At 74.3% G+C, this 56250-nt stretch carries 55 protein-coding genes and 2 pseudogenes (1 of these 57 only partly in view); 30 read left to right on the top strand and 27 right to left on the bottom strand.

Annotated features, from left to right (window positions below; translation table 11 throughout):
- Positions 1–1979: pseudogene (gene fdh, locus B5D80_RS22290) on the bottom strand (formate dehydrogenase); its annotated part reaches 1261 nt to the left of the window's first position; the annotation flags it as partial.
- A gap of 406 nt (positions 1980–2385) precedes the next feature.
- Here fdh and B5D80_RS22280 point away from each other — a divergent pair.
- Both B5D80_RS22280 and B5D80_RS22275 read left to right on the top strand, forming a co-directional pair.
- Positions 2386–2718, top strand: a complete 333-nt coding sequence (locus B5D80_RS22280; RefSeq protein ID WP_088645866.1) for a hypothetical protein — start codon at positions 2386–2388, stop codon at positions 2716–2718.
- Positions 2715–3368 (top strand): nucleotidyl transferase AbiEii/AbiGii toxin family protein, encoded by a 654-nt coding sequence (locus B5D80_RS22275; RefSeq protein ID WP_088645865.1) that lies wholly within the window; start codon positions 2715–2717, stop codon positions 3366–3368. Before B5D80_RS22280 ends, B5D80_RS22275 begins: the two co-directional genes overlap by 4 nt.
- Before the next feature lie 43 nt (positions 3369–3411).
- Here B5D80_RS22275 and B5D80_RS22270 read toward each other — a convergent pair whose 3' ends face one another.
- Positions 3412–4314: an SDR family oxidoreductase gene (locus B5D80_RS22270; RefSeq protein WP_088645864.1), complete on the bottom strand. Its 903-nt coding sequence runs from the start codon at positions 4312–4314 to the stop codon at positions 3412–3414.
- A gap of 233 nt (positions 4315–4547) precedes the next feature.
- Here B5D80_RS22270 and B5D80_RS22265 point away from each other — a divergent pair, with 233 nt between their 5' ends.
- A complete protein-coding gene (locus B5D80_RS22265; protein WP_088645863.1) occupies positions 4548–6350 on the top strand; it encodes a bifunctional metallophosphatase/5'-nucleotidase in 1803 nt (600 codons plus the stop codon).
- A 74-nt stretch (positions 6351–6424) separates the two neighbouring features.
- On the opposite strand, the gene B5D80_RS33720 is transcribed toward B5D80_RS22265, so the two are convergent.
- Positions 6425–6601, bottom strand: coding sequence for a hypothetical protein (locus tag B5D80_RS33720; RefSeq protein ID WP_169733090.1), 177 nt, complete (start codon positions 6599–6601; stop codon positions 6425–6427).
- A 78-nt stretch (positions 6602–6679) separates the two neighbouring features.
- Here B5D80_RS33720 and B5D80_RS22260 point away from each other — a divergent pair, with 78 nt between their 5' ends.
- The gene (locus B5D80_RS22260) at positions 6680–7714 is read left to right on the top strand and encodes an NAD(P)-dependent alcohol dehydrogenase (protein ID WP_088645862.1); all 1035 of its coding nucleotides are present in this window, start codon (positions 6680–6682) and stop codon (positions 7712–7714) included.
- A gap of 24 nt (positions 7715–7738) precedes the next feature.
- Here the strand turns inward: B5D80_RS22260 and B5D80_RS22255 are convergent, their stop codons facing one another.
- Positions 7739–8896: a geranylgeranyl reductase family protein gene (locus B5D80_RS22255; protein WP_088645861.1), complete on the bottom strand. Its 1158-nt coding sequence runs from the start codon at positions 8894–8896 to the stop codon at positions 7739–7741.
- 138 nt (positions 8897–9034) lie between these two features.
- On the opposite strand from B5D80_RS22255, the gene B5D80_RS22250 reads away from it, so the two are divergent.
- From B5D80_RS22250 to B5D80_RS22240, 3 genes are all read left to right on the top strand, one after another.
- Positions 9035–9271 carry a hypothetical protein gene (locus B5D80_RS22250; RefSeq protein WP_088645878.1) on the top strand — a complete coding sequence of 79 codons (237 nt, stop codon included), beginning with the start codon at positions 9035–9037 and terminating at the stop codon, positions 9269–9271.
- Between the two features lie 73 nt (positions 9272–9344).
- On the top strand, positions 9345–10814 hold the full coding sequence (locus B5D80_RS22245) for an MFS transporter (RefSeq protein ID WP_088645860.1): 1470 nt from the start codon (positions 9345–9347) through the stop codon (positions 10812–10814).
- 123 nt (positions 10815–10937) lie between these two features.
- Positions 10938–12563, top strand: a complete 1626-nt coding sequence (locus tag B5D80_RS22240) for an alkaline phosphatase D family protein (RefSeq protein ID WP_088645859.1) — start codon at positions 10938–10940, stop codon at positions 12561–12563.
- 56 nt (positions 12564–12619) lie between these two features.
- On the opposite strand, the gene B5D80_RS22235 is transcribed toward B5D80_RS22240, so the two are convergent.
- The 6 genes from B5D80_RS22235 to B5D80_RS34880 all read right to left on the bottom strand — a co-directional run bounded on the left by B5D80_RS22235 (position 12620) and on the right by B5D80_RS34880 (position 17407).
- A complete protein-coding gene (locus tag B5D80_RS22235; protein WP_088645858.1) occupies positions 12620–13312 on the bottom strand; it encodes a hypothetical protein in 693 nt (230 codons plus the stop codon).
- A 287-nt stretch (positions 13313–13599) separates the two neighbouring features.
- Positions 13600–14058, bottom strand: coding sequence for a VOC family protein (locus B5D80_RS22230; protein WP_088645857.1), 459 nt, complete (start codon positions 14056–14058; stop codon positions 13600–13602).
- Positions 14059–14114: 56 nt separating this feature from the next.
- A complete protein-coding gene (locus tag B5D80_RS22225) occupies positions 14115–14744 on the bottom strand; it encodes an MBL fold metallo-hydrolase (protein WP_088645856.1) in 630 nt (209 codons plus the stop codon).
- Positions 14741–15829 carry an S-(hydroxymethyl)mycothiol dehydrogenase gene (locus tag B5D80_RS22220; RefSeq protein WP_088645855.1) on the bottom strand — a complete coding sequence of 363 codons (1089 nt, stop codon included), beginning with the start codon at positions 15827–15829 and terminating at the stop codon, positions 14741–14743. Before B5D80_RS22220 ends, B5D80_RS22225 begins: the two co-directional genes overlap by 4 nt.
- Before the next feature lie 67 nt (positions 15830–15896).
- Positions 15897–17285: an MFS transporter gene (locus B5D80_RS22215; protein WP_169733089.1), complete on the bottom strand. Its 1389-nt coding sequence runs from the start codon at positions 17283–17285 to the stop codon at positions 15897–15899.
- Positions 17282–17407 carry a hypothetical protein gene (locus B5D80_RS34880; RefSeq protein ID WP_281253486.1) on the bottom strand — a complete coding sequence of 42 codons (126 nt, stop codon included), beginning with the start codon at positions 17405–17407 and terminating at the stop codon, positions 17282–17284. Before B5D80_RS34880 ends, B5D80_RS22215 begins: the two co-directional genes overlap by 4 nt.
- Before the next feature lie 170 nt (positions 17408–17577).
- On the opposite strand from B5D80_RS34880, the gene B5D80_RS22210 reads away from it, so the two are divergent.
- Positions 17578–19026 (top strand): cryptochrome/photolyase family protein, encoded by a 1449-nt coding sequence (locus B5D80_RS22210; protein ID WP_088645854.1) that lies wholly within the window; start codon positions 17578–17580, stop codon positions 19024–19026.
- 86 nt (positions 19027–19112) lie between these two features.
- On the opposite strand, the gene B5D80_RS22205 is transcribed toward B5D80_RS22210, so the two are convergent.
- Positions 19113–20021, bottom strand: coding sequence for an SDR family NAD(P)-dependent oxidoreductase (locus tag B5D80_RS22205; protein ID WP_088645853.1), 909 nt, complete (start codon positions 20019–20021; stop codon positions 19113–19115).
- Positions 20022–20068: 47 nt separating this feature from the next.
- Positions 20069–21544, bottom strand: a complete 1476-nt coding sequence (locus tag B5D80_RS22200) for a flavin-containing monooxygenase (protein WP_088645852.1) — start codon at positions 21542–21544, stop codon at positions 20069–20071.
- A 226-nt stretch (positions 21545–21770) separates the two neighbouring features.
- Between B5D80_RS22200 and B5D80_RS22195 the strand changes: the two genes are divergently transcribed.
- A complete protein-coding gene (locus B5D80_RS22195) occupies positions 21771–22619 on the top strand; it encodes a pentapeptide repeat-containing protein (protein ID WP_088645851.1) in 849 nt (282 codons plus the stop codon).
- 51 nt (positions 22620–22670) lie between these two features.
- Positions 22671–22922, top strand: a complete 252-nt coding sequence (locus B5D80_RS22190; protein WP_088645850.1) for a hypothetical protein — start codon at positions 22671–22673, stop codon at positions 22920–22922.
- A gap of 52 nt (positions 22923–22974) precedes the next feature.
- On the opposite strand, the gene rnhA is transcribed toward B5D80_RS22190, so the two are convergent.
- A complete protein-coding gene (gene rnhA, locus B5D80_RS22185; protein WP_211291605.1) occupies positions 22975–23439 on the bottom strand; it encodes a ribonuclease HI in 465 nt (154 codons plus the stop codon).
- Between the two features lie 113 nt (positions 23440–23552).
- Between rnhA and B5D80_RS22180 the strand changes: the two genes are divergently transcribed.
- Complete coding sequence (locus B5D80_RS22180) at positions 23553–24659, top strand: serine hydrolase domain-containing protein (RefSeq protein WP_088645849.1); 1107 nt, start codon at positions 23553–23555, stop codon at positions 24657–24659.
- Positions 24660–24672: 13 nt separating this feature from the next.
- Here B5D80_RS22180 and B5D80_RS22175 read toward each other — a convergent pair whose 3' ends face one another.
- Positions 24673–25851 carry a lycopene cyclase family protein gene (locus tag B5D80_RS22175; protein WP_088645848.1) on the bottom strand — a complete coding sequence of 393 codons (1179 nt, stop codon included), beginning with the start codon at positions 25849–25851 and terminating at the stop codon, positions 24673–24675.
- Between the two features lie 100 nt (positions 25852–25951).
- Here B5D80_RS22175 and B5D80_RS34875 point away from each other — a divergent pair, with 100 nt between their 5' ends.
- The 6 genes from B5D80_RS34875 (at position 25952) to B5D80_RS22145 (ending at position 31834) form a co-directional block, all read left to right on the top strand.
- On the top strand, positions 25952–27049 hold the full coding sequence (locus B5D80_RS34875; RefSeq protein WP_088645847.1) for a serpin family protein: 1098 nt from the start codon (positions 25952–25954) through the stop codon (positions 27047–27049).
- A 73-nt stretch (positions 27050–27122) separates the two neighbouring features.
- The gene (locus tag B5D80_RS22165) at positions 27123–28193 is read left to right on the top strand and encodes a Gfo/Idh/MocA family oxidoreductase (RefSeq protein WP_088645846.1); all 1071 of its coding nucleotides are present in this window, start codon (positions 27123–27125) and stop codon (positions 28191–28193) included.
- A 73-nt stretch (positions 28194–28266) separates the two neighbouring features.
- Positions 28267–29127 (top strand): class I SAM-dependent methyltransferase, encoded by an 861-nt coding sequence (locus B5D80_RS22160; RefSeq protein WP_088645845.1) that lies wholly within the window; start codon positions 28267–28269, stop codon positions 29125–29127.
- Between the two features lie 294 nt (positions 29128–29421).
- Complete coding sequence (locus B5D80_RS22155; protein ID WP_088645844.1) at positions 29422–29913, top strand: hypothetical protein; 492 nt, start codon at positions 29422–29424, stop codon at positions 29911–29913.
- A gap of 106 nt (positions 29914–30019) precedes the next feature.
- Positions 30020–30652 (top strand): class F sortase, encoded by a 633-nt coding sequence (locus tag B5D80_RS22150; protein ID WP_088645843.1) that lies wholly within the window; start codon positions 30020–30022, stop codon positions 30650–30652.
- A 72-nt stretch (positions 30653–30724) separates the two neighbouring features.
- Positions 30725–31834, top strand: coding sequence for a magnesium and cobalt transport protein CorA (locus tag B5D80_RS22145; protein WP_088645842.1), 1110 nt, complete (start codon positions 30725–30727; stop codon positions 31832–31834).
- 12 nt (positions 31835–31846) lie between these two features.
- On the opposite strand, the gene B5D80_RS22140 is transcribed toward B5D80_RS22145, so the two are convergent.
- The gene (locus tag B5D80_RS22140; RefSeq protein ID WP_245854863.1) at positions 31847–32851 is read right to left on the bottom strand and encodes a phosphotransferase family protein; all 1005 of its coding nucleotides are present in this window, start codon (positions 32849–32851) and stop codon (positions 31847–31849) included.
- A gap of 383 nt (positions 32852–33234) precedes the next feature.
- Here B5D80_RS22140 and B5D80_RS22135 point away from each other — a divergent pair, with 383 nt between their 5' ends.
- Positions 33235–33885 (top strand): C39 family peptidase, encoded by a 651-nt coding sequence (locus tag B5D80_RS22135; RefSeq protein ID WP_088645840.1) that lies wholly within the window; start codon positions 33235–33237, stop codon positions 33883–33885.
- A gap of 63 nt (positions 33886–33948) precedes the next feature.
- The gene (locus B5D80_RS22130; RefSeq protein WP_088645839.1) at positions 33949–34344 is read left to right on the top strand and encodes a YchJ family protein; all 396 of its coding nucleotides are present in this window, start codon (positions 33949–33951) and stop codon (positions 34342–34344) included.
- Here the strand turns inward: B5D80_RS22130 and B5D80_RS22125 are convergent.
- From B5D80_RS22125 to B5D80_RS22110, 4 genes are all read right to left on the bottom strand, one after another.
- The gene (locus B5D80_RS22125; protein WP_088645838.1) at positions 34333–35529 is read right to left on the bottom strand and encodes an MFS transporter; all 1197 of its coding nucleotides are present in this window, start codon (positions 35527–35529) and stop codon (positions 34333–34335) included. The genes B5D80_RS22130 and B5D80_RS22125 overlap by 12 nt on opposite strands.
- A gap of 204 nt (positions 35530–35733) precedes the next feature.
- On the bottom strand, positions 35734–36732 hold the full coding sequence (locus B5D80_RS22120) for a mechanosensitive ion channel family protein (RefSeq protein ID WP_088645837.1): 999 nt from the start codon (positions 36730–36732) through the stop codon (positions 35734–35736).
- 106 nt (positions 36733–36838) lie between these two features.
- Complete coding sequence (locus B5D80_RS34870) at positions 36839–38458, bottom strand: serine/threonine-protein kinase (RefSeq protein ID WP_088645836.1); 1620 nt, start codon at positions 38456–38458, stop codon at positions 36839–36841.
- Between the two features lie 120 nt (positions 38459–38578).
- Positions 38579–39127, bottom strand: a complete 549-nt coding sequence (locus B5D80_RS22110; protein ID WP_088645835.1) for a MarR family winged helix-turn-helix transcriptional regulator — start codon at positions 39125–39127, stop codon at positions 38579–38581.
- Between the two features lie 51 nt (positions 39128–39178).
- On the opposite strand from B5D80_RS22110, the pseudogene pip reads away from it, so the two are divergent.
- The 4 genes and pseudogenes from pip (at position 39179) to B5D80_RS22090 (ending at position 43602) form a co-directional block, all read left to right on the top strand.
- Positions 39179–40132 (top strand): annotated as a pseudogene (pip, locus tag B5D80_RS22105) (prolyl aminopeptidase).
- A gap of 200 nt (positions 40133–40332) precedes the next feature.
- Positions 40333–41466, top strand: a complete 1134-nt coding sequence (locus B5D80_RS22100; protein WP_088645834.1) for a peptidoglycan recognition protein family protein — start codon at positions 40333–40335, stop codon at positions 41464–41466.
- Positions 41467–41524: 58 nt separating this feature from the next.
- Positions 41525–43099 carry an FMN-binding glutamate synthase family protein gene (locus B5D80_RS22095; RefSeq protein WP_088645876.1) on the top strand — a complete coding sequence of 525 codons (1575 nt, stop codon included), beginning with the start codon at positions 41525–41527 and terminating at the stop codon, positions 43097–43099.
- Positions 43100–43230: 131 nt separating this feature from the next.
- Positions 43231–43602: a hypothetical protein gene (locus tag B5D80_RS22090; RefSeq protein ID WP_144081734.1), complete on the top strand. Its 372-nt coding sequence runs from the start codon at positions 43231–43233 to the stop codon at positions 43600–43602.
- 53 nt (positions 43603–43655) lie between these two features.
- On the opposite strand, the gene B5D80_RS22085 is transcribed toward B5D80_RS22090, so the two are convergent.
- Together B5D80_RS22085 and B5D80_RS22080 are read right to left on the bottom strand one after the other, a co-directional pair.
- Positions 43656–45122: an SDR family oxidoreductase gene (locus B5D80_RS22085; protein WP_088645832.1), complete on the bottom strand. Its 1467-nt coding sequence runs from the start codon at positions 45120–45122 to the stop codon at positions 43656–43658.
- A gap of 154 nt (positions 45123–45276) precedes the next feature.
- A complete protein-coding gene (locus tag B5D80_RS22080; protein ID WP_088645831.1) occupies positions 45277–45918 on the bottom strand; it encodes a hypothetical protein in 642 nt (213 codons plus the stop codon).
- Between the two features lie 284 nt (positions 45919–46202).
- Here B5D80_RS22080 and B5D80_RS22075 point away from each other — a divergent pair, with 284 nt between their 5' ends.
- Genes B5D80_RS22075 through B5D80_RS22060 form a run of 4 tightly spaced genes read left to right on the top strand, consistent with a single transcriptional unit; the run spans position 46203 to position 48337 of the window.
- Positions 46203–46604 carry a YbaB/EbfC family nucleoid-associated protein gene (locus B5D80_RS22075; protein WP_088645830.1) on the top strand — a complete coding sequence of 134 codons (402 nt, stop codon included), beginning with the start codon at positions 46203–46205 and terminating at the stop codon, positions 46602–46604.
- Positions 46591–46911 (top strand): type VII secretion target, encoded by a 321-nt coding sequence (locus B5D80_RS22070; RefSeq protein ID WP_088645829.1) that lies wholly within the window; start codon positions 46591–46593, stop codon positions 46909–46911. The genes B5D80_RS22075 and B5D80_RS22070 overlap by 14 nt, the downstream gene beginning before the upstream one ends.
- Positions 46908–48053: a WXG100 family type VII secretion target gene (locus B5D80_RS22065; protein WP_245854860.1), complete on the top strand. Its 1146-nt coding sequence runs from the start codon at positions 46908–46910 to the stop codon at positions 48051–48053. Before B5D80_RS22070 ends, B5D80_RS22065 begins: the two co-directional genes overlap by 4 nt.
- Positions 48053–48337, top strand: a complete 285-nt coding sequence (locus B5D80_RS22060; RefSeq protein ID WP_088645828.1) for a hypothetical protein — start codon at positions 48053–48055, stop codon at positions 48335–48337. Before B5D80_RS22065 ends, B5D80_RS22060 begins: the two co-directional genes overlap by 1 nt.
- 54 nt (positions 48338–48391) lie before the next feature.
- Here B5D80_RS22060 and B5D80_RS22055 read toward each other — a convergent pair whose 3' ends face one another.
- The 5 genes from B5D80_RS22055 to B5D80_RS22035 all read right to left on the bottom strand — a co-directional run bounded on the left by B5D80_RS22055 (position 48392) and on the right by B5D80_RS22035 (position 52500).
- A complete protein-coding gene (locus B5D80_RS22055) occupies positions 48392–49384 on the bottom strand; it encodes a hypothetical protein (RefSeq protein WP_088645827.1) in 993 nt (330 codons plus the stop codon).
- A 91-nt stretch (positions 49385–49475) separates the two neighbouring features.
- The gene (locus B5D80_RS22050) at positions 49476–50150 is read right to left on the bottom strand and encodes a DUF6308 family protein (protein WP_211291604.1); all 675 of its coding nucleotides are present in this window, start codon (positions 50148–50150) and stop codon (positions 49476–49478) included.
- Between the two features lie 260 nt (positions 50151–50410).
- On the bottom strand, positions 50411–51358 hold the full coding sequence (locus B5D80_RS22045) for a phosphotransferase (protein ID WP_088645825.1): 948 nt from the start codon (positions 51356–51358) through the stop codon (positions 50411–50413).
- A gap of 143 nt (positions 51359–51501) precedes the next feature.
- Positions 51502–51834, bottom strand: coding sequence for a hypothetical protein (locus B5D80_RS22040; RefSeq protein WP_088645824.1), 333 nt, complete (start codon positions 51832–51834; stop codon positions 51502–51504).
- A 9-nt stretch (positions 51835–51843) separates the two neighbouring features.
- Positions 51844–52500 carry a DJ-1/PfpI family protein gene (locus tag B5D80_RS22035; RefSeq protein WP_088645823.1) on the bottom strand — a complete coding sequence of 219 codons (657 nt, stop codon included), beginning with the start codon at positions 52498–52500 and terminating at the stop codon, positions 51844–51846.
- Positions 52501–52601: 101 nt separating this feature from the next.
- Between B5D80_RS22035 and B5D80_RS22030 the strand changes: the two genes are divergently transcribed.
- Entirely contained in the window at positions 52602–53555 is a 954-nt protein-coding gene (locus B5D80_RS22030) for a GlxA family transcriptional regulator (protein ID WP_088645822.1), read from the top strand.
- A 33-nt stretch (positions 53556–53588) separates the two neighbouring features.
- Here the strand turns inward: B5D80_RS22030 and B5D80_RS22025 are convergent, their stop codons facing one another.
- Positions 53589–54470: a LysR family transcriptional regulator ArgP gene (locus B5D80_RS22025; RefSeq protein ID WP_088645821.1), complete on the bottom strand. Its 882-nt coding sequence runs from the start codon at positions 54468–54470 to the stop codon at positions 53589–53591.
- Between the two features lie 69 nt (positions 54471–54539).
- Here B5D80_RS22025 and B5D80_RS22020 point away from each other — a divergent pair, with 69 nt between their 5' ends.
- Complete coding sequence (locus tag B5D80_RS22020) at positions 54540–55133, top strand: LysE/ArgO family amino acid transporter (RefSeq protein WP_088645875.1); 594 nt, start codon at positions 54540–54542, stop codon at positions 55131–55133.
- A 119-nt stretch (positions 55134–55252) separates the two neighbouring features.
- A partial coding sequence (locus B5D80_RS33945) for a M23 family metallopeptidase (RefSeq protein WP_425437232.1) occupies positions 55253–56250 on the top strand: 998 nt, incomplete at its 3' end.

Genomic DNA, 56250 nt, shown 5'->3' with positions numbered 1-56250 from the left:
TTCTCCCGCCACTGCAACAGCCGCTGGGTCTGGGTGAAGGTGCCCTCCTTCTCCACGTGCGAGGCCGCCGGCAGGAAGAACACCTCGGTGCGGCACTCGGTCGGGACGATCTCGCCGGTGGCCACCTCGGGGCCGTTCTTCCAGAACGTGGCGCTCTCGATCATGAACAGGTCACGGACCACCAGCCAGTCCAGGTTGGCCATGCCGAGCCGCTGCGCCCGCCCGTGCGCCGAGCCGACCGCCGGGTTCTGGCCGAGCAGGAAGTATCCCCTGACCTTGCCGTCGATCATGTTGAGCACCTGCTGGTAGGTGCCGTGGTCGCCGGTCATCCGGGGCAGGTGGTCGTAACAGAAGTCGTTGTCCGGGGTCGCCGCGTCACCCCAGTACGCCTTGAGCAGGCTCGCCGCGTACGCCCGCGCGTTGCCCCAGAAACCCTTCTGGCCGGGGTGGCGGATGCTGTCCACCCACTCGTCGAACGTCGGGTGGTCGGCGTGGTGCGGCATCGGCAGGTAGCCGGGCAGCAGGTTGAACAGCGTCGGGATGTCCGTCGACCCCTGGATACTGGCGTGCCCGCGCAACGCCAGGATGCCGCCGCCCGGCCGGCCCATGTTGCCCAGCAGCAACTGGATGATCGCCCCGGTGCGGATGTACTGCACACCGACGCTGTGCTGGGTCCAGCCCACCGAGTAGACAAGCGCGCCGGTGCGGTCCCGGCCCGAGTTCTCCGTCCAGGCCCGCGCCAACTCCAGGAACTTCTCCCGGGGAATGCCGCAGACCCGCTCCACCATCTCCGGCGTGTACCGGGCGAAGTGCCGGCGCAGGATCTGGTAGACGCAGCGCGGATGCTGGAGCGTCTCGTCCCGCTGGACCTGCCCGTGCACCTGCGCGCCGTGCGACTCGTGCCGCAGGCCGGCCGCGCTGTCGCGTTCCTTGGCGGTGTGCCCGCTGCCGGAGTCCGCCTCGTGCCCGGCGTACTGCCAACTGGTCTGCACGTAGCTGTCGGTGTTCGGGTCGTAGCCGGAGAACAGGCCGTCGCCGTCCTCGGTGTCGGCGAACTGCTCGCTGACGATCGTCGCCGCGTTCGTGTACGCCAGCACGTACTCCCGGAAGTCCAGCTCGTTGTCCAGGATGTAGCGCACCACGCCACCGAGCAGGGCGATGTCGGTGCCCGCCCGGATCGGCAGGTACGAGTCGGCCACCGCGCTGGTACGGGTGAACCGGGGATCGACGTGGAAGACCTTCGCGCCGCGCCGCTTGGCCTCCATGACCCACTGGAAGCCCACCGGATGGGCCTCGGCCATGTTCGACCCCTGGATGACGATGACGTCAGCGTTGGCGAGATCCTGTTGGAAGTCCGTCGCGCCACCGCGACCGAAGCTGGCCCCCAGACCGGGGACGGTGGCGGAGTGTCAAATGCGGGCCTGGTTCTCGATCTGGAGCGCCCCCATCGCCGTGAACAGCTTCTTGATGAGGTAGTTCTCCTCGTTGTCCAGCGTCGCCCCGCCCAGGCTGGAGATGCCCAGCGTGCGGTGCAGCGGCCGGCCGTCGCTGTCGACGTCCTCCCAGGTCTGCTCGCGGGCGGCGAGGACCCGGTCGGCGATCATGTCCAGCGCGGTGTCGAGGTCGAGATCCTCCCACTCGGTGGAATACGGTCGCCGGTAGCGGACCGTGGTCTGCCGCAGCGGGCTGGTGACCAGGCTCTTGCTCGCCGAGCCCTTCGGGCAGAGCCGCCCCCGGGAGATCGGACTGTCCGGGTCGCCCTCGATCTGGGTGACCCGGTCGTCGGAGACGTACACCCGCTGCCCGCAGCCGACCGCGCAGTACGGGCAGACCGAGCGGGCCACCCGGTCGGCGGTCTCGGTGCGGGCGGTCAGCCCGGCGGAACGACCCGACTGCGCCGCCGCGCCCCGGCCCAACGGGTCGGTGCCGGTGAGCTGCCGGTAGACCGGCCAGCCCGCGATGAAGGTACGCAGACCCACCGCGCACCTCCCTCCCCGGCATGATCCGTCGACCGGCCGACCCCCTGAACATAGGCCAGCGCGGCGGAGGATGCGACCCGGGTGCGAGGATTCCCCACGCACCGACACGGCGCTGCCCCCGACCGGTCCGGTCGGGGGCGGCGATCACGGTGGCGGAGCGCCGGTGTGCATGTCGCCTCTCGGCGCGTGGCGCAACGCGGCTCCAGCCGGACGGAACTCCGCGACGGCAATTCAGGTGAGGCCCGGGGACACTGGACACACCGACGCTCCTGCCCACCAGGATACCCCGCGCCGGCCGTCGGCGCCCCGGTCGCGGACGGCCGGCGCGGGGCGGCGCGGGCGCGGACGGCGGCGGTTCGGGAAAGTCGCGTGCCGGCGCAGGTCGCGGCGGCGTTACCCTGACAGCATGCAGGCCACCCTGGCGACCGCCACCCACCTGGCCCGGCCGGGCCGGCCGGTGGTGGTGGCGCGCACCCTGGCGGAGCTGACCGGCCCCACCGGCGGGGTGGTGGAGCTGCCGGTCCGGTTGATGTGGAGCAGCGAACGCACGTTCGACCTGGCCGAACCGGACGACCTGCTCTGGCTGTACGAGAACGTGCTGCGCGAGACCACCCGCGCCGACGACCTGCGGGCGCTGATCGACGGACGCACCCTGCGCCGGGTGTGGCGGCGGCTCAACCTGCCCCGGGGGGTCCGGGCGGCCTGGGAGAGCCGGCACCGGGGTCTGCGGACCGCGTGACCCACCTGCACGACTTCTACCGGGAGGTCGCCCGGGTCGCCCTCACCGCGGCCGGGCCGCACCGGTTCGTCCTCGGCGGCGGGGTGGCGTGGGCGGCACACGGCCTGGTCACCCGCCCCACCGAGGACGTCGACCTGTTCGCCGACGTGGAGGGGGCGGCCGCCGCGGCCGCGGCGGAGGTGTGTGCCGCGCTGGAACGCGCCGGGTACACCGTCGCGGCGGCCGACCCGGACAGCGACCTCGGTGACCTGTTCGAGGGTTTCGACAGGGACATCCGGGACTTCGTGGTCGGCCGGGACGACCGGCGGATCCGGCTCAGCCTGGCCCGGCTCGACCGGTACCGCTCACCGGTGGTGATGGACCTCGGCCCGGTGATGGACGTCCGCGACCTGATCGCCAACAAGACCGCCGCCCTGGTCAACCGGCGGGAGGCCCGCGACTACATCGACGTCGCCGCCGCGCTGGCGCAGTACCCGGTCGACGAGCTGCTGGCCCTGGCCCGGCAGGTGGACCCGGCGCTGGACGACGAGGACGTGCGGGCCGCCGGCCGCTACCTGGACCGGCTGCCGGACCGGCGGCTCGCCCGCTACGGCCTGGACCCGGCGCAGATCGCGCAGGTCCGCCGCCGGCTGGCCCACTGGCCCCGCTGACCGCCGGACCGGGACCGGGGCCCCGGCCCGGCGGACGGGTCGGTCACTTGGTGAACCGGCCGCCGGTCACGCCCAGGATCTCCCCGGTGACGTAGCTGGACTCCTGCGAGGCGAAGAAGACGTACGCGGGTGCCAGTTCGGCGGGCTGCCCGGCCCGGCCCAGCGGGGTGTCGGTGCCGAACTGCTCCACCTTCTCAGGCGGCATGGTCGCCGGGATCAGCGGCGTCCAGATCGGGCCGGGCGCGACCGCGTTGACCCGGATGCCCCGGTCGGCGAGCTGCGCGGCCAGCCCCTTGGTGAAGTTGGCGATGCCCGCCTTGGTGGTGGCGTAGTCCAGCAGCGGCGGCGACGGGTCGAACGCCTGGATGGAGGTGGTGTTGATGATCGTCGCGCCCTCCTTCAGGTGCGGCAGGGCGCTGCGGCACAGCCAGAACATCGCGTACAGGTTGGTCTTCATCACCCGGTCGAACTGGTCGGTGCTGATCGCCTCGATGCCGTCGTCCTGGGCCATCTGGTACGCCGCGTTGTTGACCAGGATGTCCAGCCCGCCGAGGTCGGTCACCGTCCGGTCGACCAGGTCACGGCAGTGCTGCTCGTCGGTCAGGTCGGTGCGCACCGCGACCCCGCGGCGGCCGGCCTCCTCGATCAGCCGGACGGTCTCCCGGGCGTCGGCGTCCTCGTCCTCGTCGAGGTAGGACACGACCACGTCGGCGCCCTCCCGGGCGAACGCGATCGCCACCGCCCGGCCGATGCCCGAGTCGCCGCCGGTGATCAGGGCCCGCTTGCCCGCCAACCGGTCACTGCCCCGGTACGACGTCTCGCCGTGGTCGGGCTCCGGACCCATCCGGTCGGTCCGGCCGGGCGTCGACTGCTGCTGGGCCGGCTGGCCCTCCTGGTGGCCGTACTGGCTGTTCGGGTCCTGCGGGGTGTACTGGTCCTGGCTCACCGTGCGGCTCCCCTGTCTGCTTTGGTCCGTTCTGGGTTGCCCGGTCACCTACCCCCACGGATCGGCCGGAAACAACCCGCGCCGGGCACCTGTCGACGCCGGTGTGACCGGCAGGTGGCCGCCGACGGCGCGGTGGTGGAACAGTGCGGGCCACTGTGGCGGGAGTGACCGCTGCTCGTTATGGTGCGCAACGGCGCCCACGAGGCGCGTCCATCCCCGTCGAAGGGCACCCCATGACCTCCTCCTCCGGCGCGTCGCGCCGCCAGGTGCTGGCCGTCGCCGCCGCCGCGGCGACCGCCCCGCTGATCGCCGGCGCGCCCGCCCGGGCGGCGCAGCGGCAGGGCCCGAAGGGTCCGAAGACCTGGGACCTGACCGTCCTGGGCACCTCGGACACCCACGGCAACGTCTACAACTGGGACTACTACCGCGACGCCGAGTTCGACGACAGCAAGCACAACGACGTCGGCATCGCCAAGCTCGCCACCCTGGTCAACCAGATCCGCGCCGAGCGCCGGGGCCGGGCCACCCTGGTCCTCGACGCCGGCGACACCATCCAGGGCACCCCGCTTGCCACGTACTACGCCAAGCAGGAGCCGATCACCGTCACCGGCGCGACGCACCCGATGGCGCGCGCGATGAACATCCTGCGGTACGACGCCGTGACGCTGGGCAACCACGAGTTCAACTACGGGCTGCCGCTGCTGGCGACCTGGATCGGCCAGCTGGGCTTCCCGGCGCTGGCCGCGAACGCGGTGAACGCGAAGACCGGCAGGCCGGCGTTCCAGCCGTACGTGCTCAAGCGGGTGCGGCCCGGCGGGCCCGGCTCGCCGACCCTGACCGTGGGCATCCTCGGCCTGACCAACCCCGGGGTGGCCATCTGGGACAAGGGCAACGTCGAGGGCAGGTTGGTCTTCCCCGGCATGGTGGAGACCGCCGCCAAGTGGGTGCCGGTCATGCGGCGGCGCGGCGCGGACCTGGTCATCGTCTCCGCCCACGGCGGCGACAGCGGCACCTCCAGCTACGGCCCGGAGCTGCCCAACGAGAACCCGGTGGCGCTGATCGCCCAGCAGGTCCCCGGCATCGACGCGATCCTGTTCGGCCACGCCCACAACGAGGTGGTGGAGAAGTTCGTCACCAACACCGCCACCGGCGCGCAGGTGCTCACCGCCGAACCGTCCAAGTGGGGGCAGCGGCTGACCCGGATGGACTTCACCCTGACCCGGGAGCGGGGCCGCTGGAAGGTCGTCGCCAAGGGCGCCACCATGCTCAACACCAACACGGTGGTCGAGGACCCGACGGTGCTCGCCGCCGTGCGGGGCCAGCACGACAAGACCGTCGGGTACGTCAACACGGTGGTCGCCCGGTCCGCGCAGGAACTCTCGGCGGCCGAGTCACGCTACCGGGACACCCCGATCCTGGACTTCATCAACCACGTGCAGACCGAGGTGGTCACCGCCGCGCTCACCGGCGGCCCGTACGCGGCGCTGCCGGTGCTGTCGATCGCCGCGCCGTTCAGCCGCACCGCCGTCTTCCCGCAGGGTGACGTGCGCATCCGTGACGTCGCCGGGCTGTACGTCTACGACAACACCCTGGAGGCGGTGGTGCTCACCGGCGCCGAGGTGAAGGCGTACCTGGAGTACTCGGCGAAGTACTTCACCACGCTGCCGGTCGGCGCACCCGTCGACCCGGCGACGATCAGCGACCCGGCCGTGCCGGACTACAACTACGACGTGATCTCCGGGCTGGACTACGACATCGACGTCTCCCGGCCGGTCGGACAGCGGATCACCCGGCTGGTGCTGCCCGGCACCGACACCCCGGTCGCCGCCGACGCGCAGTTCGTGGTCGCGGTGAACAACTACCGGCGCAGCGGCGGCGGGAACTTCCCCGGCATCGTGAAGACCCAGGTCTACAACGCGCAGCAGGAGATCCGCCAGCTGCTCATCGACTGGGCGCAGGCCCGGGGCACCATCGACCCGGCCGACTTCTTCGTGCCGAACTGGCGGCTGGTCCGCGCCGGCGTGCCGGTCTTCTGAGCCGCCCGGCCGTCGCCCGCCGCGCGGCCAGCCCGACGGGCCCCGGGGTGCCGCCCCGGGGCCCGTCGGCTTGCTCAGCCGCCCGCGCGCAGGTCCTGCTCGTACCGGCCGGGGGTCGGGTCGGGCTGGTAGCGCGGCGGGTCGGTCTCGGTCGACGCCGTGCGCTCGTCGGGGCGTACCGCCGGTGGCAGCTCGCCGAAACGCGCGTGCCGCAGGAACGCGTACTGCTCGTCGGTGAACGATTCGCTCATGACCCGTAGTGTGCGCCCGGCATCAAGGCCGGCGGGAGGGGTAAGCGCGCGGGACCGTCGGCGACGAAAGGACGAGACATGCGCGCGGTACGGATGACCGCCCCCGGGGTGCTCGAACAGGTCGAGGTGCCCACCCCGACGCCCGGCCCCGGCGAGGTGCTGGTACGCGTCGGCGCGGTCGGGGCCTGCCACTCCGACCTGCACATCCTCGACGCGCCCCCGGGTGTCTTCCCCGTCCCGATCACCCTCGGCCACGAGATCGCCGGCACCGTGGACACCCCCGGCGACGGCGTCACCGGCTGGTCCGCCGGGGACCGGGTCGCCGTCTACGGGATCATCGGCTGCGGCACCTGCCGGGGCTGCCTGCGGGGGCGGGAGAACGAGTGCCGCACCGTGCCCGTCGGCGGGGTCGGGCTCAGCCGCGACGGCGGGCTGGCCGAGCACGTGGTGGTGCCCGCCTCCCGGCTGCTGCCCGTCGGTGATCTGGAGGTGACCCAGGCGGCGCCGCTGACCGACGCCGGGCTGACCCCGTACCACGCGATCGAGCTGGCCCGGCCGGCGCTGCGGCCGGGGACGTCGGTCGTGGTGATCGGCATCGGCGGCCTGGGGCACATGGCGGTGCAGATCCTCGCCGCCACCACCGCCGTGCGGATCATCGCGGTGGACAGCAACGTCGCCGCCCTCGACCTGGCCACCCGGGTCGGCGCGCACCACGTGGTGCCGGCCGGCCCCGACACGGTCGACCGGATCCGGGAACTGGTCGGGCCGGCACCCGACGGCGCGGACGTGGTCATCGACTGCGTCGGGGTGGACGCCACCCTCACCACCGCCCGCGGCGTCGTCGCCACCGGCGGCCGGCTGCTGCTGGTCGGGTTGGGCGGCGGCACCCTGCCGGTGCGGCCGGTCGCCGACGAGCCGCCCACCGTGCCGTTCGGGACCAGCGTCGAGGTCCCGTTCTGGGGCACCCGGGCCGAACTCCAGGAGGTGATCGCCCTGGGCCGGGCCGGGCTGCTCGCCGCCGACGTGCAGACCTTCCCGCTGGACCGGGCGCCCGAGGCGTACGACCTGCTGCGGGCCGGCGACATCCACGGCCGCGCGGTGATCGTGCCCTGACCCGGGCCCGGCGGCCCGCCGCGGTCAGCGCACGGGTGGCACGGCCGGCTGCGGGCCCCGGGCGGGCATCCGGTCCAGCAGGGCCGCCGCGGCCCGCACCGGCAGCCGGTCCATGGTCCGGTCGAAGCTCAGCCGGCCCTGGCAGAACCGGACGAACATCGACCAGCCGGCCGGGGTCGCCACGAACGCGTGGCACAGCTCCGGGCGGCGGGCGAACAGCGTCAGCATCCGCCGCCCGGCGCGCATCGACGGCACCAGGCGCTCGTGGACGTCGCGGGGGTAGCGGTCCAGGTCACCGGCGGCGACCGCCGCGCCGGCCAGCGTCCCGGAACGCAACGCGTAGCTGATCCCCTCCCGGGTCCACGGCTCCAGCAGGCCGGCCGCGTCGCCGGCCACCAGCACCCGGCCGTGGCGCAACGGGGAGTCGTCGACCCGGCACCGGGTCAGGTGCCCGGAGTCGTGCGCGGCGGGCACCTGCGCCAGACCCAGCCGGTCGAGGAAGCCGTGCAGGTAGGCGCGGGTGCGTTCGCCCTCGCCCCGGGCCCCGATCACGCCGACGGTGAGCAGGTCCCCCTTGGGGAACACCCAGCCGTACGCGCCGGGGAACGGGCCCCAGTCCAGCAGCAGCCGCCCCCGCCAACGGGCCGCCTGCGCGGGTGACACCGGCAGCTCCCGTTCCAGGCCCAGATCCACCTGGCCGTACCGGACACCCACGTGCCGGGCGGTCACCCCGGCGGAACCGTCGGCCCCGATCACCGTCCGGGCGGTCACCGTGGAACCGTCGGCCAGCCGGACCCGTACCGTGTCGGGGTCCTGGTCGAGGGCGCGTACCGCGACGCCCTCGCGGACCTCGGCCCCGGCGGACACCGCCGCCGCGCGGAGCCGGTCGTCGAACTCGTCGCGGCGCACCATGGTCACCAGCGGGGTGCCGTGCCGGCGGGTGAAGCCCCACCGGCCGTCGCGGGTGAAGGTGACCCGGTCGACCCGGTCGTGCGCCGGCACCTCGATCCGGCCGGCCACCATCGACAGCGAGGTGCCGATCAGGCCACCCCCGCAGGTCTTGTAGCGGGGGTGCACGGCGCGGTCCAGCACCAGCGTCCGCACGCCGGCAGCCGCGGCCTCCCGGGCCGCGCTGAGCCCGGCCGGCCCGGCACCGACCACGACGAGATCCCAGATGATCATGCCGTTCAGCCTAGGGCACCGGCCCGTCCGGTGGCGCGCACGACCGGCCGTCGGCAGGCATCGTCGGGCGGCCAGCGGGTAAGCCGCGCCACCCGGACCGCCCGACCGGCCGGCCGGGGTCACGGCAAGGAGGGCACCATGCAGCAGGTACGTCTGTCGGAGGTCGAGGTGCGCGTCTACGAGGCGGTCAGCGTGCTGGAGACGCGCGGCCAGGTGCCCTACCCCGACCTGATCGCCGAGGAGGCGGGGCTGGCCGAGCAGGACGTCCACGCGCCCCTGCACCAGCTCACCGAGAAGGGCCTGCTGCACCGCGAGGACTCGCCGCTGGCCGGGCTGGACTTCGGCCCCCGCTGGTGCGCCCGCCAGCCGACGTGAGCACCGTCGCGCCCCGCCGGACGGCCGGGCCGGGCACCGGTTTGCCGCGCCGGGCACCGGGTAGCGCTGCGACATGCCCGATCACCGGTCCGTGCGGGACCGCTCCACCGACGACGGTCCCGTGACCGGCCGCAGCGACGACCGCCGCCGCTGGCAGGCCCTCGGCGTCGGCCTCGTCGCGGCGTTCATGACGCTGCTGGACGTGAGCATCGTCAACGTCGCCGTCCCGTCGATGGACCGGGCGTTGCAGGCCAGCCCGAGCGACCTGCAGTGGGTGCTGTCCGGCTACGCGCTGACCTTCGGACTGGTCCTGGTGCCGGCCGGCCGCTTCGGCGACGCCCGGGGCCGCCGTAACGCCTTCGTCGTCGGGGTCGCCCTGTTCACCCTCACCAGCGCGCTGGCCGGACTGGCCCAGTCCCCGACCTGGCTGGTCGCCGCCCGGCTCCTGCAGGGCGTCGCCGCCGGGGTGGTCAACCCGCAGGTGACCGGCCTGATCCAACAGCTGTTCCGGGGCGCGGAGCGGGGACGCGCGTTCGGCCTGCTCGGCGCGACCATCGGCATCTCCACCGCCGTCGGCCCCCTGCTGGGCGGCCTGCTCATCCAGCTCGGCGGGGAGGACCACGGCTGGCGGTGGGTGTTCTTCGTCAACGTCCCCGTCGGGGTGCTGGCGGTGCTGCTCGGCTGGCGGCTGCTGCCCACCCGGGCCGCCGGCCGGCTCGACCGGCACCGGCTGGACCCGGTCGGGGTGCTGCTGCTCGGCGTCGGCGTGACGCTCCTGCTGCTGCCCCTGGTGCAGCGGGAACAGTGGCCCAGCCCGTGGAAGTGGGCGCTGATCCCGGCCGGACTGGTGGTCCTGGTCGGCTTCGGGTTCTGGGAACACCGGTACGGGCGTACCCGCACGCCCCTGTTCGACCTGGGGTTGTTCCGGCTGCGGTCGTACACGATCGGGGCGGTGATCGCGCTCGTCTACTTCGGCGGCTTCACCGCGATCTTCTTCATCTTCACCCTCTACCTGCAGAACGGCCTCGGCTACCGGGCGCTGACCGCGGGCCTGGCGATCACCCCGTTCGCCCTCGGCTCGGCGCTGGCCGCCGCCCTCGGGGGCCGGCTGGTCACCCGGTTCGGCCGGCCGCTGGTCGGGATCGGACTGGTCATGGTGCTGGTCGGGCTGGGTGGGGTGGTGTTCGTGCTGCGCGGCGACCCGCACGGCTCGGTCCCGCTGCTCACCGCGCTGCCGCTGCTGCTCGCCGGGCTGGGCAGCGGCCTGGTGATCACCCCGAACCAGACGTTGACCCTGTCCGAGGTGCCGGTGCCGCAGGCGGGCAGCGCGGCCGGCATGTTGCAGACCGGGCAGCGCATCGGGTCGGCCGCCGGCATCGCCGCCGTCGGCGCGCTGTTCTTCTCGTCGCTGGCCAGCACCGACGGCCGGTGGGTCGCCGCGTTCCGGCACTCCCTGCTGCTGGCCATGGGCATCGTCGCGCTGGCCCTGGTCGCCGCGGCCACCGACATCGTGCTGAACCACCGCGCCGCGCACCGCCGCTGAGCCCGCCGCGCACCGCCGCTGAACCCGGAGTCCACCGGCGACACCAACCCCGGGGGAACCGTCGGCGAACACTCACCGCACGGGGCTGCGGACGCACCGCGACACCCGGTAGACACATAGACCATGACGAACACCCTCGACCGTCGTACCCTGTTGCGCCTCGCCGGTGCCTCCGCCGGCACTGCCGTCCTCGCCGGCACCACCCTCGCCGCGAGCGGTCCCGCCCAGGCGGCGGACGGCGCGTTCCGGCACGGGGTCGCCTCCGGCGATCCGCTGCCGGACGGCATCCTGCTGTGGACCCGGGTCACCCCCGTGGCGGAGGCACTACCCGGATCCGGCCTCGGCCCGGACGTCGACGTGCGCTGGCAGGTCGCCGCCGACCCCGACTTCGCCACGGTCACCGCGCAGGGCGTGACACCGACCGGTCCGGCCCGCGACCACACCGTCAAGGTGGCGGTGACCGGGCTGGCCCCGGCGACGACGTACTGGTACCGGTTCGGTCACGGTGACGCCTGGTCGCCGACCGGGCGGACGATGACCGCCCCGGCGGTCGACGCGGCGATCGACCGGCTGCGGCTGGGCGTGGTGTCCTGCGCGAACTGGGAGGCCGGGCACTTCGCGGCCTACCGGCGGCTGGCCGACCGGGGCGACCTCAACCTGGTCGTGCACCTCGGCGACTACCTCTACGAGTACGGCACCGGCGAGTTCGACGCGGGCGGCACGGTGGTCCGCCCGGTCGTGCCCGAGCACGAGACGCTGACCCTGGCCGACTACCGGGTCCGGCACGCGCTCTACAAGACCGACCCGGGCCTGCAGGCGCTGCACGCCGCCCTGCCCTGGGTGATCACCTGGGACGACCACGAGGTCGCCAACGACGCCTGGTCGGGCGGGGCGGAGAACCACACCCCGGGCAGCGAGGGCGCGTGGTCCGACCGGGTCGCCGCCGCCCGGCAGGCGTACCAGGAGTGGATGCCGGTGCGGATCGGCGCGGACGGCACGATCTACCGGCGGTTGCGTTTCGGCCGGCTCGCCGAGCTGTCCATGCTGGACCTGCGGTCGTACCGGTCGCAGCAGGCTAGCGGCACGGCGGTGGACGACCCGGCCCGCACCATCACCGGCACGGCCCAGCTACGGTGGCTCGAAGACGGACTGTCCGGCTCGACGGCACAGTGGAAACTGGTCGGCAACCCGGTGATGATGGCCCGGGTCGACCTCGGTTCGCTGCCGGCGTGGCTGCTCGGCCCGCTGGCCAAGCTGCTCGGCATCCCGCAGAACGGCGCGGTGCTCAACCCCGACCAGTGGGACGGCTACAACGCCGACCGCAACCGGCTGGTCGACCACCTGCGGGCGACCGGCACCCGGGACGTGGTCTTCCTCACCGGCGACATCCACACCTCGTGGGCCAGCGAGGTGACCACCCGGTCGACGGGGTTGACCAACCCGGCCGCCGCCGAGTTCGTGGTGCCGTCGGTGACCAGCGACAACCTCGACGACGCCCTCGGCCTGCCGGCCGGCAACGGGCTGAGCCTGCTCGGCGCGACCCTGCTGCGCTCGACGAACCCGCACGTGAAGTGGACGGAGCTGGACGGGCACGGCTACGGCGTGCTGGAGGTGACCCCGCAGCGCTGCCGGATGGACTGGTACCACCTGGTCGACCGGACCCGGCCCGACAGCGCGAGCCGCTGGGCCGCCGGGTTCTCCGTCGGTGCCGGGTCGGCGAAGCTGCGCCGGGAGGACGCGCCCGCCTGACCCGTCGACGCCGACCGGCCGGCCCCCGTCGTGGGGACCGGCCGGTCGCGCCCGGGTCACCAGAGCTGCTGGACGATGTCCGCCGCCTGCTGCTCCCACTGGGCGTACGCGTACGGGTACGCCGAGACCTGGACGGTCTGCGCGGCGGTGGTCAGCGGCAGGTCCTCCCAGCCGTGCACGTTCTTCAACGCGTCGAAGAACGCCCGGGAGGCGTACCGGGGGTCGGTGATCTGCTCGGGGGTGCCCCACCCCGACGACGGGCGCTGCTGGAACAGGCCCTGCGAGTCGTGGTCGTTGTACGCGCCGAGGTGCCCCAGGTTGTACAGCTTCGACTCCTGCAGCGAGGTGGCCACGCCGATCACCGCGCCGCGCTCGCCCACGCCGCTGCGCTTGGCCTCGGCGACGATCTCCTTGGCGTTGGCGAGCTGCGCGTCGTCGAGCGGCACGCGGGACTGGGCGCCCTCGACGCCGCGCGGGATGAGGTCGTCGGTGCTCGGCTTGCCGGCCGGTACCTCGGTGGTGGGGGTGCCGGTGGTCAGGCCGGACTCGACGGTGACGCCCTGCCGGCCCTTGCCGGTGGCCAGGTCGATGGCGGCGCGGGCCCCCTCGTGGGGGCCGCTGGTGACGGGGGCGGCCACGGCGGCCGGCCCGAACGCCAGGCCGCCGAGGGCGGCGACGCCGGCGATGCTCAGTGCGGTCCTGCGGTCCTTCGCGATGGCCGGGAGCCATCGAGTGAAGTCCAGCTTCACGATGGTTGCCCTTTCGATCGTGGCGACGCGCTCCGGGGTGAGCGGGCCTCGGGGGAACTTCCCCGCCGGCCGGAGGTGTGCTGACCGGCGTACGGGGAACACAACCCACCGCCCCTGTCCGTCATTCCGGAAATGCGCACGCCACGTCGGGCTGTGGCCCGGGTCACCGGCACACCCCACCCCGGGACCTCAAACCGGACAGATCGCCCGCACGACGCGACGGCGTCCGGCCGGTGTGGCCCGGGTCAGGACGGCGAACCGGGCGGCGGCAGGCCCCCGCGCCGGCGTCAGCCGTCGGTGCCGAACCCGTCGGCGGTGGACCGCTCGTCGAGGTCCCGCAACTCCTGGAACACGGTGAGGTGAAGGCCGGCGGGCCCGTCGAGGCGGGAGTTCAGCGAGTGCCAGGGGGTGACGGTGGGCGGGGCGACCTCGGTGGCCCCGGCGGCGACCAGCCGGCCGGTCACGGCGGTGGCGTCGTCCACCTCGAACGCCAGCCGTAGCCTCGGGGCCACCTGACGGCCCACCTCGACGTCGTCGATCATCCGCTTCTGCGCCGGATTGGCGATCTCCAGGGTCGCCCGGCCCGCCTCCAGGATCACCACCCGGGCCTCCCCCGCACCGGAGTACGCGGCCTGCTCGGGCAGGCCCAGGGCGTCCCGGAAGAAAGCCACCGCCGCGTCGTAGTCCTCGGCCTCCACCACCAGGCGCAGCTGTCGTACGCCCGGAGGGCGTTCGTCGTCGGTCACCCGGCCGATCCTAGGCCGGTGGGGCCGGGCGGCACCCGCCGCCCGGCCGCTGCGGTTCAGTGGCCGCGGGCCAGCCACTCCTGCAGGTGGGGGGCTTCCGCGCCGACGGTCGTGTCGTCGCCGTGCCCGGTGTGCACCACCGTGTCCGCCGGCAGGGTGAGCAGCCGGGTCCGGATCGACTCGACGATCGTGGCGAAGTCGCTGTACGACCGGCCGGTCGCTCCCGGGCCCCCGGCGAACAGGGTGTCCCCGGTGAACACCGCGCCCAGCGCGGGGGCGTGGAAGCTGCACGCGCCGGGGCTGTGCCCGGGGGTGTGCAGCACCCGCAGGACGGTGTCCCCGACGGTGATCTCCTGCCCGTCGGTCAGCTCCCCGTCGGGGGCCAGCCCGGGGTGCACCAGGTCCCACAGCACCCGGTCGGCGGGGTGCAGCAGGATCGGCGCGCCGGTGGCCTTCGCCAGTTCCGGGGCGACCCGGACGTGGTCGTCGTGGGCGTGGGTGGCGAGGATCGCCACGACCCGGCGGTCGCCGACGACCCGGCGGATCGCGGCCACGTCGTGCGGGGCGTCCAGCACCACACACTCGGTGTCGTTTCCGACGACCCAGACGTTGTTGTCGACGTCGAAGGTCTGCCCGTCGAGGGAGAACGTGCCGGAGGTGACGGCGTGGTCGACCCGGGCGGTCACGGGAACACCACCACCGACCGCAGCACGTCGCCGTGGTGCATCCGGCGGAACGCCTCCTCCACCTGGTCCAGGGCGATCTCCTCGGTGACGAAGGCGTCCAGGTCGAGCCGGCCCTGCAGGTAGAGCTGGGTGAGCAGCGGGAAGTCCCGGCTGGGCAGGCAGTCGCCGTACCAGCTCGACTTCAGCGCGCCGCCCCGGCCGAAGACGTCGGGCAGCGGCAGGTCGACGGTCATCTCCGGGGTGGGCACCCCGACCAGCACGACGGTGCCGGCGAGGTCCCGGGCGTAGAACGCCTGCTTCCAGGTCTCCGGCCGGCCCACCGCGTCGATCACCACGTCCGCGCCGAACCCGCCGGTCGCGGCCCGGATCGCCTCGACGGCGTCCTCGGCGGAGGCGTCGACGGTGTGGGTGGCGCCGAACCTGCGCGCCCAGTCCAGCTTGCGGCCGTCGGTGTCCACCGCGACGATCGTGGTCGCGCCGGCCAGGACGGCTCCGGCGACCGCCGCGTCGCCGACCCCGCCGCAGCCGATGACGGCCACCGAGTCACCCCGGGTGACCTGCCCGGTGTTCATCGCCGCGCCGAGGCCGGCCATCACGCCGCAGCCGAGCAGCCCGACGGCGGCGGGCCGGGCCGCCGGGTCGACCTTGGTGCACTGGCCGGCGTGGACCAGGGTCTTCTCGGCGAACGCGCCGATGCCCAGGGCGGGGGTCAGCTCGGTGCCGTCGGTGAGGGTCATCTTGCGGGCGGCGTTGTGGGTGTTGAAGCAGTACCACGGCCGGCCCCGGCGGCAGGCCCGGCACTGCCCGCAGACCGCACGCCAGTTGAGCACCACGAAGTCGCCGGGCGCGACGTCGGTGACGCCCTCGCCCACCTGCTCCACCACCCCGGCCGCCTCGTGGCCGAGCAGGAACGGGTAGTCGTCGTTGATGCCGCCCTCCCGGTAGTGCAGGTCGGTGTGGCAGACCCCGCAGGACTGCACCCGCACCACCGCCTCGCCGGGCCCCGGGTCGGGCACCACGATGGTGGTGACCTCGACCGGAGCGCCCTTGCTCCGTGAAATGACGCCCCGGACTTCCTGGCTCACGCTGTGTCCTCCCTGCCTGCCGGCCCGACGGCCGGATGGGTCCCGCTCACCGCCGAACCTACCGCGATCATGCCGCCCGACCCATCGGTCCGCCGGACTCGCCGCCCGCCGCCCGGTCACCCCCACCGTCGGCCGGCTCCCCCGGCGGTACGCGCACCGTCACCTCCGGCGTCGCCACCGTCCCGGCGTCGGTGGCCTGCGCACGCCGTCGCCGGGCGGCGTTGCGGTACCGCAGCACCTGCACCGCGCCCACCGCCCAGAGCAGGTACTGCACGGCGAACGCCCACCGGAACGCCGACAGCGGCGGGGCCGACGCGCCGGCCGGGGTGGTCAGGTCCAGCACCACCCCGATCGCCAGCACCAGCACGATCGAGGCGACGAACCCGCCGACGTTGACGATGCCGGTGGCGCTGCCGATGCGGTGCACCGGATTGAACGTGCGGGCGTAGTCGAAGCCGATCACCGCGCCGGGGCCGCCCAGGGCGAGCACCAGCACCAGCACCACCAGCAGCCAGTGCGGCGACCGGCCCGGCCAGGCCAGCACCACCGCCCAGACCGCGGCGCTGGCCCCGGTGACCACGAGGACCAGCGCCGACCGGTGGAACGGGTGCCTGGCGCACAGGTGGGCGACCACCGGCCCGGCGACCAGCGTCCCGATCGTCATGAGGCTGAGCAGGGACGCGGCGGCCGTCGGGGGCAGCCCCTGCCCCTGCACCAGGAACGGGTACCCCCACAGCAGCGCGAAGACGGCCCCGGAGAACTGGGCGACGAAGTGCGTCCACAGGCCCAGCCGGGTGCCCGGCTGGGCCCAGGCGGCGGCGAGTTCCCGCCGCACGGCGGACACGGCCGGGGTGGCGGCGACTCCCGGCCCGACGTGCGGGGCGTCCCGGACGGCGACGAGCACCAGCAGCACCGTCGTCGCCCCCAGCCCGGCGGCGACCAGGAATGCCGGGGTCCAGCCGGCCCGGTGCAGCAGCGCCACCAGCGGCACCGCGGCGAGGATCGCACCGAGCTGACCGACGGTGCCGGTGAGCTGCACCAGCAGCGGGTTGCGGCGGCCCGGGAACCAGAACGCGACGATCCGCAGCACGCTGATGAAGGTCATCGCGTCGCCGAGCCCTACCAGTACCCGGGCGGCGACGGCGAGCCGGACGTCGGTGGCGACGGCGAAGCAGAGCTGCCCGGTGACCATCAGCGTGCCGCCGGCCAGCAGCAGCCGGCGGGAGCCGTACCGGTCCAGCAGCACGCCGACCGGGATCTGCATGGCCGCGTACACGGCGAGCTGGGCGACCGAGAAGACGGCCAGGGCGGAGGCGTTGATGGCGAACCGGTGGGTGGCCTCCACCCCGGTCACCCCGAGGGAGCTGCGGTGGAACACCGCCGCCAGGTAGGCGGTGACGGCCACCGCCCAGACCACGGTGGCCCGCCGGACGGTGGGCGCGGGGACGACGCTCACCGGTGTGCCGGGCCGGCGTCCGCCGCGCCGGATCCGTCGACGTGGTGGCCGTAGCGGGCCGGGAACCGGCTGGTCCGCGTGGTGCCCCGGCACCGGAACATCGGCGTACGGCTATCCGTCATACCACCATGGTGCGTCGGCGACGACGCGGCGGGCGGCGGCGGGGGCGACGCCGGTGGCCCGCGCCACTGTCGGACGGCCGGTGCGGTCGCCGGGCGGGCTGGCAGGGGCGATCACCGCGACCGATCGACCCCGGCACGTGGGGTGACCGGACGGCGGGCACAATCGACGCATGTCTCCCCGCCGGTGGCTGCTCGCCGATCAACTCGGGCCGCACTTCCTGGACGACGACCAGCAACCGGTGCTGCTGGTCGAGGTCTCCGACCTGTTCCGGCGTCGGCGGCTGCACCGGCAGAAGGCGCACCTCATCCTCAGCGCGCTGCGCCACCGCGCCGCCGAACTCGGCGACCGGGCGGTGCTGCTGCGCACCGCGACGTTCCGGGAAGCCCTGGCGGCCGTCGACGGCCCGGTCGAGGTCTGCCACCCGAGCACCCGGTCGGCGCGGGACTTCGTCCGGTCCGTGCCGGGGCTGACGGTCCTGCCGCCCCGGGGTTTCGTCACCGACCGGGCGGACTTCGCCGACTGGGCGGACCGGCCCCGGCGCGGGCCGCTGCGGATGGTCGACTTCTACCGGTACGCCAAGCGCCGTCACGGCGTGCTCACCGGCCCCGGCCCGGCCGACCGTGGCCGCGGCACCCCGCAGGGGCGCACCCTGGACGTGCCGCCCCCGCCGCCGATCGTCGAGGATGACATCGACGCCGGGGTGCGGGCCGACCTGGACCGCTGGGAACGCGACGGGGTGCGGTTCGTCGGCCGGGACGCCCCCCGCTCGCACCCGGCCACCGCCGGCGAGGCCGAGGACCGGCTGGCGCACTTCCTGCGGTACCGGCTGCCCGCGTTCGGCCGCTACGGCGACGTGATGAGCGCCGAGGACCCGGTGCTGGCGCACGGGATGCTCTCCGCCGCGTTCAACCTCGGGCTGCTCGACCCGGCGGTGGCCGTGTCCCGGGCGGAGGCGGCGTGGCGGTCGGGTGACGCCCCGCTGGCCTCGGTGGAGGCGTTCGTCCGGGGGGTGCTCGGCTGGCGGGAGTTCCTCTGGCAGCTCTACTGGTACGTCGACCCGCCCTACCGGGGTACCGGTTGGCTGGCCGCGACCGAACCGCTGCCGCAGTGGTTCGAGGACCTCGACGCCGACGCGGTGGAGGCACGCTGCCTGGCCGACGTGCTCGCCGGGGTCCGGGACCGGGCCTGGGCGCACCACGCCCAGCGGCTGCTGGTGCTCGGCAACCACGCGTTGCAGCGGGGCTGGCGGCCGACCGAACTGGTCGACTGGTTCCAGCGCAGCTTCGTCGACGGCGCCGAGTGGGTGATGAACACGACGGTGCTCGGCATGAGCCAGTACGCCGACCTGGCCCGGGTGGACACCCGCCCGTACGCCGTCGACGGCCGGTACATCGACGAGATCAGCGACTACTGCACCGGCTGCCGCTACCAGCCGGACCGGGAACTCGGCGACCTCGCCTGCCCGTACACCGGTGGGTTCGCGGCGTTCCTGCACCGCAACCGGGAACGGCTGGTGGGTGACCCGCGGCTCGCGGCGGAACTGGCCGCCCGCGACGACCCGGAGTTCCGGGAGGCGGTGCTGGCGCAGGAGGAGAAGCGGGGCAGCAACCCGCCCTGACCGGCCGTCCTCCCCCCGCCGGCACCGTCGGGGCGGGCGGTCGGGGGCGTCGTCGTCACCTCGGCGTCGTCGTGCCTGAACCCGGGTCAGGCGACCTCACCGGCGGGCAGTTCCGCCGGCACCGGGGCCGGCACCCGGGCGGCCGGCGCGGACCGCGGGCCCGGACCACCGGCGAACCGGACCCCGGCGGCGACCAGCCGGCCGTGTGATCCGGGCGCGACCCGGGCCAGCAGGTCGGGCAGCTTCGCCGACCAGCCGATCAGCACCCGGCCGCGACGACGTTCGACCCCGCGCAGGATCACCTCGGCGGCCCGTCCGGGCGGGATGGACAGCAGCCTCTCGAACTGCCGCCGCGCCACGTCGAACTCCTCGCGGGGCACCCCGCTGCCGACCCGGGCGTTGCGGGCGATGCGGGTGGCGATGCCACCGGGGTGCACCGACGTCACCCCGATGCCGTCGTCGGCCAACTCGTGCCGCAGCGCCTCGGTGAAGCCCCGCAGGGCGAACTTGCTGGCCGCGTAGGCGGCCTGGCCGGCCGGGGCGATCAGCCCGAACAGGCTGGACACGTTGACCAGGTGCGCGCCGGGTTCGGCCCGCAACGCCGGCAGCAGGGCGTGGGTGAGCTGCACCGGGGCCCGGAAGTTGATGTCGACGACCCAGTGGAACTCGTCCATGGTGACCTGGTCGAACCGGCCGCCGAGGGCCACCCCGGCATTGTTGACCAGCAACCGGATCCGGGGATGCCGGGCCATGACCTCCTCGGCGACCCGGGCGGTCGTGCACAGGTCGGCCAGGTCGACCAGGTGGGTGTCGACCCGACGCCCGGGACGGGTGGCGCGGACCGCGGCGGCCACCGCGTCGAGCCGGTCGCCGTCGCGGTCGAGCAGGACCAGGTCGCTGCCACGGCGGGCCAGCCCGTGGGCGAGGGCCTCGCCGATTCCGCTGGCGGCACCGGTGACCACGGCGGTCCCGGCCGTGAAGTCGAAGTTACGCACGCGGCCTCCTTGCTGCGGGAAAGAGACGAACTGACGGTGGGGCGGGCTCAGCCGACCGGGGTGCCGGCGGTCGCCCGGGAGAAGCGCACCCCCTCGTCGACGAGCCGACCGTGTTTCATCAGCACGACGTCGCGGGGATAGTTCTGGTACAGCCGCCACGGCGCGCGGGCACCCTGCCGGGGCAGCGTGTCCACACTGCGCAGCACGTACCCGGACCGCAGGTCGATCAGCGGCGACAGGTCGCCGTCGGCGGGCGCGACCGGGGTGACGACCTGCTGGCCGGTGGCGTCCAGGTGGCGCAGCAGCCGGCACACGTAGGTGGCGACCAGGTCGGCCTTCAACGTCCACGAGGCGTTGGTGTAGCCGATGGTCAGCGCGAAGTTCGGCACCCCGGAGAGCATCATCCCCTTGTACGCCACCGTCGCGCCGAGGTCGACGTCGACGCCGTCGACGGCGAGGGTCATCCCGCCGAGGGCGAGCAGTTGCAGCCCGGTGGCGGTGACCACGATGTCGGCGGGCAGTTCCCCGCCGGAGCCGAGCCGGACGCCGCCCGGGGTGAACGCGGCGACGGTGTCGGTGACCACCGAGGCGCGGCCGGTGGACAGCGCGTCGAACAGGTCACCGTCGGGTGCCACGCACAGCCGCTGGTCCCACGGGTCGTAGCGGGGCGAGAAGTGCCGGTCCACGTCGTACCCGGCGGGCAACCGGCCCTTCGCGGCCCGCCGCAGGAACGCCCGCACCACCCGGGGCGCGCGCCGGGCGAGCTGGTAGGTGACGGTGCCGGACAGCACGTTCTTGGCGCGTACCAGCCGGTGGGCGGCGCGGGCGGGTAGCCGGCGGCGCAGCACGTCGGCCAGCCGGTCCCGGGCCGGCAACGCGATCACGTACGTGGGGGAACGTTGGAGCATGGTGACGTGCCCGGCCCGCCGCGCCAGCGCCGGCACCAGGGTCACCGCGGTGGCCCCGCTGCCGATCACCACCACCCGCCGGCCGGTGTGGTCGAGGTCGTCGGGCCAGTGCTGCGGGTGCACCAGCCGACCCGTGAACCGCCCGACGTCCGGGAAGTCGGGGGTGTAGCCGGCGTCGTACCGGTAATAGCCGGTGCAGCAGAAGAGGAAACGGCAGGTCAGGACGACGTCCTCGGCGGTGTCGTCGCGGTGCACGTGGACCGTCCAGCGGGCGGTGGTGCTGTCCCACTCGGCGCGACGCACCCGGTGACGGAACCGGATGTGCTCCTCGACGCCGTACTCCCTGGCGGTTTCCCGGACGTAGCGCAGGATGGTGTCGCCGTCGGCGATGGCCTGCGGCGCGGTCCACGGGCGGAACGCGTAGCCGAGGGTGAACATGTCCGAGTCGGAGCGGATGCCGGGGTAGCGGAACAGGTCCCAGGTGCCGCCGACCGCGTCCCGCGCCTCGAGGACCGTATACGTCGTGTCGGGGCAGGTGCGCCGCAGGTGGCAGGCGGCACCGACACCGGACAACCCCGCGCCGACGATGAGCACGTCGACGTGGTCGGTGGGCATCGCGTCTCCCGGGTCCGAGGCGGTGACCGGACCCTATCCCACCCTCCCGGGCCGGCGGGTGCCGCCGACCCGCCCGTCCGCCCGGACCGCCCGGCCGTACCCGCCGCCCCGATCGGCGGGCGGTACCCTTCCGACCGGCGGACCGGGGCCCGGCGGACAATGGCCGGGGCGGACCGGCCCGGACGGGGCCGGCGACCACCACCGGACGAGGGAGACGACGGGCGGCATGGCGGACACCACCGGGCTGCGGGCCGACTGCGCCCGCTGCGTCGGGTTGTGCTGCGTCGCCCCGGCGTTCGCCGCCTCCGCCGACTTCGCCCGGGACAAACCCGCCGGCCGCGCCTGCCACCACCTGCGCGGCGACTCCCGCTGCGGCATCCACGACGAACTGCGCGAGCGCGGCTACCCCGGCTGCGTCGTGTTCGACTGCTTCGGCGCCGGCCAGCGGGTCAGCCAGGTCACCTTCGGTGGCCGGGACTGGCGGACCGACCCGGCCACCGCCGCCGGCATGTTCGCCGCGTTCACCGTCACCCGGCCCCTGCACGAACTGCTCTGGTACCTCACCGAGGCGCTCACCCTCACCCCCGCCGGCCCGCTGCACGACGAGCTGCGCGCCGCCCGCGACGCCACCGACGCGCTGGCCGGCGGCACGCCTCAGGAGCTGGCCACGGTCGACGTGGACGCCCACCGCGACCGGGTGAACCCGCTGCTCGCGGCGGCCAGCGAAGCGGCCCGCGCCGGCACCGGCGGGCCCGACCGGCGGGGCGCGCTGCTACTCGGCGCGGACCTGCGGGGCGTCGACCTGCGCGGGGCGAACCTGCGCGGGGCCCGGCTGCTCGGCGCGGACCTACGCGCAGCCGACCTGCGCCGGGCCGACGTCACCGGGGCCGACCTGCGCGGCGCGGACCTACGCGCAGCCGACCTGTCCGACACCCTGTTCCTGCACCAGTCCCAGCTCGAGGCGGCCCGGGGCGACCGGCGCACCGCCCTGCCCGCACGGCTGCGCCGCCCCGCCCACTGGACAACGGTGGTGCCGCCCACCCCGGCCCGCCGGCCGCGCCGCTCCCGCCGCTGACGGCCCCCGCGGGTGGGTTTGCCGGGCGGTAGGGCGGGCAGGTAGGTCGGCATGACGGAACAACCACGCACCGACCGGGCCGACACCGACGAGCCGGACGGCGTGCCGGCGTACGAGGCGTCGCTGCGCCCGCCGGGCGAGTCGCTGGGCGACGGCGGGGACACCGGCGACGACTTCGCCGACCTGCCCGCCGAGGAGCACCGGTCGGCCCGGGAGACCAGCCGCGCCGGCTACGACGTGGCCGCCGTCTCCGGCGCGGGCGACCCCGCCGAGGAGGAGGCCGCCCACCCGCCCACCGAGTAGCACGCCGCCACCGGCCCCGGCGCGGTCGCGGCGGCGCGCGGGGGCCCGGGGCTCAGCGGGAGACGCCCACCGCCGCCCGCGCCTGCGTCATCCCCCGGTTGGCCAGCGCGTCGGCGCGCTCGTTCTCCGGGTGACCGCTGTGCCCCTTCACCCAGTGCCAGCTCACCTCGTGCCGGGCGCAGGCCGCCTCCAGCCGCTGCCACAGGTCGGCGTTCTTCACCGGCTGCTTCGCCGCGGTACGCCACCCGTTGCGCTTCCACGACGCCAGCCAGCCGGTGATGCCGTTGCGCACGTACGTGCTGTCGGTGTGCAGCCGAACCGTGGCCGGCCGGGTCAGCGCCTCCAACGCCTCGATCGCCGCGGTCAGCTCCATCCGGTTGTTGGTGGTCGGGGTGGCCTCGCCACCGCACAACTCCCGCTCGTGCCCGCCGTACCGCAGCAGCACACCCCAACCCCCCGGCCCCGGGTTGCCACTGCACGCCCCGTCGGTCCAGATCTCCACGACCCCGTCCACCATGCCGCCGAACCTACCGGCACCCCACCGGACCCCGCCGCAGGGACACGGACGGCCCCGGCACCGGCCGGAAAACGGGCGGCGACCCCGGACCGGCTCTGGCAGAGTCGGCGACCGTGACCGACGACGGGGACGCCCTACGGGCCGAGGTACACCGGACGATCCACGCGCTCGTCGACTCCGGCCGGGAGGCGGGCGTGCAGGTGGCGGCCTACCGGCACGGCCGGCTGATCGTCGACGAGACCGCCGGGACCGCCGACACCGCCACCGGCCGGCCGCTGACCGCCGACACCCCGATCTTCAGCGTCTCCACCGGCAAGGGCCTGACCAGCAGCGTCGTGCACGTCCTGGCCGAAGCGGGCCGACTCGACTACGACCTGCGCGTCGCCGACGTCTGGCCGGAGTTCGCCAGGCACGGCAAACACACCGTCACCCTGCGGCACGCGCTCACCCACACCGCCGGGGTACCGGACCTCCCCGCCGACGTCACCCCGGCCGACTTCACCGACTGGGACCGGATGTGCGCCCTGGTCGCCGACGCGGTGCCCCGCTGGGCACCCGGCGAACGCATCGCCTACCACGCGTGGACGTACGGCTGGCTGGTCGGCGAGGTGGTCCGCCGGGCCACCGGCCGGACGGTCTCCACCGTCCTCGCCGAGGACATCGCCGCCCCGTTGGGCGTCACCGGGGAACTGTTCCTCGGGGTGCCCGACGCCGACCTGCCCCGGCTGGCCACCCTGGAGGACAACGGCCTGGCCGACCTGATGACGTTCGCCTCCGCCCACCTGCCGCACTTCGACGCCGTCGCCCCACCGGCCGTCCGCCCCGACGCCACCATCGGCAGCCGACCCGACGTGCTGCGCGCCGACGTGCCCGCCGTGGGCACCCTCACCGCCCGCGCCGCCGCCCGGCTCTACGCCGCGCTCATCGGCGACGTCGACGGGGTACGCCTGATCTCCGCCGACCGGCTGCGCCAGGTCGGCGCCGTCGCCGTCCGGGGCGTCGAATGGGTGTTCGGGCAGGAGACGGCGTTCGGCCTCGGCTACGCCGTCGACGACGACGGCTCGTTCGGCACCTCCGGCAGCGGCGGCAGCCTCGCCTACGCGTACCCGGAGCTGGGCCTGTCGGTCGCAGCGACCCGCAACCGGCTCGGCGCGAACGACGGCGACCCGATGGAGGGCCTGCGGACCCTGATCCGCGACACGGTCCGCGCCGCCCGCTGACCGACGCCGGCGCTCAGCGCCGGGTCAACCGGGCGCGCAGCCGGCCCACCGCGTCACCCACCACCGCCGAGGTCATCGGCAGCAGCGGACTCGACCGCATCAGGGCCACGTCCTCCGCCGGGCCGGTCGCCCCGTCGAGGAACCGCAGCACCCGCGACGCCGGGTTCCGGTCGAACAACCTGTCGAAGAACTCCGGCCCGGCCACCGCCCCGGAATCCCAGGCCCGCAACGCCACCGCGTCCATCCACCGGTGCCGCCCCGGGTACGCCGCCCGGGGCACCGGCGGCCGGCCGGCGGCGAGCGCTGCGGCGACCTGCCCGGCCTGCCGGTGCATCGCCGAGAAGGTGAACCCGGTCGACGGACGGGTCGCCCCACCGGCGGTGCCCAGGCGCACCACCCGGGGCGACGGTCGACCGTCGAACGGGGCGTCGGTCATCGGGATCACCCCGTCCTCCACCTCCCGCACCGTCAACCCGGCCAGGTCCAGCCCGAGCAGCCCCGCGTAGCCGCGCAGGCCCGCGTCGTAGCCCGCGTCGGTCAGCACCGCCGGGGAGAACTCGGTGTACTCGACCAGCGCGTACCGGTCGCTGACCGGCAGCACGTAACCGAACGACACCCCCCGGGCCGGCTGCGGGGTGCGGAAATCCATCAGCACCGCCCGCCCCGGATCGAACACCGGCGTCGACGACTCCAACCACCAGCCCCGGAAGTGCTGCAACCAGGCCGTCCGGCCGGGCCGGCGGGGCGGGCGCGGACGCGAGTCGAGCACCCAACCGGCGCGCAGCACCGCCCGACCGTCGGTGTCACGCACCGTCACCGCCGTGCCGTCGTCGTCGAGCGCGCCCACCGCCACGTCGTACCGGGTCGCACCGAGCCGCCGCTCCGCCTCGGCGGCCCGCGCGTAGACCGGGGCGGAGCGCAGCATCGCGTACCGCAGCGGGGCCAGCTCCAGCACCCGGCTGGCCGCCGGGGTGGTCACCTCCACCCGCGACCAGCTGGCGCTGAGCATCGGCTCCAGATCACCGCCGGGGGCACCCCAGAACGCCCAGGTGCGGTCCTGGCCGCGCTTGCGCACCGGGTCCACCACGGCGACCCGCAACCCCGGCAGTTCGTGCCGGGCCAGCGCGGCGAGCACCAGCGAACCGGCCCCGCCACCACCGACGACGGCCAGGTCGACCTCGCGCACACCCACCCGGCCACGCTGTCACACCACCGCCGGCCGGCCGCACCGGCCCCACCCGCACCGTGCCGGGCGGACACCCGGCGGGGTCGGCCCGGTAGCCTGCCGCCCCATGAGCCCGCCCGCCAACACCCTCACCGCCCGCTGGGCGGCCCACCTGGACGACCGGCAGACCGTCCTGTCCGGCGCCGGGGTGTACCCGATGCTCGCCCTGCTCGCCCGGTACGCCACCGGCCCGGCCCGCACCGAACTGCACGCCGTCGCCCCCACCGCGGCCACCCCGGTCGACTCCCCCACCACCCGCCTCGCGGCGGGATTCTGGTCCCGCGCCGGGCTGCCCCTGGGCCGCCGCTGGCTGACCGAGGTGGACGCACCGACCCGCGGCGAGCTGACCGGCGACCCGACCGTCGACCAGCCGCGCCTCGACCGGTGGGCGCACGACCACACCGACGGCCTGATCACCCGGATGCCCGTCCCGGTGGGGCCCGGCACCGCGCTGGTGCTGGCCACCGCGCTGAGCGTGCTCGTCGACTGGGCCACCCCGTTCCACCCCGCCCCCTACCGGCCGGCGACCGGCCCGTGGCAGGGCCGCACCCTGGCCGGCCTGCACCGGGGCGGCGGCGACCCGACGGCGCTGCGGGTCGCCGACACCCCCGCCGGCCCGGTCAGCCTGCTCACCGTCGCCGGGAACGCCGACGTCGACGTGCTGCTCGCCCTCGGCCCGGACGGGCAACCCGCCGCCCGGGTGCTCCCGGCCGCCATCGGGGCGCTCGACCACCCCGCGACCCTGCCTGCACCGGCCGGACCGGGCGTCACCGAGGACACCGTCGACGGACACGACGACCGGCCGGAACTGCTGGTGCGCACCGTCGGGTTCACCGTGACCGGCGAACACGACCTGCTCGACCACGCCGACCTGTTCGGCCTCGCCACCGCCGCCCGCGACGGCGACCACTTCCCCGACATCAGCCCCCGGCTGTCGGTCTCCGACGCCCGACAGAGCGCCCGCGCCGAGTTCACCGCCACCGGCCTGCGGGCCGCCGCCGTCACCGCCCTGGCCATGCGGGCCGGCGGCGCGGCACCCCGCGCCACCGTCCGGCGGCGACGGGTACGCCTCGACGTCGACCGGCCGTTCGGCTTCCTCGCCGTACACCGCCCCACCGGCCTGGTGCTGGTCGCCGGCTGGGTGACCGACCCGACGCCGGCCTGACACCGGCCCCGCACCGACCGGCGCGTAGGTTCGGTGGGACCGGACGACCGGCGGCGACGATCGGGGAACCAGCATGACGGACCGCACGCGGCACCCCCTGCGGGTCGGGCTGCTCGGCTACGGCGTCGCCGGCCGGGTGTTCCACGCCCCGCTGATCGCCGCCACCGGCGGGCTACGGCTGGCCGCCGTCGTCACCGCCGACCCGCAGCGCCGGCAGCAGGTGGCCGACGAGCACCCCGACGCCCGGGTCGTCGACGACGCCGGGGCGTTGTGGGCCGCCCCGGACGCCCTCGACCTGGTGGTGGTGGCCACCCCGAACAGCTCCCACGTCACCCACGCCCGGGCGGCGCTCGCCGCCGGGCTGCCCGTGGTGGTGGACAAGCCGCTCGCCGCCACCGCCGCCGACGCCCGCGCGCTGGTCGACGAGGCGGACCGCCGGGGCGTTGCGCTGACCGTGTTCCAGAACCGCCGGTGGGACGGCGACTTCCGCACCGTACGGCGGCTGGTCGAGGGCGGCGCGCTCGGTCGGGTGACCCGGTTCGAGTCCCGGTTCGAACGCTGGCGGCCGCAGATCAGGGCCGGCTGGCGGGAGGGCGGCAGCCCCGCCGACGCCGGTGGTGTCCTCTACGACCTCGGCGCGCACCTCGTCGACCAGGCCGTGCAACTCTTCGGGCCGGTCGACACCGTCTACGCCGAGGTGGACCGGCGTCGCCCCGGCGCGCAGGTCGACGACGACGCGTTCGTGGCGCTCACCCACGTCGGCGGGGTCCGCTCCCACCTGTGGATGAGCGCGGTCACCGCCCAGCTCGGCCCCCGACTGCGGGTGCTCGGCGACCGCGCCGGATACACCTGCCACGGCCTCGACGGACAGGAGGACGCGCTGCGGCGCGGCGGCCGGCCCGACACCCCGGGCTGGGGCGAGGTCACCCCCGACCGGTACGGCCTGCTCGGCGCGGGCGACGACCTCCGCCCGGTGCCCACCGAACCGGGCCGCTACCAGGACTTCTACGCCCAGGTCGAGGCGGCGTTACGCGGCGACGGACCGCTGCCGGTGGACCCCCGCGACGCGGTACGCACGGTGGAGCTGATCGAGCTGGCACACCGCAGCGCCGCCGAGCGGACCGTGCTGCCCGTCCCCGCCTGACCTGTGCCTGCCGGTACGGCGGGGACCAGGAATTGCCGTTGAGCCGACCTGCCGCGTCTGCCACCGTCAGCCGGTGACCGACGACGACGAGCCGGGCCGGCAGCCGCCCGGCACCGACTACCGCACCCTCAACCGGGCCAGTTGGGACGACCGGGCCGCCGCCCACGCCGCCTCCCCGGACTACGCCGTGGACCGGTTCGCCGCCGACCCGGCCCACCTCAGCGAGGTGGTCCGGTTCGACCTGCCCCGTCTCGGTGACGTGGCCGGGCTGCGCGGCGTGCACCTGCAGTGCCACATCGGCACCGACACCGTGTCGCTGCACCGGCTCGGCGCGCGGATGACCGGCCTGGACTTCTCCGGCGCGTCGCTGGCCGAGGCGCGGTCGCTGGCCGGGCGCACCGGCGCGGCCGTCGACTTCGTCCAGGCCGACGTCTACGACGCGCCCGACGTGCTCGGCGTCGGCGGTTTCGACCTGGTCTACACCGGGGTCGGCGCGTTGTGCTGGCTGCCGGACATCCGCCGCTGGGCGGGCGTGGTCGCCGCCCTGCTGCGTCCGGGCGGGCGGCTGTTCCTGCGCGAGGGGCACCCGATGTTGTGGGCCCTGGACGAGACCCGCCCGGACGGGGTGCTGGCGGTCGAGCACCCGTACTTCGAGCGTGCCGAACCGTTGGTGTGGGACGAGGGCGGCACCTACGTGCGCACCGAGGCCACCTTCACCCACAACACCACCCACGAGTGGAACCACGGGCTCGGCGAGGTGGTCACCGCGCTGCTCGACTCCGGGTTGGAGTTGACCATGCTGCACGAGCACGACAGCGCCCCCTGGGACGCGCTGCCGGGGCGGCAGACCCGCGACGCGTACGGCGAGTGGCGGCTGACCGAACGCCCGTGGCGGCTCCCCCAGACCTACACCCTCCAGGCCCGCCGCCGCTGATCCCGGCGCACAGGTCGGCGGGTTCGTCGGCCTGTGCGCCTGGCGTGCGGGTCACCACCCCTAGGGCATCCTAGGAGGCTGGGTTGTGAGCTGGGCACGGCTGTCCGCGGTGTCCCGGCAATTCCGCCGCTCTCCGGCGGACGGGAAAACACGTGACGGCAACGAAGATTTCTCATTTACCCCGGTAGGAGGGCCCATCCCTCCTAGTGTTGGGCACACCGGTGCTAGTTACGGAGTTGGCCACCCGAACGACGTCCCATGCAGACAGCGGACGAAAAGTGAGGGAAGACGCGTATGAAGGCACAGAAGGTTCTCGTATCGACGGCGCTCGGCGTGGGACTCGGCACGCTCCTGCTCCCGACCGCCGCACTCGCGGACACCACGGTGTCGCCGGCCACCACGCCGGTCGGCGGGACGGTCGTGCTCACCGCGACGACCTGCAACCCGAAGGCGGGTGACGTGATCTTCCACGTCACCGGACCGGACCGGGACCAGAACGTCCGCTCCACCACCGCCGCCGCGGGCGGCGGACTGAGCGCCGAACTCTTCACCGCCGGATTCACCCTCGGCAGCTACACCGTGGCCGCCACCTGCGGCGACGGCAGCTCCGCCGGCAGCGCCACCTTCACCGTCACGCCGATCGGCGCGGCACCCGCCGGAGCCGGCGGCGGCACCGGCAACACCGGCCTGCTGGCCGCCGGAGGTGCCCTCGCCGGGGCCGCCGCGCTCGGCACCACCGTGCTGCTGCGCCGCCGACGCCGGGCCGCGGCGGGCACCGTCGCCTGACGAGACGGCGTCGGTCGACGACGCGCCACACCATCCCTGGGGACGGGTGCCCGCACCGGACCGGTACGGGCACCCCGACCACATCGGACGTCGGGGAGGACGGGCGATGGGCGTACGCGAGTGGGCGGGCCGGACCCGCGCCGCCGTCACCGCGGTCACGGTCAGCGGCACCGCCGGGATCGCCCTGATCGCCGCCGGACTGACCCTCGGACCGGTCGGACCACCCCAGCCGAGCATCGACGTCAGCGGCGGCAACACCAGCCGCTCCCCGGTCCCGGCGCTGCCCCGCTCCACCCCGGTCCGCATCGACATCCCGGCCATCGGCGTGCACGCCGACCTGGTGCCGGTGGCCGGCGACCCGAACGGCACCCTCGAGGTGCCGCCGCTGGACCGGCCCACCGTCGCCGGCTGGTACCGGCCCGGGGCCAGCCCCGGTGAGGCGGGCAACGCCGTCGTCGTCGGGCACGTCGACACCCGCGACGGGCCGGCCGTCTTCTTCGACCTCGGGCGGCTGCGCCCCGGGGACACCGTCCGGGTCACCCGCGCCGACGGGCGGGTGGTGCGGTTCGCGGTCGACGGGGTCGGGGCGTACCCGAAGCGGAACTTCCCCACCGCGCTGGTCTACGGGCCGGGCGGACCGGGACCGACGCTGCGCCTGGTCACCTGTGGAGGACGGTTCGACGAACGGTCCCGCGACTACTCCGACAACGTCGTCGTGCGGGCCACCGCCGTCGGCTGACCCGCCCCGCCCGGTGTTCGCGCCGACCCACTACGGTGGGCCGGCGGACGGGCGGCGAGGCGGAGGTACCCGGTGGAGCGGCGAGCCCTGACGACCCTGCTCGGACCCCGGCTCGGCACCCTGGTCGGCCGGCTGCGCCGACGTCCCGGGGACGCCCCCGGCCGCCCGGCCCGCCGGTCCAACCCGGACGCCGTGGTCGACTGCGCGGTCTACGTCAACGGCCGCCGGGAGGCCGGCCGGCCGCACTACGCCGACGCGTACGCCCGCACCCGGCACGGCCGCAACGCCTTCGTCTGGCTGGGCCTGCACGACCCGGGCGCGGCGGTGCTCGCCGCCGTCGGGCAGGTCTTCGGCCTCGACGAGCTGACCGTGGCGCAGGCGCTCGCCGACGGGCACCGCCCCACCGTGCAGCGGCACGGCCCGGTCACCCTGCTGGTGCTGCGCACCGCCGCCTACGTCGCCCAGGGCGAGCTGACCGCGACCTCCGACGTGGTGGACACCGGCGACGTGATGGTGCTGCTGGGCGACCGGTTCGTGGTCACCGTCCGGCACGGCGCGTCAGGTGCCCTCGCGCCGGTCCGCCGCGAGATCGAGGGCCGCCCGTCGCTGCTCGCCGAGGGCCCGTGGGCGGTGGCGTACGCGGTGACCGCCCGGATGGTCGACCTCTACCTGGAGGTCGCCGCCCACCTCGAACGGGACCTGGAACGCGTCGAGGAGACCGTCTTCGCCCCCGACCACGCCGCCGACATCCAGCAGATCTACCAGCTCAAACGGGAGCTGGTCGAGTTCAAGCGGGCGGTCCTGCCGCTCCAGGAGCCGCTGCGTGCCCTGGTCGCCGGCCCCGACGGCGGCCCGCCGGCGGGTCTGCGCCGCTGGTACGTCGACGTGGAGGGCCGGCTCACCCGGGCGGTCGACCGGATCACCGCCTACGACGAGCTGCTCAACTCGCTCCTGCAGTCCCGGCTGGCCCAGCTCGCCGTCGACCAGAACAACGACATGCGCAAGATCGCGGCGTGGGCGGCGATCGCCGCCACCCAGACGGCGGTCGCCGGGGTCTACGGGATGAACTTCGCCCGGATGCCCGAACTGTCCTGGCGGTACGGCTACCCGGCCGCGCTGGCGCTGATGGCGACCGCGGCGTTCACCCTGCACCGGCTGTTCCGCCGCTCCGGCTGGCTCTGACCCACCACCCGGTCAGGGCCCGTCCAGGGCGGACAGCTCCTCGTCGAGCAGCCGCGCCAGGATCCGGAACCGGTCGGGTTCGGTGTCCACGGTGATCCCCCGGCTGGGCGCCTCCACCGTCATCAGCAGGTAGAGGTAGAGCCGGTAGAGGCCGAGCCGGCGGCGTACCCCCGGCTCGTCCAGCGCCACCCGCGCCCCGGCCGTGCGGTAGCCGCGCAGGAACGGGTCGTCGGGGGTGTCCTCGGCGCGGCGGAACAGCAGCGGCGACACCAGGTCCAGCAGCGGGTCGCCGTACAGGAAACGCTCACCGTCGACCAGCCCGCCGAGCCGGTGCCCGCCGTCCTGGCCCGGCACGGCGAGGACGTTGCCCGCCCAGCCGTCGAAGTGCAGCAGCGCCGGACGGCGCACCACGTCCAGCACCCCGGCGTGCCTGGCGACCAGGGCCCGCAGCCGGTCGGCCGGCAGCGGCAGCGGCGCCGCCCAGTCCGCCGCGTCGGCGAGCAGGTCGTCCACCATCGCGGTGTACGCCGACCGCCAGGTCGGGCCGGCGGCCCGACCGCCGTCGTAGCCGTACCGGTCGCCGGTCACCCGGTGCAGGGCGGCGAACGCCGTGCCCAACCCCGTCCAGACCTCGTCGACCGGCACGCCGTCGGCGACGAGGGTGTACAGCATCCGCCCGGGGAGGTGGCCGGTGAGCAGCCAGTCCCCGAGGGTCGGGTCACTGCCGTGGTGCAGCAGCGATGGCACGGGCACGGTCGGCGCATGCGCCGCCACCAGCCGCAGGTAGCGTGCCTCGGCGGCGATCAGGTCGCGTTCGTAGCGCAGCAGCGGCACCGACGGGGGCGGCCCCACCTTGAGCACCACGGCACGCCCGTCGTCGAGCCGTACCCACCAGACGGCGGCGAATCCACCACCGTGCAGCGGCCCGCAGTCGGTGACCCGCACGGCGGGCCCGAGGGAGGCCGCGACGTACCGGCGGACCTGGTCGGTGTCGAGGAGGCGCTGGGTGGGGCTCACCGGTGCCGCCGGCTGTCCCGCTGTGCGACGTTCATGACCGCCCAGGCTAGCGGCCTCCCTCCGGGGCGGGAACGGGCGTTCATCCCGCAGACCGCCGTCCGCGCGGAATGTCGGGTTCGTGGGCCGGTGCCGGCGTGGCCGGGGCCACCCCCACGGCGGAATCATCGCCGGGGCCGGGGCGTTGTACCTGGCATACCACCGCCGCTCCCCGCGGGGAGCAGGCCCCGGAACCCCGACCACGGAATGTGGTCGCCACCGGGTTGGTTACACCTCCCCCGGACGCCCGAGCAGGTCCCCCCGACCGCCGCGCGCTCCCCTCCTGACTTCCGCGACGCCCTCTCCCCCGGGCGTCCACCGCACCCCCGACGCAGAGGAGCCTCCCCATGCGTACCGACATCCTGCGCAAGACCGCCCTGACCGTCGCCGGCCTGGCCGCCACCGCCGGTGGCGTCGCCGGCCCCGCGATCGCCGCCCACGCCGCCGGGACCACCCGCCCGGCCGCCGTTCAGGCCGACCGCAAGCCGGCCGGCGAACGCGAGCTGAAGGTCGACTACGAGGCGCAGCCCAACTTCTACTACTGCGGCCCGGCCGCCGCCCGCAACGCGCTGAGCGTGCAGGGCAAGAACATCGACGTGGACACCATGGCCAAGCACATGCGCACCACCGAGGACGGCACCGACAGCATCAACGACATCACCCCGGTGCTCAACCGGGAGACCGGCCGCGACGCCTACCACAGCACCGAGATCCGCAGCAGCAGGGCCGACGACAAGCAGACCGACACGCTGCGCGCCGACATCGTCCGTGCCATCGACGACGGCCGCGCCGTGGTCGCCAACATCGCCGGCACCACCACCGACACCGACGGCGGCACCCACTCCTTCGAGGGCGGCCACTACATCAGCGTCACCGGCTACCACGACGACGGCAGGACCGTCACCATCGCCGACTCCGCCAACCCGGACACCGCCTCCTACCGCATCACCGTCGACAACCTCGGCGACTGGATCGCCAGCCGCGGCTACGCCTCCTGACCGCCGCACCCGGACGGGCCGACCACAGGTCGGCCCGTCCGGCGGTTGCGGCAGGATGGGCGGGTGGCGAAACACGCGTCTCCCCGGCCCTGCCCCTGCGGCACCGGCCTGCCGTACGCCGACTGCTGCGGGCCGCTGCACGCCGGCGACGGCACGGCCCCGACGGCGCAGGCGTTGATGCGCTCCCGGTTCAGCGCCTTCGCCGTCGGCGACGACGACTACCTCCTGCGGAGCTGGCACTCCACGACCCGGCCCCGGCAGGTGCACCTCGACCCCGCCACCCGGTGGACCCGGCTGGAGATCGTCGACAGCACGCGCGGCGGCCTGCTGGACACCACCGGCACGGTGAGGTTCCGCGCCCACTACCGCGAGGCCGGGCAGCCGGGCACGATGGCGGAGCACAGCCGGTTCGTCCGCGAGGACGGCAACTGGGTCTACCTCGACGCGCTACCGGACTGATCCCGACACCGCCAGCACCCCGGCCAGCAGCAGGTACGGTACGGCCGCCGCCACGAACGCCGCCGGGTGCCCGCCGGTCGCGGCGACCAGCGCGTAACCGGCGTAGGCCACGATCATGGCCAGGTCGGTGCCCATGCCCGCGACCGAGGTGACGGTGGCCCGCCCCGGGCCGGTGATCCGGTCCTGCAGGCGGGCGTCGGCGAGCACGGTGGCGAGTTGCAGGGCACCGAACGCCACCCCGAGCAGCAGGAAGCCCGCCGGGTGCCGGACGGCGGCCCCGACGGCCAGGGCGACCGCGGCCAGGGCGGGCAGCGCCGCGTACCCGCGGGTGGTCAGGCGTTCCGCGGCCGGGGCGAGCAGGCCGCCGACGGTCATCCCGAGCCACACCGGCAGGAGCAGCAGCGGCACCGTGGACGCCGCGACGCCGGTGTCGCGGGCCAGCAGCGGGGCGTACTCGTCGAGGGTTCCCCAGACCGCCGTCACCGCCGGGACGAGCAGCACGGCCGCCCGTACCCGTCGGTCGGCGCGGGCCTCGGCGAGGCCGGCGCGTAGACCCGCCCACCAACCCGGCCCGGCCGCCTCGTCGACGGGCGCGGCGGGCCGGTGTTCCGGGAAGCGGATGGCGACGGCGGCGGCGAGGACGGCGGACAGCACGCTCGCCGCGCCGACCGCCCGGTAGCCGCCGGCGGCGAGGACCGGGCCGGCCAGGCCCAGCGAGGCGAGCACCCCGAGCACCCCGGCGGTCCGGCCCCGCCCCATCGTGCGGGCGTAACGGCCGGCCGCGCCGAGCCGGTCGAGTTCGGTGTACACCAACGCCTCCAGGGCGCCGGAGCCGAGCGCGCCGCCGGCTCCCCACAGGACGAAGCCGAGCGCGAACGCCCACCACGACCCGGCCAGCACCCACAGCGCGAAGCAGGCCCCGGTGAGCAGCGGCGCGAGGCAGAGCAGCAGGCGTCGGGAGACGGCGTCGGCCCAGGCCCCGGAGGGGACCTCCAGCACTATCGCGGTCACCGACCAGATCACGAAGAGCGCGGACACCTGCCCGACGGTGAGCCCGGCGTCGCTGAACAGCAGCACGTACACCGGGTAGAGCAGGACGAGATCACTGAGGAACAGGTAGCTGTAGAGCGTGGCGGACAGCCGGCGGACACGGGTGTCGGGCACCCGCGTGGAGAGGGCGTTCATCAGGGCCTTTCCCGGGGACGGAACGGACGCGGGAGGTACGGCGTCCGTGGCGGTCCACGGTTTCGGCCTTCAGTGCCGGATCAACATCGCCAGGTCATGTGCGGAATGCTAGCCGGCTGCGGCCCGGAGCGTGAGCCCCGGCACGGCGTACACCCGCCGACGGGGCGGGAGCCGGTCGGCGTCCCGTCCCGTCGGCGGGTGGGGTCAGCGGCGGGAGGTGTCCGGATCCAGCGGGGGGATGACCATGGTGGCCTCGCTGTCGGTGGCGGACCCGTCGGACGGCCCGGCCTGGCGCGGCACGACCTGGGTCGCCTCGACGTCGTCGGGGCGGGTCACCACCTGGGTCCGCTCGGCGTCGTCGTCCACCGCCACCGCCGGAGGCGGCGTGGTGGGGACCGGTGCCGCCGGAGCGGGCGTGGTGGGGGCCGGGGTGGCGGTGGTGGCGGGCACCGGCTGGGTGCGTTCGGCCTCCGCGTACGGGTCCAGCCGGGCCTCGACGTCGCGCCGGCCGGCCCGGTAGGCGCGGGCGTGGGTGGCGATGGTGCGCGACTCCTGCTCGGCGCGGGTCAGCCAGGACTCCCAGCGGGCCTGCATCGGGCGGACCAGACCGCCGCCGACCCCGACGACGAGGATGCCGCCGACGGTGGCGAGCACGGCGACCAGCACCGGCGTGGTGACCGCGGTGGCGACGCCGATCTGGTTGAGCGCGGCGATCACGCCCAGGCCGAGGATGAACACCGAGGCGATGTTGGCCAGCACCCGGCCGTAGGACAGGCCGCCGAGCGCGCTGCTGATGATGTCCTTGACCGCGTTGGCGATGGCGGCGGCGACGACCACGATGACGATCGCCACGAACGCCCGGGGCAGCCAGGCGATCACGCCGGCGATGAGGTCGGAGATCGGGTTGGGGCCCCAGATGCCGAAGGCGAGCTGGAGGGTCACCAGCAGTACGCCGTAATAGGCGAGCTTGGCGACGATGTCGCTGGCGTCGTAGCGGGAACGGGCCAGCGCGGTCTTGATCCCGCCCCGTTCGACGGCCCGGTCGAAGTGCACCCGTTCCAGCACCTTGTCGACGATCTTGCGGACGGCCTTGGCGATCAGCCAGCCGGCCACCAGGATCGCCACGAAGGCGACCGCCTTGGGCAGGAAGAGCATTACCGCCCGCAGGGCGTCGCCCACCGCATCGCTGAACTTGTCTGTCATCCGTGGTCCTCCACCGTCAGCTCGGTCGGCCCCCGAAGCTACCCCCGGCCCGGTCGCCGGAAACCCGGCGGGCCCGGCCGGACCCGCCGGCACCCGGCCGGCCCGGTCAGCGCGACGTGCAGGCGGGCAGCAGCGACACCACGACCGGGCCGGTGGGCGCGGAGGCGTTGCCGGCGTCGTCGACGGCGACGACCTGGATCGGGATCCGGGTCGTCGCCGAGGGCGCCGCCAGGTCACCGAGGGTGCCCTGGAAGACGTCCGGCGCGGTCTGGTCCATGCCGACGGTCCGGGTGGCACCGTCGAGGGTGTACCGGAACGCCACCCGGAGCCCGTCGCCGGCGGCCCGGTCGTCGACGACGGTCGCGGTGACCGTGGTCGCGGTGACGGCGTCGGGGCAGCCCTGCGGCTCCACGGTGGTCGGGGTGACGTCGGGGGTGGACACGGTCGGCGGCGACACGTCCGGCGGCACGAGCGGGAGGTTCGGCGTCGTCGGCGGCGCGGGGCTCGGGGTGCGTACCCGGGTGGTGGTCGCGGCGGCGGACCGGGTCGGGGCGGTGCTGGGCGGCGCACCGGTGGTGCTCGCCGCCGGGGTGGGGCTGCGGCTCGGCTCCGCCGGCACGACGGTGATGGCCGGCGCGGCGGCCAGCGGCGCGGGGCTGCGGGTGGCGGCGGCGGTCGCTCCCGGCCCGACGGTGCCGTCGGCGAGGGTGAGCGGACCGGACCGCCGGGCGGCGACACCCAGCGCGACGACGCCGACCAGCAGGGTGGCGGTCAGGCCCACCCCGACCAGGACGCTGCGCAGGCCGCCGCGTCGCAGGGCCGGGTGGGGACCGACGTCGGGGGCGTCCGTCGCCTCGTCGGCTCCGGGTTCCCCGTCGGGCAGTGGGAGGGACGCGGCGAGCAGCGCGACCCGTTGGGCGAGCTGACGCCGGCCGCGTTCCTCCCAGTCCCCGCCGTACGAGCGGGCGGCGGTGTGTTCCAGCTCGGTGAGGAAGATCTCGGCGGGCTGGGTACGGTCGGCGGGGCACCAGGCCAGCCCGTGCCGGAGCAGGTCGTGCACGGGTGCCGGGGTCGGGGCGTCCGGGACCGGCGCGGCGCTGTGCTGGGCGCGCAGGGTCGCCAGGTCCCGCCCGTCGTAGGGGGGTCGTCCGGTGAGGCACTCGACGAACGTGGCGGTGGCGGCGTAGATGTCGCCGGCCGGCTCGGCGGGCGCCCCGGTCCACTGTTCGGGGGCGAGCCGGCGGCCGGTGCCGGTGGGCAGCACGATGGCGAAGTCGGTGAGCTTGCTCCGCCCGTCCGGGGTGACGAGGACGTTCTCCGGCCGGTGGTCGCCGTGCACCACACCCCGGGCGTGCGCGGCGGCGAGCCCGGCGAGCGAACCCTTCAGGACGCGGAGCGCGGCCTCCGGCGGGACCGGGCCGTGCGCGCGCAGCAGGTGGCGCAGCGTCACCCCGTTGACCAGTTCGGTGACGATCGCGGCGGCGGAGTACGACTCGGCGTACTCGAAGAGCCGGCAGACGTGCGGATCGTCCACGTCGACCAGCAGCCGCGCCTGCTCCCGGAAGGCCAGCCGGAAGGCGGGGTCCGCGCCGAGGGACGGGGTGAGGTAGCGGATCGCGACCGGGGTGCCGGTGGCGTCGTGGGTGGCGAGCAGCACCCGGCCGGACGCGCCCGTGCCGAGCTGCCGTACCGGGGTGTAGCCGGACAACCGCCAGTCGCCGGTCACCCGCCGGCCTCTCCGGTCCGCCGGGACTGGTCACAGGTCAGGGCCACACTGATCATTCTTACCCGGGTCGAGCTGCGGTCCATCGGCGCAACGGTTGTTTCCGCGCGGCCGGACGTCCGGCTACGGGGATTGGTTCCGGTCACCGGTCGGGGTCGCCGGCCGGTCGCCCGGGTGGTGGCCGGCCGGGCCGGCGAGCTGCGGGGCGACGTCGGCGACGCGTTGCCGCATCGACCGGTGCCGCAGCGCGGCCAGGGCCTCGTCGACGAGGCGGCTCAACGGGTACGCCAGCTCCGCCTCGAACCGGCGGGCGGCGGTGGCGGTGGCGGCGTACTCGGCGTGCAGGACGGGCAGCAGGTCCCGGGCCCGGTCGGTGGGGGTGACGACGCGGTGCCGGGCGTCGACGCCGGGGGCGAGGGTGACCAGCCCGTCGGCCGCCATCCGGGCGATCGTCTGGCTGGCGGCGGAGTGGGTCACCCCGGTCGCCTGGGCCAGGGTACGGATCGACGCGGGGCCGAGCCGGTCCAGGGCGATCAGCACCGGGGTGTAGCGGGGGCGGAAGCCGGGCAGCCCGAGGTCGGCATAGACGGCGGCGACGTCGCCGTCCAGCAGGTCCAGCAGGTGCCGCAGCCGGGTGCCGAGCAGTGCGGGGTCGGACGCTTCGTCGGGCATGTCGTAATGTAACAGCACTGTTGTATCTCAGGACCCCGGGGAGGCCCACCGATGGACGAGCGGTACCCGCCGATCGAGCCGTACGACCACGGCATGCTCGACGTCGGCGACGGCAACGCGGTCTACTGGGAGGTCTGCGGCAACCCGGCGGGCCGCCCGGCGCTGGTGGTCCACGGTGGACCCGGCTCGGGCTGCGGCCCGTGGGCCCGGCGGTACTTCGACCCCGACCGCTACCGGGTGGTCCTGTTCGACCAGCGCAACTGCGGACGCAGCACCCCGCACGCCGCCGACCCGGCCACCGACCTGCGGCACAACACCACCGCGCACCTGGTCGCCGACATGGAACGGCTGCGCGAGCACCTGGGCGTCGACCGGTGGCTGCTCTACGGCGGCTCGTAGGGCTCGACGCTGCTGCTGGCGTACGCGCAGCGGCACCCGCAGCGGGTGTCGGCGATCGTGATCGGGGCGGTCACCACCACCCGCCGGTCGGAGGTCGACTGGCTCTACCGGGGTGTCGGCAGGTACTTCCCCCGCGAGTGGGAACGGTTCCTCGCCGGCGGCGGCGTCGGCCCGGACGACGACGTGGTCGGGGCGTACGCCCGGCTGGTGGAGGACCCCGACCCGCAGGTCCGCGAGCGGGCGGTGCGCGACTGGTGCGCCTGGGAGGACGCGGTGGTCTCCGCCGAGGGGGTGGGCAACCCGTACGGCGACCGGCCGTCGGCCGAGCGGACCGCGATGGTGCGGATCTGCGCGCACTACTTCTCGCAGGGGGCCTGGCTGGCCGAGGGTGAGCTGATCCGGCGGGCCGACCGGCTCGCCGGCATCCCGGGCGTGCTGGTCCACGGCCGGGTCGACCTGGGCAGCCCGCTCGCCACCGCCTGGGCGCTGCACCGGGCCTGGCCGGATTCGCGCCTGCACGTGGTCGAGGGGGCGGGTCACTTCGGCACGGTGCAGACCCGGCGGCACCTGCTGGCCGCCCTGGACGACTTCGCCGCCGCCGGCTGAGCGGCCGACCCGGGACCACCCCCCGACGGCAGGACATTCGGACAGTTCCGCCCGGCACGCCGCGACGATGGGCAGAATCGATCGATGACGCCCTCTAGCGCCGACCACCGAGGTGGCAATATCCTCCATCTCACGCGGAATCGCTGGAGCTAGTTTTCAGGTTCGCCGCCAGTGCCGTCGCCGGTCGCCGAGGAGATGCCATGCCCGTCGTACGCCCCGCACTCGACCGTCGTACGCTGCTGCGGGCCGGCCTCGGCGCGGCCACCGTCGCGGTCGTCGGGTCCGAACTGGCCCTGCCCGGCGACGCCCGGGCCGCCGCCCCCGGCGCGGACCTGGACTGGATCATCGGCTGCGACGAGTGGGACGCCCGCCCACCGGCCGACCCGCTGTCGGTCAGCACGATCCCCACCAACAAGATCATCGTGCACCACATGGCCTTCCCGAACGTCACCGACTACTCCCGCGAGCAGGCGGTCAAGCTGGCCCACGACTGCCAGGACCTGCACATGGACGGCAACGGCTGGTCCGACACCGGCCAGCACTTCACCGTCAGCCGGGGCGGGTACGTCCTGGAGGGACGGCACGGCAGCCTGGAACGGCTGCGGGCCGGCGACCGGCAGATGATCTCGGCGCACTGCCCCGGCGAGAACGGCCGGGCCATCGGCATCGAGAACGAGGGCACCTACGTCACCGACACCCCGCCGCAGGCACTGCTCGACTCCCTGGTCCGGCTCTGCACCACCATCTGCCGGCAGTACGGCCTGCACGCCCACGACATCTTCGGCCACTGGGACTTCCGCGTCACCCAGTGCCCCGGCGCGCAGTTCTACCGCCTGTTCCCCGGCATGCGCCGGGAGGTGTTCCGCCGGCTCGGCACCCGCCCGGTCGACGTGCCGGAGCGCCGCTGGCCCGACCTGTGGCGCTTCGTCAACGCCCCCGGCGTCCAGGTCGCCCAGTACCTGCTGGCCTACCGGGGCTACCCGGTCACCCCGAGCGGCACGTTCGACGCCGCCACCGTCGCCGCGGTCGGCGACTGGCAAGCCCGCAACGGCATCCCGGTCGACGTCGACGCCACCCTGACCGCCCCCACCTGGGAGACCCTCGCGCCCGAGTTGGGCCGCGACGCCACCGGCCTGCCCGTGCAGGCGGTGCAGTTCATCCTGAACTGGAAGGGCTACGCCGAGGTCGCCGTCACCGGCAGCTACGACCCGGCCACCCGCCGTGCCGTGCAGGATCTCCAGGCGTTGCACAATCTGCCCCGCACCGGTCGGGTCTCCACCAGCACCTGGTGCGCCCTGGTCGGCGGCGTCGTGCGGCAGTCGCTGCGGCGCTGACCACCCGCCACGCGGGCAGGCCGTTTGGGCGGCGGCGGCAGCGGGGAGTGTGGCCGGCATGACGTGGGCCCGCCGCACCGTACCCGTGATCGCCGCCGCCGTCGCCGGCCTCGCCGCCCGGGACGTCCTCCAACGTGACCATGCGCTGCTGCGCAACTTCCCGCTGGTCGGGCGGGCCCGGTACCTGCTGGAGGCGATCGGTCCGGAGCTGCGGCAGTACATCGTCGCCGGCAACGACGAGGAACGCCCGTTCACCCGGGACCAGCGGCGGTGGATCTACGCCTCGGCCAAGCAGGAGAACAACTACTTCGGGTTCGGCACCGACAACGACATCGAACGCAGCCCCGGCTACCCGATCATCAAACACCGCACGTTCGCCCCGACCGTCCCGCCGTCGCACCCCACCGCCGGACACGACGTACGGCTGCCGGCGGCCAAGGTGCTCGGTGGGCCCCGCGGCCGGGCGAAGGCGTTCCGCCCCGGGTCGGTGGTCAACATCTCCGGGATGAGCTTCGGCTCGCTGTCCGGCAACGCGGTGTCCGCCCTCAACCAGGGGGCGGCGCTGGCCGGCTGCCTGCAGAACACCGGCGAGGGCGGGCTGTCGCCGTACCACCGCCACGGCGGCGAGCTGGTCTTCCAGCTCGGTACGGCATACTTCGGCTGCCGGGACGCCCGGGGCCGGTTCGACCTCGCCCGGCTGCGCGACCTGGTCGCCGGGGCACCGGTGCGGGCCCTGGAGATCAAGCTCAGCCAGGGCGCGAAGCCCAGCCTGGGCGGGCTGCTGCCCGGGGCGAAGGTGTCCGCCGAGATCGCCGGCACCCGGGGGATCACCCCCGGGCAGGACTGCGTGAGCCCGTCGCGGCACGCCGAGTTCTCCGACTGCGACAGCCTGCTGGACTGGGTGGAGCTGCTCGCCGCCGAGACCGGGCTGCCGGTCGGCATCAAGTCCGCCGTCGGTGACCTGGGGTTCTGGGAGGAGCTGACCACGCTGATGCGCGACACCGGCCGGGGCGTCGACTTCGTCACCGTCGACGGCGGCGAGGGCGGCACCGGCGCCGCACCGCTGATCTTCACCGACTCGGTGTCGCTGCCGTTCCAGCAGGGCTTCGCCCGGGTCTACCGCACCTTCGCCGAGCGGGGGCTGCACGAGCAGACCGTCTTCGTCGGCGCGGGCAAGCTGGGCCTGCCGGACAACGCGGTGGTGGCGTTCGCGCTCGGCTGCGACCTGGTCAACGTGGGCCGGGAGGCGATGCTGGCGATCGGCTGCATCCAGGCGCAGAAGTGCCACACCGACACCTGCCCCACCGGGGTGGCCACCCAGAACGCCTGGCTGGCGCGGGGCCTGGACCCGGCCCGCAAGTCGGTGCGGGCGGCGAACTACCTCGGCACCCTGCGCCGGGACCTGGTCAAGGTGGCCGAGGCGTGCGGCGTCGAACACCCGGGGCTGATCGACACCGACGCCATCGAGATCCTCGACGGCCGGACCTCGGCCCGCCCCTTGCGGGAGGTCTACGGCTACCAGCCGCAGTGGGGGCTACCGTCGGCCGCCGACCGGGCCGCGATCGCCCGGCTGATGGCCGGCGAGGCCCCCCGGGGCGGCAGCGCCCTCCCCTCGGCCACCGCCCAGGGCTGACCCGGTTTCCTCCTCCTCCGGGGACGCCGGGCCACCCGGCCCACGCCGTCGACCTGGCCGGGAAACGCCCCGATTGCCCGACTGATCCGTCGGGGCTTCCCGGTCGCCGTCGGCTCGGGCATGCTGGACTGATGGGAGAGGTACTGCCGATGCCCAGCTTCGGTGACCTGTTCACCGACACGCGGGGCGACGACCGGACGATGCGGGTCAGCTACCACCCGGAGCGGGGAGCGGTGGTGCTGTCCCTGTGGAGCGGAACGACCTGCCGGGGGTCGTTCCGGATGGCCGTCGACGACGTGTCCCGGCTGCGCGGAGTGCTGGCCGAGATCGAGGCGTCGTCCGCTCCGACCACCGTGCTGCCGGTCGTCCCGCCCGCCGGCGGGCCGTCCCGCCCGTTCGACGCCACCGCCCCGGTCGCGCCGAGATCACCGGCCGTCGACCAGACCGGCGACATCTCGGGCACCGCCCACCGGGGCATGCTGCCGGTCCCCCGGGTGGCCTGACTCGGCACACCGCGTCCCGGCACGCGACCGGGTGGGGTGCCGGCCAGCACCGTTCACCAGGCGCAGGGCGCGTAGTCCTTCAGGAAGCAGCCGTACAGTTCCTCGCCCCGCTCGCCACGCACGATCGGGTCGTACACCCGGGCGGCTCCGTCGACCAGGTCCAGCGGGGCGTGGAACCCCTCGTCGGCCAGGCGCATCTTCGTCGGGTGCGGACGCTCGTCGGTGATCCACCCGGTGTCGACGCTGGTCATCAGGATGCCGTCGGCGCGCATGTCCTCGGCGCTGGTGCGGGTGAGCATATTCAGCGCCGCCTTGGCCATGTTGGTGTGCGGGTGCCCCGCCCCCTTGTAGCCCCGGGCGAACTGCCCCTCCATCGCCGACACGTTCACCACGTACGCCCGCCCGGTCGGCGCGGCGGCCAGCGCCGGCCGGAGCCGACTGACCAGCACGAACGGGGCGGTCACGTTGCACAACTGCACCTCGAGCAGCTCGACCGGGTCGACCTCGTGCACCCGCTGCACCCAACTGTTGGTGTCCCCGAGGTCCGGGGCGAGCCCACCGGCGTCGACGGCGGTGGCGGCGGCGATCCGCTCCGGCGTGGCGGACCGGCCGGTCAACGCCAGCGCGGTGAGGGCGTGCGGGGCGATGGTGGGTGTCGGCAGGGTGCCCTCGGGCAGCGCCAGGGTGACGCCCCGGCCGCCGGTGAAGGTGAGCAGTTCCGGCAGCGGCCCCTCGGGCAGCGCCGCCGACTCGGCGGCGACCAGGTGGGCGTACGCGCCGGGGGTGCGGCGTACGGTCTGCGCGGCGTTGTTGATCAGGATGTCCAGCGGGCCCTGCGCGGCGACCGAGTCGGCCAGCGCCACCACCTGGGCGGGATCGCGCAGGTCGATGCCGACCACGCGCAGCCGGTGCAGCCAGTCGGCGCTGTCCGGCATGGCGGTGAACCGGCGGACCGCGTCGTGCGGGAACCGGGTGGTGATGGTGGTGTGCGCGCCGTCGCGCAGCAGGCGCAGCGCGATGTACATTCCGATCTTGGCGCGGCCCCCGGTGAGCAGGGCCCGCCGGCCGGTCAGGTCGCACCGTGCGTCGCGGCGTTCCCGGTTGACGGTGGCGCAGTCGGGGCAGAGCTGGTGGTAGAACGCGTCCACCTGGCGGTACCGGGTCTTGCAGATGTAACAGCCGCGCGGGTTGATCAGCGTTCCGGCGGTGTCCCCGGCGGTGGGTGAGGCCAGCGGGATGCCCCTGGTCTCGTCGTCGATCCGCCCCGGGGCGCCGGTGGCGGTGGCGGCGGTCACGGCCCGGTCGTGCGCCAGGACGGCGTCCCGCCGCTCCTCGCGTCGCCGCTGCTTCACCATCTTGAACAGCCGGGCGGTGGCCCGCTGCACCCGTACCACGTCCGGATGGTCGCTGGGCAGCGACTCCAGCGCCGCGAAGACCCGCAGCGCGGCCGCCAGGTCGCCCTGGTCGACGCCGGGGGTATCGGCGTCGGGGACCGGTTGTCCGACGTTGTCCACCGTCATGTCCGCTATCGTCCCGCCCTCGCGTCCGGGGCCGACCGCCGGCCCGACCCGGGAACTCTACGCACCCGGGCCGGGCCGGCGCGACGCGCGGGGCCCGGCGTCGGCGGTGAGCCGGGCCACGGCCCCGTCCGGAGCCGCAGCCCGAGCCCGCCCGTCAGGGCAGCCTGATGCTCTTGGTGTTCGGGAAGCTGTACGGGCAGGACGCCGACGAGCCGGTGCCGACCACGACATAACCGGCGGGGATCGGCGAGGCCGAGCAGATGACGGTGATGCCCGTGGTGGACGGGGTGGTGATGGTCCAGGTGTTGGGGAAGCTGTACGGGCAGGACGCCGACGAGCCCTGCGCGACGATCACGAACCCGGACGGCAGGGTGGACGCCTTGCACATCACGCTCGCCGAGCCGGTCGGCGGGATCTTGATGGTCCACGTGTTGGGGAAGCTGTACGGACAGGACGCCGACGACCCCTCCGCCAGGATCACGTAGCCGGGCGGGATGGTGGAGACCTTGCACACGACGGTGGTCGAGGTGGCCGACGGCGTGGTGATGGTCCAGGTGTTGGGGAAGCTGTACGGGCAGGACGCGGACGACCCCTCCGCCACGATCACGTAGCCGGCGGGGATCGGGGAACTCTTGCAGATCGTCGTGGTCGCGGCGCTGGCCGGCGTGGCGACGGTGAACGTGGCGGCCACCCCCGCGACCAGGACGGCGAGGGCGGCCAGGACGGCGCGCAGGGGGGTGGTCGTTCCCGGGCCCCGCTGCCGCAGCAGCAGGCCCGTCCGGGCGATCCAGTTCACGCGGGATTCCCTTCACTCACGGAGTGCGCGACTACCGAGGGCGTCTTTGCCGATACGCGCTGTGAGCATAATGGACGCTCGGGGGTCGCCCGGCAACCCCCGGCCCTGACCGGGAAGCAATGAGGGCGGACAGCGGTACCGCCGGCCGCCAGGCTCCCACCGACGGGACACTGCCGCGCGTAACCGGTTGATACCGTGTCGGTGACGTCGGGTCGGTCGACCACGGCGGGCCGACGCCACCGGGCGAGGTGGCGTCGGGGCCACTGTCCCCTGGGGAGGGTCGGATGTGGGCGGACGAGTCGGCACTGGACGCCGCGGCACGCCGGCTCGACGAGTGGGAGTCGTCGCTCGCCGGGCAGGCGGAACGGGCACGGGCCCTGTCGGCCAGTGCGCAGGCGTTGACCGGCACCGCCCGCAGCTCCGACCGCACCGTCGAGGTCACCGTCGACTCCACCGGCCTGCTGGTCGGACTGCGGCTCGACGAGCAGACCCGGCAGCACTCCGCCGCCCACACCGCCCGGCAGATCATGGCGACGACCCGGGCCGCCCGCACCGACCTGCTGCGGCAGCTCACCGAGGCCACCACCCGGGCTCTCGGCACCGACGACCCGGCCACCCGGGCGATCATCGAGTCCCACCGGCGGCGACTCGACACCGGGCCCGGCACGCCGGATGCCGACCGGTGACGGAGTCCGGGTCGACCCGGACGACCTGAACCGGCACGCCGCCCACCTCGACCGCTGCGCCGACAGCCTCGACACCGCCGGCAGGGCCGGCAGACACGTCCGGCTCGACGCCGACGCGTACGGGCAACTCTGCGCGATCATGCCGGTGCTGCTCGACAGCCTCCAGCAGACCCTGGTCGACGGCGTCGGCACCGCCGCCGGATCGGTCCGTGACACCGCCGCGAAGCTACGGTCCAGCGCCGCGGGCTACCGGGCCGCCGACATCCGAGCAGCCCGCCACCTCGACCGGATACGGGACGGCCGGTGACCGGCAACCCGCTGGTCGCCACGGCGTCGGACGCCGGTCCCAGCGCATGGGCCGGGATCTGGATCTGCGAGGACATCGAACTCATCGCCCAGGGCGTCCGCACCGGCAGTTGGATCGACGGCAGCCTCGGCGTGGTCAGCGCCGGCCTGGACGCCCTCGCCCTCGTCTCCGACCCGGTCGGCGCGCTGCTCCAGTACGGCATCGCCTGGCTCATCGAACACGTCAGGCCGCTCAGCGAGGCCCTGGACTGGCTCGCCGGTGACCCCGCACAGATCACCGCACACGCCCAGACCTGGCGCAACGTCGCCGCAGCGCTCCGGCAGGACGCCGCCGAACTGACCCACGCGGTGCGTAGCGAGGTCGCCGGCTGGGGCGGCAGCGCCGGCACCGCCTACCGGGCCTGGGCCACCGAACAGCACCGGGCGATCACCGGCCTCGCCGAGGGCGCCGACACCCTCGCCGCCGCCACTGAGGGTGCCGCCGGCCTCGTCGCGGCCGTCCGGCTCCTCGTCCGCGACGCCATCGCCGCCTGCGTCTCCCGCCTCATCGTGTACGCGGGCGAACTGCTCGCCACCGGAGGGCTCGCCACGCCGTGGGTGGTGGAGCAGGTGACCACGCTGGTGGGCTCGTGGGCGGCGCGGATCGCCAGGCTGCTACGCGGGCTGCTGGCCAGCCTGCGGCGGTTGCTGCCGGAACTACGCCGCCTCGGCAACCTCATCGAGAAGCTCAAGCGCCTTCTCAGCCGGCTCCGGCACGCCGACCCCGCCGCTGATGACCTCAATCGAGTACGAGGCAAAGGCCATGGGCCCCGGATGCCGATGAGCCTGGAGTCGGTACAGGAGGTCGCCACCAAATACGGCATCGACGTATCCGGCATTCGCTTCAACATCAACAACCGGATCTCAGGCGTGTGCGGGGTGACCAGACCCGATCAGTCGGTCATGCTCTGCCGCGAGGCGTTCCGCAGCGAGGAGGATCTTGCCCGGACCCTTGAGCACGAGAAGTTCCACGTGTTGGAGCTCCGTGACGGCCGCCCCTACCCCACCAGCCGTGACGAGGCCGACGCCTTCGAAGACCGGGCATATGCCCATGAGGAACGATGGTGGAACGACCATCCGGTCAGGCCAGAGGGAGTGCGTTGATGGCAAACTTCGATGAGTGGCTGGACGCGTACGACGTCGTGTACCGCACCCTGCCGGCCTCCTCCGATCTTCCGTGCCCGAACTGCGGGCATCAGACGCTACGCCTGGTCTTCACCGCTCCCCCAGGAGCTCGACACGGCTATGCCTCGTTCTGGTGCGGCACCTGTCTGGAGGGAATTCACCTCTCCAGGGCACCCGTTCCCGACGGGGTCAGGGCGCTCTCCCTTGATCTGCCCGCCGAGGAACGTAACCGGGGCATCCCCAACTACCGCCTCATTACGTAACACCGGCCGGCGGGCCGCTCACCATTCCACCCGCCCCATAGAACAGTAAAATCGTTAGGCACTGTCCCGCTTCGTTTCGGGGGTGCTCGTGAAGCGGCTGGTCACGTCGATTCCGTCACGCAGGTAGTCGGCGAGGCTGATCCGCACGCCGTTCCGGACCACTTCGGTGCCCGCTCCGAACGACTCCGGCATCCGCCGGGTACGCCACCAGCGCAACGGCTCCCCCGCCGCCCGCTTCTGCCGCTTGAGGACCGCTTCCGCCTCGATGACGTCCGCGTGCCGACCCTCGACGACCTCGACCAGTTGGGCACCCGCCCGCAGGTGCTGCCGTACCCGGCTCGCCCCGCCGACGCCGAACTTGAGCAGTCCGCGGTGCCGCACCAGATACAGCAGGTACGGCGTGTCGCGTAGCGCGGCGAAGGTCCGGTCGTCGGGCTCGGGCGGGCACTTCGCGCAGGTGCGGTCGCGCAGCCGTTGCCACGAGCCGCAGCGCAGGTGCAGGCCCCAGGTCCCGTGGGAGAAGGGCGCCTGCCGTGCGCCGTACCACGGTAGGCCGTGGACGTCACCGGCCAGGTCGGTCCAGCCGTCGCGGCGGTGTCTGTCGAGTTCCTCGCCGAGGGCGATCGCGGCCCGGAACTCGGCGGCGGCCCGGGTGGGAATGGTGTCGGTGTCGGCCAGGCCGGCGAATCGGCGTACCCGGTCCGCGAGCGCGGGTTCGTCCGGCAACCGGGCCAGCAGGCGCGCCCCAACGGTGAGACTCGGCCCGGCGGACCGCTCGTCCAGACAGGTGTGGCACCGGGTCCGCCAGCCGGTACGACAGACCCGGAGGCTGTCGCAGGTGCGGCACTGGTAGATGTCGACGCCTCCACCCGGCAGCAGGCCGAGCGGTTGCATCTGGTCGGCGACCAGGTCCGCGCAGGGTCGGCAGTGGGCGTACCAGGCGATGTCCGGCCCACGCCGGCGGGTGTTCGCCCGGCCGTGGACGGTGTCGCCGCAGTTGACGCAGATGCACTGCGTCGGACGAACGCGTGACCTCGGTGCCGTCATCGGCCGGTGTCGGTGGAGCGCCGCTTGCCCGCCGCCTTCGCCTGCGGCGTCCCACCCCTGATGCGTACCGTGAAATGCCGTTCGTCCTGGCTCAACGTAGACGGATTCCGGCACAGTGGTCGCCGCTGTGCACCGGGCGGTGCCGCATCCAGAACACCACGTCGAGGACGCGGAGCAGGCTCACCGCCTCGGGCAGGCCCGCCTCCTTGTGCAGTGCGTGCAGCCGCTGCGTAAGCACGCCCTCATCCTCGCGGAGCCTGCCGTGCAGCCACTCCCAGAAGCCGGTGCCGGTGCGGTAGGCGCAGGACACCACCGCGTCGTATACCGGCACCAGCTTCGGACGCTTGCGGGCGAGCAACTTGCCGGCGACGACCCACCCGATGCCCTTGGCGTCGCGCAGCGCCCGCCAGGCGGTGTCGGCGGGACCGCCCGCCACCACCAGGGGGTACGCCTCGTCGGTGCCCAGCGCCACGTCGACCGGGATCCTCCCCAACTCGGCGGCGACCCGCTCGCCGAGGGGCCCCTGCAACAGGTCGAGCGCCTGCTGCGGTGGCACGCGCACCCGTAGCAGTTCCACCGCGACAAGGTCCTCGGCGGTGATGACGCCGGCCGTCTCGGGACGGCTCCCGCCACCACCGAGTTGGTCGAACTGTCCGCCGGTGAACGTCTCGTCGCCGGTGCCGAGGTAGTAGGTGTGCAGGTCGGAAACCGACCGGGGATCATCGAGGACGGCCAGCATCTCAGCGAGCGTCAGGGGTTGCGGCACGCTTCTCCTTCGAGGGCTCTGTGGTCCCGGCAGCGAACTACAGGTCGGCTAGACAACCAGATCGGTGACCGGCGGGGCAACACCACTTCGCGGCTCAGCCGTCACTCGTGTATGGCCGGGCAGAACGCCACCGCAGCCGTCGCCTACCTGCGCTTTCACCCGGTCGGTGATGCCGGGGAAAGCGCACCCATCATCATCTGCATCGATGACTACCGCAGTCGCGTCGTAAACCTGACAGCCAACGGAGCGGGATCACCTGCTCAGCCGAGCCCTCCGGCGAACGGCATCGACCGCCACTGGTCGAGCATGCCGCCGAGGGCGTCCGCCAGCATCGGCAACTGGGGGGCCAGGGCGAGGCAGGCGACGCCCCGCAGCATCCCCACCGCCGTCACGAAGCGCAACACCCCCTCGTCGAGGTCCCGCAGGTTCCGGCGCTGCGCCGCACTCCGGTAGGCGGCCTCACCGTCCGGACCGACGCCGACGACGTCCCACTCGACGGGCCCCAGCGTCACCATCTCGAAGTCGGCGTAGCGGTACCCGTCCACCCCGGCGACGATGTTGACGACCGGTGAGTCTCCGTGGACGGGTTGGAGATCGACCCCGGGGAACGTCTTCTCGAACAGTTCGCGGGAGCGTACGAGTGGTGCCAGCACCTGCCATTCCCGGCGGGCGCGGTCCAGGTCGGTCGGCGCGATGAGGTCGGGCTGGCCGTCGAGCGCGACGAGGCCGTCCTCGACGAACTGCGGTTCGGCGGCGGACAGGAACGACAACTCACCCGGGTAGTCGCGCAGCGCGGCATGCAGTTCGGGTACGAGGGCACAGTTCGCCACGTAGTCGGGTTCCCCGGCCGGGGCCAGCTCGATCAACTGCCAGAACGTCATCGAGAACCCGTCGTGCCGGACGGGTTCGCGGGGCACGAGGGGGCTGGGCGGGATGACCGGCACGCCCCGCTCGGTGAGCCATGCCGTCACGTCCAGTTCCGCCCGCTGCCGACCGGCCACACTGTCGAGGTCCGCGTAGGCGGGCAGGACGGTGGGCACCCGGGCCACGACGGGCGACGGCGCGAGGTGTACGACCACGGAGAAGGCTTCGTAGAGCACGCGGGCGTCGGTCACGTCGAGCCCCCGGGCGCGTCCGGCGTGGACGGCCGCGTCGACCGCACGCCGGGTGCGGTGGGCGATCTGCTCCGGGGTCAGGAAGCTCTGCATACCCCCATCCTTCCTCACGCCACGGACAGGTCGGGATCTCCGTCCGCACCGGGCCGACGACGCGAATGCCGGCGTACGAGACCTGCTACACCCGCCCCGTCGTGTGTCCGAGTGGCAGCACCCGGATCGACACCTGCGGCAACCTACCGGGCGGGTCGGGTGACCTGGCCGGATGGGCGGCGGGTCCCGGTGACCACCGTGCGGGGCAGCCGACCCGCGCGAGAGTGACCGGCCAGGGTGTCGCCCTCCACCACCACGTCGAAGTCGAGGTGCAGGCGCATCGGGCGGGTCACCGACTGCCGCCAGGTCACGCGGGCGTCGGCACAAGTCACCGCCGTCAGCGCCACGGTCTCTGCCGCCGTCGACGCGGTGCCGGCGGGCACCCCGCCGGTGTCGTGGAAGACGTAGGTGGCGCGGAGCGTGCCGATGGGGGTCTTCAGGCTGACGTCCCAGGTGCCGATGACGGGGTGTACCACCGGTTCTCCTCAGACCGTGACGGGAAGGTGGCCGGCGGCACGCCACACGGTGCCGCGTCGCTCGTAGGCGAAGAGGGTTTCCACGGCGTGCGCGACCCGGGGGCCGAACTCCCGTTCCAGGATGTGCAGCCCGAGGTCCAGGCCGGAGGTGACGCCGCCCGCGGTGACGAGGTCGCCGTCGTCGACGACCCGCGCCGGCACCGCGTGTACGCCGGTGGCGTCGAGCACGTCCATGCCGAGGTGGTGGGTCACCGCGTGGCGGCCCTCGATCAGGCCGGCCATGGCCAGGGCGAGCGACCCTCCGCAGACGGCCGCCACGGTCACGTCGGGGTTGTCGAGGGCGGCGCGCAGCAGCGGTACGGCCGCCGAGTCGGCGACCCGGGCCAGCAGCACGGGGATGGTCACCACGCCCTCGTCGGGGTCGCCGGTGCTCGGACCGCTGGCACCGGGCACCACGACGTAGCCCGCCCGGGTCGGGTCCAGCGGCGCGGTCGCCCGCAGCGTCAGGCCACGGGTGCCGCTGACCACCTCCCTCGGGCCCTCCGCCGAGACGAGTTCCACGGTCAGTGCGTCCCCGACGGTGTCGCCGCCGGCGGCGAGGACCTCGAAGGGCGCGACGACGTCGAGCGGGTCGAACCCGTCGAACAACACGATCTGTACCAACATGCCACCGATCCTCGACCGCACCGCCTGAACCGGCCAGTGGCAGGATTGCCATCGTCCGACTGTTTCTTGCCGTCCGCCGACGATTCCGGGGAGGTGCCACCATGCATACCGTGCTGGTCCTGGCGCTCCCGGGCACGATCGCGTTCGACCTGGCCACCCCGATCGAGGTGCTGGGCCGGGTGCGGTTGCCGGGCGGCCGGGCCGGCTACCGGGTGCTGGTCTGCGGCAGCGAGCCGGTCGTCGACGCCGGCCCGCTGCGGCTGGCCGTCGACCACGGCCTCGACGCGCTCGCCACCGCCGACACCGTCATCGTGCCCGGCCGCTACGACCCGGCCGCGCCGGTGCCCGGCGCGGTGCTGGACGCGCTGCGGGCGGCTGCCGCCGCCGACGTCCGGATCGCCTCGATCTGCGTGGGCGCGTTCACCCTGGCCGCCGCCGGGTTGCTCGACGGCCGGCGGGCCACCACGCACTGGGCCGCCGCCGAGCTGTTCCAGGCGACGTACCCGGCCGTCCGGGTGGATCCGGAGGTGCTGTACGTCGACACCGGCCAGTTCGTCACCTCCGCCGGGGCCACCGCGGGCGTGGACATGTGCCTGCACCTGGTCCGCCGTGACCACGGGGCGGCGGTCGCCGCCGACGCGTCCCGGCAGGCCGTGGCCCCGCTGCACCGCGACGGCGGGCAGGCGCAGTTCATCGTGCGCCCCGGCGTGGACCCTGCCGGAACGGGGCTCGGCCCGGTGCTGGAATGGTTGGAGTCGCACGCGGACGGGCGGCTGACCCTGGCCGACGTGGCCGCCCGGGCCGGGCTCAGCGTGCGTACGCTCAATCGCCGTTTCCACGAGGAGACCGGCCGTACCCCGATGCAGTGGGTCGCCGCCGTGCGTGTCCGCCGGGCGCAGGAGCTGCTGGAACGCACCGACCACGGCGTCGACCGGATCGCCCACCTCGTCGGTTTCGCCTCACCGGCGCAGTTCCGGGTCCAGTTCAAGCGGCTCAGTGGGGTGTCGCCGCAGGTGTACCGCAGGACCTTCGTCGCCGGACGGGCGACCGGCTGAGCGGAGTCCCGACGGGGTCCGCCCAGCTCACAGTCAGCGCAGTGCGGTGCTCGCGGCGGCCCGCACCGCCGCCGTCAGCGCCGCCAGCGCCGCTGATTCCAGTCGCCAGTACTGCCAGTACAGCGGCACGTCGAGGTGCCGGCCGGGGGCCAGCTCGACGAGGCGGCCGGCCGCGAGGTCGGGGCGGGCGACGGTTTCGGGGAGCAGGCCCCAGCCGAGGCCGAGCCGGACCGCCCCGGTGAAGGCGGCCGTCCCCGGCACGAAGTGCGTCGGCGGGTCGACGTCGCGGCGGGTGAGCGTACGGGCGAAGCGGTGTTGCAGGGTGTCCTTGCGGTCGAAGCGGATCATCGTCGCGGTCGGGAACGCGGTGGCCGGGTCGCGGTCGGCGAAGCTCGTGGCGTGCAGGGCGGGTGCGGCGACGGCGAGGTAGCGCATCGCGCCGAGGCGCAGGACCCTGCAGCCCTGCACGGCGACGCGTTCGGTGGTGACAGCCGCCATCACGGTGCCGTCGCGCAGCAGCCGCGCGGTGTGCCCCTCGTCGTCGGTGTGCAGGTCGACCAGCACGTCGGGGACGGCGGTCAGGGCGGGCAGGAACCAGCCGGCGAGGGAGTCGGCGTTGACCACGACGGCGACCCGGGTGCGGGTGGGGTCGCCCAGCGTGCCGCGCGCCGCGTCGAGGGCCTCCTGTTCCAGCAGCGCCAACTGCCCGCCGAGGCGGACCAGCGGGGTGCCGGCGGCGGTCGGCACGACCGGTCGGGTGCGGCGGACGAGCACCTGCCCGACGGCCTGTTCGAGGGCCTTGATGCGCTGGCTGACCGCCGACGGGGTGACGTTCATCGCCCGCGCGGCGGCGTCGAAGCTGCCGTGGGTGACGACGGCCTGGAAGGTAGCCAGCTGCACCGGGTCGAGGGGCATAAGCGATTCTAACGGCCGTGCAGAATCTTTAGCTGGAGTGCAGGAGGCCGCCGTCCTAGCGTGGCCGTCATGGGTTCCGTGCTCGCCGGTTTCGGCTTCTCCCTCGCGCTGATCGTCGCCATCGGGGCGCAGAACGCCTTCGTGCTGCGCCAGGGGCTGCGCCGGGAGCACGTGCTGCCGGTGGTGGCGATCTGCGTGGCCGCCGACGCCACCCTGATGACCGCCGGCATCGCCGGCCTGGGGGCCGCGCTGACCGCGACGCCGGCCGTCCTGGTCGCCGTCCGCTGGGGCGGCGTCGCGTTCCTGCTCGGGTACGCGCTGCTGGCCGCCCGCCGCGCCCTGCGCCCCGCCGCTCTCAGCCCGGTCGACCGTCCCCCGGCCACGTTGCGGGCGACGCTGCTGGCCTGCATGGCGTTCACGTTCCTCAACCCGCACGTCTACCTCGACACGGTGGTGCTGCTCGGCACGGTCGCCCACCAGGACCCGAACCGGTGGGCGTTCGGTGCCGGCGCGGCGGCGGCGAGCCTGGCCTGGTTCACCGGGTTGGGCCTCGGCGCGCGCCGGCTGGGGCCGCTGCTCGCCCGTCCGGCGGCGTGGCGGGTCATCGACGCGACGATCGCCGGAATCATGGTGGCCGTCGCCGGCTCGGTCGCCGCCGGCTGAACGGCGGCAGGCAGACGCACAACTGCTGATTCGCCACCGGCGTGGACCCTCCGGGCGGACCTCGGGACCGTAGGATCGACATCCTTCAACCCCGCGATCCACTTTGGAGGGAACCGCGCATGACGGGTCCACTCGCCCGGCTCCGCACCGCCGCCCGACTGATGCTCGCGACCGCCGGCGTCGCGGTGCTCGCGCTCGCGGGCGCCGCCGTCGTGACCACCCCGGCCCAGGCCGCCGGCCCCCGGCCGAACTTCCAGATGCCGGTGCCCTGCGGCGAGACCTGGCGGATGGCCACCTACTACGGTCACGACGACTACGACATCGACCTGACCTTCACCGGCGGGGCCAGCAACGGCCGGCCGATCCTCGCCTCCGCCAGCGGCACGGTCTCCTTCGCCGGCTGGGGCAGCGGCGGTGGCTGGCACGTGATCATCGAACACGGCGGCGGGTGGCGGACGCTCTACCTGCACATGATCGAGACGCCGATGGTCGCCGCCGGCCAGGGGGTGTCGACCGGCCAGCAACTCGGCCGGGTCGGCAGCACCGGCAACTCCACCGGCCCGCACCTGCACTACGAGCAGGTACGCGACGGCGTCAAGACCGAGTCGTACTTCAACGGGGTGCCCTCCGGCATCACCTCCGACGGCAGCCCGTCGACCGGCCCGCTCTACATCTCCGGCCCCACCTCGCCGGCCCGGAACATGACCAGCCAGAACTGCGGCCAGGCCGCCAACCGCCAGGTGTACGAGTCCGGCAGCCACAGCGGCTGGCAGATGCTGCCGGTCAACAGCATCACCGGCTCGGCCACCGCGTCCATGGTCATGGGCGGCAACAAGCTGCTCTACACGGTCAACAACGGCCTGGTGTACGAGGCCTCCAGCGACACCGGCTGGCGCAACCTGTGGACCGGCATCTCCGGCGTCAGCAACAACGCCCTCGCCGTGATCAACGTGGACGGCGTCAAGTACATCTACACCGTGGTCGGCGGCTGGGTGCACGAGGCGTCCAGCGCCAACGGCTGGAAGAACCTGAACACCGGCATCTCCGGGGTCAGCAACAACGCCCTGGCCGCCATCAACCACAACGGCGTGAAGATCATCTACACCGTGGTCGGCGG

The organism is Micromonospora wenchangensis (assembly GCF_002210435.1).
GTDB lineage: Bacteria > Actinomycetota > Actinomycetes > Mycobacteriales > Micromonosporaceae > Micromonospora > Micromonospora wenchangensis.
The sequence above is the reverse complement of the archived record's forward strand: the minus strand, read 5'-3'. Positions and strand labels throughout refer to the sequence as shown.

Bases quoted from the DNA above. Each gene is read 5' to 3' on its own strand.
- B5D80_RS22280 (WP_088645866.1), top strand. From the start codon at position 2,386: ATGCAGGCCACCCTGGCGACCGCCACCCACCTGGCCCGGCCGGGCCGG.
- B5D80_RS22265 (WP_088645863.1), top strand. From the start codon at position 4,548: ATGACCTCCTCCTCCGGCGCGTCGCGCCGCCAGGTGCTGGCCGTCGCC.
- B5D80_RS33720 (WP_169733090.1), bottom strand. From the start codon at position 6,601: ATGAGCGAATCGTTCACCGACGAGCAGTACGCGTTCCTGCGGCACGCG.
- B5D80_RS22260 (WP_088645862.1), top strand. From the start codon at position 6,680: ATGCGCGCGGTACGGATGACCGCCCCCGGGGTGCTCGAACAGGTCGAG.
- B5D80_RS22255 (WP_088645861.1), bottom strand. From the start codon at position 8,896: ATGATCATCTGGGATCTCGTCGTGGTCGGTGCCGGGCCGGCCGGGCTC.
- B5D80_RS22250 (WP_088645878.1), top strand. From the start codon at position 9,035: ATGCAGCAGGTACGTCTGTCGGAGGTCGAGGTGCGCGTCTACGAGGCG.
- B5D80_RS22245 (WP_088645860.1), top strand. From the start codon at position 9,345: ATGCCCGATCACCGGTCCGTGCGGGACCGCTCCACCGACGACGGTCCC.
- B5D80_RS22240 (WP_088645859.1), top strand. From the start codon at position 10,938: ATGACGAACACCCTCGACCGTCGTACCCTGTTGCGCCTCGCCGGTGCC.
- B5D80_RS34880 (WP_281253486.1), bottom strand. From the start codon at position 17,407: ATGACGGATAGCCGTACGCCGATGTTCCGGTGCCGGGGCACCACGCGG.
- B5D80_RS22210 (WP_088645854.1), top strand. From the start codon at position 17,578: ATGTCTCCCCGCCGGTGGCTGCTCGCCGATCAACTCGGGCCGCACTTC.
- B5D80_RS22200 (WP_088645852.1), bottom strand. From the start codon at position 21,544: ATGCCCACCGACCACGTCGACGTGCTCATCGTCGGCGCGGGGTTGTCC.
- B5D80_RS22195 (WP_088645851.1), top strand. From the start codon at position 21,771: ATGGCGGACACCACCGGGCTGCGGGCCGACTGCGCCCGCTGCGTCGGG.
- B5D80_RS22190 (WP_088645850.1), top strand. From the start codon at position 22,671: ATGACGGAACAACCACGCACCGACCGGGCCGACACCGACGAGCCGGAC.
- rnhA (WP_211291605.1), bottom strand. From the start codon at position 23,439: ATGGTGGACGGGGTCGTGGAGATCTGGACCGACGGGGCGTGCAGTGGC.
- B5D80_RS34875 (WP_088645847.1), top strand. From the start codon at position 25,952: ATGAGCCCGCCCGCCAACACCCTCACCGCCCGCTGGGCGGCCCACCTG.
- B5D80_RS22165 (WP_088645846.1), top strand. From the start codon at position 27,123: ATGACGGACCGCACGCGGCACCCCCTGCGGGTCGGGCTGCTCGGCTAC.
- B5D80_RS22155 (WP_088645844.1), top strand. From the start codon at position 29,422: ATGAAGGCACAGAAGGTTCTCGTATCGACGGCGCTCGGCGTGGGACTC.
- B5D80_RS22150 (WP_088645843.1), top strand. From the start codon at position 30,020: ATGGGCGTACGCGAGTGGGCGGGCCGGACCCGCGCCGCCGTCACCGCG.
- B5D80_RS22135 (WP_088645840.1), top strand. From the start codon at position 33,235: ATGCGTACCGACATCCTGCGCAAGACCGCCCTGACCGTCGCCGGCCTG.
- B5D80_RS22125 (WP_088645838.1), bottom strand. From the start codon at position 35,529: ATGAACGCCCTCTCCACGCGGGTGCCCGACACCCGTGTCCGCCGGCTG.
- B5D80_RS22120 (WP_088645837.1), bottom strand. From the start codon at position 36,732: ATGACAGACAAGTTCAGCGATGCGGTGGGCGACGCCCTGCGGGCGGTA.
- B5D80_RS22110 (WP_088645835.1), bottom strand. From the start codon at position 39,127: ATGCCCGACGAAGCGTCCGACCCCGCACTGCTCGGCACCCGGCTGCGG.
- B5D80_RS22100 (WP_088645834.1), top strand. From the start codon at position 40,333: ATGCCCGTCGTACGCCCCGCACTCGACCGTCGTACGCTGCTGCGGGCC.
- B5D80_RS22095 (WP_088645876.1), top strand. From the start codon at position 41,525: ATGACGTGGGCCCGCCGCACCGTACCCGTGATCGCCGCCGCCGTCGCC.
- B5D80_RS22090 (WP_144081734.1), top strand. From the start codon at position 43,231: ATGGGAGAGGTACTGCCGATGCCCAGCTTCGGTGACCTGTTCACCGAC.
- B5D80_RS22085 (WP_088645832.1), bottom strand. From the start codon at position 45,122: ATGACGGTGGACAACGTCGGACAACCGGTCCCCGACGCCGATACCCCC.
- B5D80_RS22075 (WP_088645830.1), top strand. From the start codon at position 46,203: ATGTGGGCGGACGAGTCGGCACTGGACGCCGCGGCACGCCGGCTCGAC.
- B5D80_RS22070 (WP_088645829.1), top strand. From the start codon at position 46,591: ATGCCGACCGGTGACGGAGTCCGGGTCGACCCGGACGACCTGAACCGG.
- B5D80_RS22060 (WP_088645828.1), top strand. From the start codon at position 48,053: ATGGCAAACTTCGATGAGTGGCTGGACGCGTACGACGTCGTGTACCGC.
- B5D80_RS22055 (WP_088645827.1), bottom strand. From the start codon at position 49,384: ATGACGGCACCGAGGTCACGCGTTCGTCCGACGCAGTGCATCTGCGTC.
- B5D80_RS22045 (WP_088645825.1), bottom strand. From the start codon at position 51,358: ATGCAGAGCTTCCTGACCCCGGAGCAGATCGCCCACCGCACCCGGCGT.
- B5D80_RS22035 (WP_088645823.1), bottom strand. From the start codon at position 52,500: ATGTTGGTACAGATCGTGTTGTTCGACGGGTTCGACCCGCTCGACGTC.
- B5D80_RS22030 (WP_088645822.1), top strand. From the start codon at position 52,602: ATGCATACCGTGCTGGTCCTGGCGCTCCCGGGCACGATCGCGTTCGAC.
- B5D80_RS22025 (WP_088645821.1), bottom strand. From the start codon at position 54,470: ATGCCCCTCGACCCGGTGCAGCTGGCTACCTTCCAGGCCGTCGTCACC.
- B5D80_RS22020 (WP_088645875.1), top strand. From the start codon at position 54,540: ATGGGTTCCGTGCTCGCCGGTTTCGGCTTCTCCCTCGCGCTGATCGTC.